General features: G+C 64.6%; 36 protein-coding genes. 23 read left to right on the plus strand and 13 right to left on the minus strand.

Going from position 1 to position 40,425, the window contains the following annotated elements; all coding sequences use genetic code 11:
* The first annotated feature begins 1 nt into the window (after position 1).
* On the plus strand, positions 2-277 hold the full coding sequence (locus EOA75_RS02300) for a hypothetical protein (protein ID WP_127323519.1): 276 nt from the start codon (positions 2-4) through the stop codon (positions 275-277).
* Positions 278-370: 93 nt separating this feature from the next.
* Here the strand turns inward: EOA75_RS02300 and otsB are convergent, their stop codons facing one another.
* From otsB to EOA75_RS02355, 11 genes are all read right to left on the minus strand, one after another.
* Positions 371-1,153, minus strand: coding sequence for a trehalose-phosphatase (gene otsB / locus EOA75_RS02305; RefSeq protein ID WP_127323520.1), 783 nt, complete (start codon positions 1,151-1,153; stop codon positions 371-373).
* The gene (locus EOA75_RS02310) at positions 1,150-2,943 is read right to left on the minus strand and encodes a trehalose-6-phosphate synthase (RefSeq protein ID WP_127323521.1); all 1,794 of its coding nucleotides are present in this window, start codon (positions 2,941-2,943) and stop codon (positions 1,150-1,152) included. Before EOA75_RS02310 ends, otsB begins: the two co-directional genes overlap by 4 nt.
* Before the next feature lie 188 nt (positions 2,944-3,131).
* Positions 3,132-5,294 carry an amylo-alpha-1,6-glucosidase gene (locus EOA75_RS02315; protein WP_127323522.1) on the minus strand — a complete coding sequence of 721 codons (2,163 nt, stop codon included), beginning with the start codon at positions 5,292-5,294 and terminating at the stop codon, positions 3,132-3,134.
* 40 nt (positions 5,295-5,334) lie between these two features.
* Positions 5,335-6,393: a glycosyltransferase family 4 protein gene (locus EOA75_RS02320; RefSeq protein ID WP_127323523.1), complete on the minus strand. Its 1,059-nt coding sequence runs from the start codon at positions 6,391-6,393 to the stop codon at positions 5,335-5,337.
* 93 nt (positions 6,394-6,486) lie between these two features.
* A complete protein-coding gene (locus tag EOA75_RS02325; protein ID WP_127323524.1) occupies positions 6,487-7,257 on the minus strand; it encodes an L-iditol 2-dehydrogenase in 771 nt (256 codons plus the stop codon).
* A 40-nt stretch (positions 7,258-7,297) separates the two neighbouring features.
* Positions 7,298-8,056: a glucose 1-dehydrogenase gene (locus EOA75_RS02330; protein WP_095802296.1), complete on the minus strand. Its 759-nt coding sequence runs from the start codon at positions 8,054-8,056 to the stop codon at positions 7,298-7,300.
* A 40-nt stretch (positions 8,057-8,096) separates the two neighbouring features.
* Entirely contained in the window at positions 8,097-8,825 is a 729-nt protein-coding gene (locus tag EOA75_RS02335) for an SDR family oxidoreductase (RefSeq protein WP_127323525.1), read from the minus strand.
* Positions 8,826-8,846: 21 nt separating this feature from the next.
* Complete coding sequence (locus tag EOA75_RS02340; protein WP_066992162.1) at positions 8,847-10,100, minus strand: ABC transporter permease; 1,254 nt, start codon at positions 10,098-10,100, stop codon at positions 8,847-8,849.
* Positions 10,097-10,909: an ATP-binding cassette domain-containing protein gene (locus EOA75_RS02345; protein ID WP_066992159.1), complete on the minus strand. Its 813-nt coding sequence runs from the start codon at positions 10,907-10,909 to the stop codon at positions 10,097-10,099. Before EOA75_RS02345 ends, EOA75_RS02340 begins: the two co-directional genes overlap by 4 nt.
* A 228-nt stretch (positions 10,910-11,137) precedes the next feature.
* Positions 11,138-12,205 (minus strand): sugar ABC transporter substrate-binding protein, encoded by a 1,068-nt coding sequence (locus tag EOA75_RS02350; protein ID WP_066992156.1) that lies wholly within the window; start codon positions 12,203-12,205, stop codon positions 11,138-11,140.
* A gap of 227 nt (positions 12,206-12,432) precedes the next feature.
* Positions 12,433-13,317, minus strand: coding sequence for an AraC family transcriptional regulator (locus tag EOA75_RS02355; RefSeq protein WP_095829463.1), 885 nt, complete (start codon positions 13,315-13,317; stop codon positions 12,433-12,435).
* 273 nt (positions 13,318-13,590) lie between these two features.
* Here EOA75_RS02355 and EOA75_RS02360 point away from each other — a divergent pair, with 273 nt between their 5' ends.
* The 7 genes from EOA75_RS02360 (at position 13,591) to EOA75_RS02390 (ending at position 22,852) form a co-directional block, all read left to right on the plus strand.
* Positions 13,591-14,193, plus strand: coding sequence for an ANTAR domain-containing response regulator (locus EOA75_RS02360; RefSeq protein ID WP_066992153.1), 603 nt, complete (start codon positions 13,591-13,593; stop codon positions 14,191-14,193).
* A complete protein-coding gene (locus EOA75_RS02365; protein ID WP_127323526.1) occupies positions 14,190-15,422 on the plus strand; it encodes a CmpA/NrtA family ABC transporter substrate-binding protein in 1,233 nt (410 codons plus the stop codon). Before EOA75_RS02360 ends, EOA75_RS02365 begins: the two co-directional genes overlap by 4 nt.
* A 356-nt stretch (positions 15,423-15,778) precedes the next feature.
* The gene (locus EOA75_RS02370) at positions 15,779-15,958 is read left to right on the plus strand and encodes a hypothetical protein (RefSeq protein WP_095802340.1); all 180 of its coding nucleotides are present in this window, start codon (positions 15,779-15,781) and stop codon (positions 15,956-15,958) included.
* A gap of 63 nt (positions 15,959-16,021) precedes the next feature.
* Positions 16,022-17,323, plus strand: coding sequence for a nitrate/nitrite transporter (locus tag EOA75_RS02375; protein WP_095829417.1), 1,302 nt, complete (start codon positions 16,022-16,024; stop codon positions 17,321-17,323).
* 17 nt (positions 17,324-17,340) lie between these two features.
* Positions 17,341-19,791: a nitrite reductase large subunit NirB gene (gene nirB / locus EOA75_RS02380; protein ID WP_127323527.1), complete on the plus strand. Its 2,451-nt coding sequence runs from the start codon at positions 17,341-17,343 to the stop codon at positions 19,789-19,791.
* A gap of 58 nt (positions 19,792-19,849) precedes the next feature.
* Positions 19,850-20,179 (plus strand): nitrite reductase small subunit NirD, encoded by a 330-nt coding sequence (gene nirD, locus EOA75_RS02385; protein ID WP_095824989.1) that lies wholly within the window; start codon positions 19,850-19,852, stop codon positions 20,177-20,179.
* A gap of 3 nt (positions 20,180-20,182) precedes the next feature.
* Complete coding sequence (locus EOA75_RS02390; RefSeq protein ID WP_127323528.1) at positions 20,183-22,852, plus strand: nitrate reductase; 2,670 nt, start codon at positions 20,183-20,185, stop codon at positions 22,850-22,852.
* A gap of 16 nt (positions 22,853-22,868) precedes the next feature.
* Here the strand turns inward: EOA75_RS02390 and EOA75_RS02395 are convergent, their stop codons facing one another.
* Together EOA75_RS02395 and EOA75_RS02400 are read right to left on the minus strand one after the other, a co-directional pair.
* On the minus strand, positions 22,869-24,086 hold the full coding sequence (locus tag EOA75_RS02395) for an FAD-dependent oxidoreductase (RefSeq protein WP_127323529.1): 1,218 nt from the start codon (positions 24,084-24,086) through the stop codon (positions 22,869-22,871).
* A 15-nt stretch (positions 24,087-24,101) separates the two neighbouring features.
* Positions 24,102-24,866: an HpcH/HpaI aldolase/citrate lyase family protein gene (locus EOA75_RS02400; RefSeq protein ID WP_127323530.1), complete on the minus strand. Its 765-nt coding sequence runs from the start codon at positions 24,864-24,866 to the stop codon at positions 24,102-24,104.
* A 104-nt stretch (positions 24,867-24,970) separates the two neighbouring features.
* Here EOA75_RS02400 and EOA75_RS02405 point away from each other — a divergent pair, with 104 nt between their 5' ends.
* The 15 genes from EOA75_RS02405 to EOA75_RS02475 form a co-directional block, all read left to right on the plus strand.
* Entirely contained in the window at positions 24,971-25,861 is an 891-nt protein-coding gene (locus EOA75_RS02405; protein ID WP_127323531.1) for a 2-hydroxy-3-oxopropionate reductase, read from the plus strand.
* A 3-nt stretch (positions 25,862-25,864) separates the two neighbouring features.
* Entirely contained in the window at positions 25,865-26,677 is an 813-nt protein-coding gene (locus tag EOA75_RS02410; protein WP_067328798.1) for a shikimate dehydrogenase, read from the plus strand.
* Entirely contained in the window at positions 26,670-27,476 is an 807-nt protein-coding gene (locus EOA75_RS02415) for an SDR family oxidoreductase (RefSeq protein WP_127323532.1), read from the plus strand. The genes EOA75_RS02410 and EOA75_RS02415 overlap by 8 nt, the downstream gene beginning before the upstream one ends.
* Positions 27,477-27,490: 14 nt before the next feature.
* On the plus strand, positions 27,491-27,838 hold the full coding sequence (locus EOA75_RS02420; RefSeq protein ID WP_127323533.1) for a RidA family protein: 348 nt from the start codon (positions 27,491-27,493) through the stop codon (positions 27,836-27,838).
* 76 nt (positions 27,839-27,914) lie between these two features.
* Positions 27,915-28,703, plus strand: a complete 789-nt coding sequence (locus EOA75_RS02425) for a FadR/GntR family transcriptional regulator (protein WP_164747247.1) — start codon at positions 27,915-27,917, stop codon at positions 28,701-28,703.
* Between the two features lie 281 nt (positions 28,704-28,984).
* On the plus strand, positions 28,985-29,695 hold the full coding sequence (locus EOA75_RS02430) for an SDR family oxidoreductase (RefSeq protein WP_127323534.1): 711 nt from the start codon (positions 28,985-28,987) through the stop codon (positions 29,693-29,695).
* 11 nt (positions 29,696-29,706) lie between these two features.
* Complete coding sequence (locus EOA75_RS02435; RefSeq protein WP_127323535.1) at positions 29,707-30,456, plus strand: SDR family oxidoreductase; 750 nt, start codon at positions 29,707-29,709, stop codon at positions 30,454-30,456.
* An 83-nt stretch (positions 30,457-30,539) separates the two neighbouring features.
* Positions 30,540-31,487, plus strand: a complete 948-nt coding sequence (locus EOA75_RS02440; protein ID WP_127323536.1) for a LysR substrate-binding domain-containing protein — start codon at positions 30,540-30,542, stop codon at positions 31,485-31,487.
* A gap of 88 nt (positions 31,488-31,575) precedes the next feature.
* Positions 31,576-32,610 carry an amino acid ABC transporter substrate-binding protein gene (locus EOA75_RS02445; protein ID WP_127323537.1) on the plus strand — a complete coding sequence of 345 codons (1,035 nt, stop codon included), beginning with the start codon at positions 31,576-31,578 and terminating at the stop codon, positions 32,608-32,610.
* 77 nt (positions 32,611-32,687) lie between these two features.
* Positions 32,688-33,854 (plus strand): ABC transporter permease subunit, encoded by a 1,167-nt coding sequence (locus EOA75_RS02450; RefSeq protein ID WP_245466545.1) that lies wholly within the window; start codon positions 32,688-32,690, stop codon positions 33,852-33,854.
* 3 nt (positions 33,855-33,857) lie between these two features.
* Positions 33,858-34,937, plus strand: coding sequence for an amino acid ABC transporter permease (locus tag EOA75_RS02455; protein ID WP_127323538.1), 1,080 nt, complete (start codon positions 33,858-33,860; stop codon positions 34,935-34,937).
* Positions 34,938-34,950: 13 nt separating this feature from the next.
* Positions 34,951-35,706: an amino acid ABC transporter ATP-binding protein gene (locus EOA75_RS02460; RefSeq protein WP_127323539.1), complete on the plus strand. Its 756-nt coding sequence runs from the start codon at positions 34,951-34,953 to the stop codon at positions 35,704-35,706.
* A gap of 53 nt (positions 35,707-35,759) precedes the next feature.
* Complete coding sequence (locus EOA75_RS02465) at positions 35,760-37,166, plus strand: FAD-binding oxidoreductase (RefSeq protein ID WP_127323540.1); 1,407 nt, start codon at positions 35,760-35,762, stop codon at positions 37,164-37,166.
* A gap of 117 nt (positions 37,167-37,283) precedes the next feature.
* Positions 37,284-38,954 carry a thiamine pyrophosphate-binding protein gene (locus EOA75_RS02470; protein WP_127323541.1) on the plus strand — a complete coding sequence of 557 codons (1,671 nt, stop codon included), beginning with the start codon at positions 37,284-37,286 and terminating at the stop codon, positions 38,952-38,954.
* A partial coding sequence (locus tag EOA75_RS02475) for a hydantoinase/oxoprolinase family protein (RefSeq protein WP_164747248.1) occupies positions 38,951-40,425 on the plus strand: 1,475 nt, incomplete at its 3' end. The genes EOA75_RS02470 and EOA75_RS02475, both read left to right, overlap by 4 nt.

Raw genomic sequence — 40,425 nt, forward strand, 5'->3', positions numbered from 1 at the left:
AATGACCCTTTCGATGGTCGCCGGCTCGGCTCTCGCCGCTGGCGAAACCGGCACGTCGGCGCTGGATGACCCAGCCAAGATGCAGCCCTTCTACACCGACTCCAGCATGAAAACGATGGTCAGCAAGGACGCCTTCGTGAAGGCGTGGAAGGCAATGTCGCCGGAGGACCAGACCGCGATGATGACGGCTTGTGAGGACGAGGCCAAGAACGCCAATGCAGCCAACAGCCATCCGGAGTTCTGCAGCAGCGTCAAGGAGAACGGCGGCAGCAAGTAACCAATCAGTGCAGCTACCGACAAAACGGCCCCGTTGTGGGGCCGTTTTTGCGATCCCAGACGAAGGACCGTGACGCACTTTTCCCGAGATTGATCAGGCAACCAGATCGCTGCGGTCCGCCGGTTCGAAGCCGTCATTGAAATTCGCCGCGAGCCAGGCGATCGCGCTGGCGACATCGGCGATGGCGAAACGCGCCGCGGTCTCGCCCTGCGGTCTCACGCGGATCGAGATCCCGCCCGCGGCATTGACGGTCTCAAAACCGTTTTCGTCGGACGTGTCGTCGCCGAGGAATACCGGACGCCGTCCGGTGAAAGGTTCAAGCTGCATGAAGCGCCGGATTGCGGCGCCCTTGGCCGCCTCCAGCGGCATCAGTTCGACACCGGCATTGCCGGCAATTACGCGGTAGCCTTTCGGCAGCCGGGCAAGTGCTGTCTCGACCAGTTCCGTCGCGCGGGCCAGCAATTGCGGCGCCGCCCGCGTGTGGATGGCGAGCACCGGCCCCTTGCGCTCGACATAGACGGCCTTGCTTGCCAGCTCCAGCTCGATTTCGTCGGCAAGTGCAGCCATATCCGCCGGCTCGTCGGCGGCCTCGATTTGCCCGTCCGGTGTCAGCCTGTGCTCCAACCCGTAGAGGCCGGCGATCCGCAGCTTCAAAGGCTCGAACAGCCGGTCGACGGCCGCGATAGAGCGGCCGGTGATGAAGGCGAGCGCTCCATCCAGCCGGCGCTCGACCGTTTGCAGCAGCGAACGCAACTCCGCGCTGACCGCGACGCTATCTGGATGGGCGGCGTGCTCGAGCAAGGTGCCATCGATATCGAGGAAGAGCGCCCACCGGCCTTCGGGAAGCGGTGGTGTCAAATCTGCCTGGATGTTCATCGGAATCCGACTGCCTGTTTGCGTTCGAAGATAGAGACGACATTGTCGCCGTTGGTGTTTGCCGAGCGGTCGGACAAGGCCGTGACGCGGTCGAGCTCGCCGCGCTTCCTCAATCGCGCCGCGTCGAGCAGCATGCTGCCGGCCCAGCGATAGACATTGTTGTCGCGTACGATCTCGCGCATGCGCCGCATGCGCTCGCGCTGCTCGTCGGGCCCCATGACCAGCGCCTGCCGCATGGCTTCGCTCATCATCGCCGCGTCGTAAGGATTGACGATCAGCGCCTCGAGCAGTTCGCGCGAGGCGCCGGCAAACGTGCTGAGCAGGAGCACGCCCTCTTCGTCATCGCGCGCGGCAACGAACTCCTTGGCCACGAGGTTCATGCCGTCATGCAGGCTGGTGACGAGGCAGATGTCGGCCGCGCGGTAGATCTTGTAGACGTCCTTCTGCGAGTGATGCTCGGCCACGAGCACGACTGGACGATAGCTGCCGTTGCCATAGCGCTCGTTGAGTCCCTCGGCGAGCCGCTGGCATTCCTCATGCAGGTGCTTGTAGGCCGGCAATGTGCCCCGGCTCGGTGCGGCGACCTGGAGGAACACCGCCTTGCCGACCATTTCAGGGTAGCGGATGAACAGTTCCTCCAGCGCATGGAAGCGGTCGAGAATGCCCTTGGTGTAGTCGAGGCGCTCGACACCGACGCACAGCTTGGCGTCGGCTGGAATTCCGAACCGCTCGCGGATTTGCGCGCGGCATTCCTCGACCGGCGGCAGGCTCTTCAGGAGTTGCACAGGCCATTCGATAGAGATCGGGTAGGCGTGGACCAAAGTCGTCTGGCCGCCATAGGACACCGCGGCATCCGCCCGTTCGATCCGGCTCTCCATGAAACGGTCGACGCTCTCGGTGAAGTTGTTGGCATGGAACTGGGTGTGGAAGCCGATGATCGAGCTGCCCAGCAGCCCATCCAGAATGCGCTCGCGCCACGGACAGATGCTGAACACTTCCGAATTCGGCCACGGGATGTGCCAGAAGGTGATGACAATCGCCTCGGGCAGGCGCTCGCGGATCATGCGCGGCAGCAGCGCGAAATGATAATCCTGGACCAGCACGATCGGCCTCTCGTTGCGCGCCTCGGCAACCACCGTTTCGGCGAATTTCCGGTTGACGGCCTCGTAGGCCGCCCAGTCCGACTCGCGGAAGATCGGTCGGGTAAAGGCTATATGGCAGAGCGGCCAAAGCCCTTCATTGGCGAAGCCGAGATAATAGCCCTGATATTCCTCATCGGTCAGCCAGACCCGGCGCAGGGCATAAGATGGATTTTCGGGCGGCACCTGTACCCGGTCGTGGCGGTCGACGACCTGACGATCCGCGCTTCCGCCGCCATAGGCGATCCAGGTGCCGGCGCAGGCGCGCGTGATCGGCTCCAGTGCCGAGACCAGTCCGCTCGCCGGCACGACGAGCTCGACATCGCCGTTCTCGTCCTCATTGTGGATGTAGGGCTCGCGGTTGGAGACGACGATGACGTGTGCGTCCGGCAGATCCTCGGCAAGGATCTTGCGCAGCGTCTCCGGTGACCAGGTGACGAGGGCGGCGTCGACCGACTGCCCGTTCTTCTCGAATTCGCGCAACACCTTGCGTGCGGCTTCCGATGCGACGTCCTCGCCCGCACCGGGCGTGTTCACAGCCGTTGCATGCTGGTGACGGTGCCTGGTTATTGAGACGAAGATCGCGAGAGCGCTGAGTCCGAGACTAGCTAGGATAAGGACCCACAAGAGGTCGACGCCATACTGTGCCATTGATGCCAGGTTGCCTCCGGCTGTTCGCTATTTTGTTTTCGTTCTTGCCGGCTGCGGAGAGGTGTGCCGGTTCCGGTTTGCAAACGCATAGGGCGCTCGTCGGTTCCGACATTTTTCGACTGCCGGATGCATTTGCGGAACTCCGCTCTCGTAACGGTTTTCCGTCCGGAATTGCGCAATCGACCCGTCTAAGTCCGCACAATCAGCGGCACCAGGCCCTCATGCCGATCGGCGAGGAAGGCAACGACGCGGTCCCCGACACGCTGGAAGGTGAGGTCGATAGTCTTATTGCCGACGGACAGATGCCGGAGCGTGAGCGTGTCGATACCGATAGGCATCCGTGGGCGGGTGACGCGCAACTCGCCTTTCCAACCGTCGATTTCCAGACCGAGGCAGGCCTGCATCAGCATGAAGGTGGAGCCTGCCGACCAGGCCTGCGGCAGACAGGCGACAGGATAGGCGATCGGCGCCTCGCCTGGCGCCCGGGTGAAGCCGCAGAACAATTCCGGCAGCCGCATGTTGAAGTGCACGGCCGACTCGAACGTGCCGCTCATCAGCCGCACGACACTTTCGCGCTCTCCATAGCGCGAGAGGCCGACACCGCAGAGCGCCGTGTCGTGCGGCCAGATCGAGCCGTTATGGTAGGACATTGGGTTGAAGAAGATCGCGTCGTCCGCAAGCGTCCTCAGTCCCCAGCCGGAATGGAAGGAAGCCGACAGCAATTGATCGGCGACAATCTTGGCGCGCTCCGGCTGCGGCAGCCCGGCATAAAGCAGATGCCCCGCATTTGACGTTCGCACCTTGCAGGGCTGGCCTTCGCCGTCGATCGCGATGGCGTAGAAGTTCAGATCCTCGATCCAGAAGTCACGCTCGACGGCGATCCGCATTTCCTCGGCGCGGTTCTCCCAATGTTCGGCATCGGCAAACTCGCCGCGGCGGCGTGCGAGCGCGGCAAGGCCGCGATAAGCGGCAAAGACATAGCCTTGCACTTCGACCAGCGCGATCGGTCCCTTGGGCATGCGGCCATCGGCATGGAAGACCGAGTCGACGCTGTCTTTCCAGCCCTGGTTGGCGAGGCCGGACTCCGCCGCGCGTTGGTATGTGACGAAACCCGTTGCCCGGCTTGCCTCTTCCGTCCACTCGGCCGCCGCCTTGAGCGATGGCCAGAGCGTGTCGATGAAGGCCATGTCGCCGGTGCGGTCGGCATAGGCGCAGGCGAGATGAATGTAGAGCGGGGTCGTGTCGACGCCGCCATAATAGCGGCCGAAGGGAAGCTCGCGCAGCGCCGCCATTTCGCCCTTGCGCGTCTCGTGCATGATCTTGCCTGGCTGGGAATCGATGAAGGGCGACGTCTCCGTCGCCTGATGTTCGGCAAGGAACGCCAGCACGCCGCGCGCGAGACCCGGATTGAGCCACAGCATCTGCAAGCCGGAGATCACGCCGTCGCGGCCGAAGGCCGTGGAGAACCACGGGATGCCGGCATAAGGATAAGGCCCGGTAGGAAGCTCGGTGGTAAGCAACGCGACATCCGCGCGGGCGCGTTCGACCCAATCGTTGAAGACGCGACCGGAGCTGTGGACCGTGGCGCCATGCCGACGCTTGGCGCGCATGGCAAAACGCGCGCGTGCGGCAGCGGCCCGGAACCGGTCGCGATTCGGCGTTTCGGCAACTTCCGGGCCCACCTCGACATAAAGCACCTTGCTGCTGCGCTTGGTCACCGCGATGAGGAAGTCGGCACGATTGTCGCTCAGTTGGTCGGGAGCTTGCGAGAAGGAGATTACCGACTGGCGCGGCAGGCCGTCGAGACCGTCATAGCCGAGCATAACGGACGCCTTGTCGGTCTTCGCCAGATGGACCGTTCCGCGTTTCGGCCGTGTCGAGCCGCGCACCTCGAACATGTCGCGGAAGTCGGCGGCGAAATGCAAGGAGATGGCGATGGTCGAATGCTCGCGGCTGTAGTTGGAAAGCGTGATGCGATCGAATAGCCTGTCCTGCCAGATCAGCCTGACGCGCTCGATATGGATCGCGCCTTGCGGAATGTCGCGGCCGGCGGCGCTCTGTATCGGCAAGTTGGTGAGGTTGCTGGTGAAGAGAACATTGTCCTGGCTGAGCGAGGCGCCGAGCAGCGACATCGGCCTGCCGCCGATCGTCAGGCGGAACTCGGAAAGAACGCGCGTGTCGTCGCGAAAGAAACCGTCGCCGGCGCCCCTGATGTCACCATAGGCGTCGGTGACCGCGAAACAATCGCCCTGTTTGAGCGCGAACAGCCGGTGCGGCTCCCGCGGCGCCGTTTCGTCGAGCGAGGCAAGGGCTACGGCGGGATCGAGCTTGCGCTCGTCGAGCTGCGTCATTCGTCACCTCTTCGCTTGCCCCGCCCCAAGAGAATGCCGATCAGGAGGCTCTCGCCTCCTGGATGCCGATCAGGCGCATATAGGCGGCAAGATAGTCGCGCGCCATCCTGGTGGCTGAAAACCGCTTTTCGAAGACCACTCTCACCTGACGTCGGTCCAGTCCGAGCAGGACCGGCATCGCAGCGACCGCATCATCGACAGAGTCCACGACAAAGCCGGTCACGCCCTGGTCGATGAGCTCCGGCAGGGCGCCGCAGTTCCAGGCGATTACCGGCGTGCCGCAAGCCATCGCCTCGATCGGCGCCAGGCCGAACGGCTCCGGCCAGTCTATGGGAAACAGCAGGCCCGCGGCATTGCCGAGAAACTCGGCCTTCTCGTGTTCCGCGATCTCGCCGACATAGTCGACCCGGTCGCCGTCGACGAACGCCTCGATCTCGTCGTGAAAATAGGCGCGATCGTCATCGCCGATCTTGGCCGCCAGCTTAAGCTTCAAACCGGAACTTCGCGCGATCTCGATCGCTCGATCCGGGCGCTTGTCGCGAGACAGCCGGCCCAGGAAAGCCAAATAGGGTTCCTCGGCCGAGGGATTGTAGGTGGGCTGATACGCATCGACCGGAATGCCGTGATGGATCGTCGCCAGCCAGTTGGCGTCGGGCAATCCGCGCTTCTGGCTGTGCGAGATGGAGATCATCGGAAAGCGCGGGAAGCGCTTGTAGGCCGGCGCCAGGTCGACATAGTCGAGCCGGCCATGCGGGGTCGTCACCGTTCGCCCCGCCATGTGTTCGAAGAATGGAAAATGCACGAAATGGCTGAGATGGAAGTGGATGACGTCGAACTCGTCCGCCCGCTCGCGCACCTGGCAAAGCATCGCCATATGCGCCGCAATCTCGGACTTTTTCGGCCGCGGATCAAGACGGATCGCCTGGTCGCGACCGGGCACCAGCCGCGCCGAGGTCTCACTGTCGCCGCTGGCGAACAGGGTCACTTCGTGCCCGACTTCCACCAGCGCTTCGGTGAGATAGGACACGATCCGCTCGGTGCCGCCATATAGTTTCGGCGGCACGGATTCGTAGAGCGGCGCGACATGAGCGATGCGCATGGTTCCCTCAAATGGTTGATGGGAACCAAAATGCGTAAGCCGCCAGATCGTTCCTGCCCGATTGTCGCAGGCGAGGCCTCGAGCTTCGGCCAATCAACTCATCCAGTTGCCGCCGTCCACATTGAGCGTCTGCGCCACGACGTAGTCGGCCTCGCTCGATGCCAGGAAGACGGCCGCACCCCGGTGATCGTCGGGATCGCCCATGCGCCCCGCCGGCACCGCCAGCCCGACCTGCCGCTTCTTCTCGCCGATCGGCAGGTTCTCGTAGCGCGCGAACAGGGCGTCGACCTGGTCCCACATCGGCGTGTCGACCACACCAGGCGCGATGCCGTTGACGTTGATGCCGTGCTTGATCAGCGCAAGGCCGGCCGATTGCGTGATGCTGATTACGGCGGCCTTGGTGGCGCAGTAGACGGCGACCAGCGCCTCGCCGCGCCGACCCGCCTGCGAGGCCATGTTGATGATCTTCCCCTTGCGCCCCTGGGCGACCATACGCTTGGCCACCGCCTGCAGCGTGAACAACAGCCCTTTCACATTGACCGAGAATTGCAGGTCGAAGCTTTTCTCCGAAATCTCGAGAAGCGGCCCCATGTCGAAGACGGCGGCATTGTTGACCAGGATGTCGATCCCGCCATGCGTCCTCGTCACCGAAGCGACCATCGCCTCGATCGAGGCGAGGTCGCGCACGTCGAGTTGCAGAGCGGTAGCTTTGCCTTCGAGCTCGCGCGCAAGCGCTTCCGCCTTGTCGAGTGCCATATCGGCGATCACGACATTGGCGCCTTCGGCGGCGAAACCGCGCACGATGGCTGCGCCGATGCCTTGCGCGCCGCCAGTGACGACGGCGACCTTGTCCTTGAGTTTCATCGCAATTCTCCTGTCTCAGCGCCCTAAGCTCAGCGCCATCTCAGCGTGTGGTATAGCCGCCGTCGATGACCAGCACCTCGCCGGTCACGTAGCTTGAGGCGGGAGAGCACAGGAAAAGTGCGGCCGCCGCAACTTCTTCCGGCTGGCCGACGCGGCCCATCGGCGTCATGCCGCGCCAGATCGGGAACCATTCCGGATTCTCGATGCCGCCGCGCGAAAGGTCCGTTTCGATATAGCCGGGCGCGACGGCGTTGACGCGGATGTTATCGGCCGCCACCTCGCTGGCGAGGCTCTTGGTCATCATGTGCACCGCCGCCTTGGAACTGTTATAGGCAACCTGGTTCTGGGGAATGTTGGAGACGATGCCGGAAATCGAGCCGACATTGAGGATCGCGCCGCCTCCCTGGCGCCGCATCGGCGCCAGCGCCGCCCGGCAGCAGCGGAAGACGGCATCGACATTGATCGCCATCGTCTGCCGCCAGATGTCCTCCGGATAGTCGCCGCTGTCGCCATGGATGGCGATGCCGGCGCTGTTGACCAGAATGTCGAGGCGGCCGGCCTTGGCGAGCGTGTCGGCGACCAGCCTGTCCGGCGCTTTCTCGTCCAGCATCTCGGCGGCGTGAAAGTCGAAGGCGAGGCCCGCGAGTTCCTGCCGCGCATCATCCTTCATCGTCCGGCCCGCAACGACGACGCGTGCGCCGGCTTCGCCGAGCGCCTTCGCGATGGCGAGGCCGATGCCGCGCGTGCCGCCGGTCACCAGCGCGACCCTGTCGTCCAGTCGGAAGCGGTCGAGGATCATGGCGGCGGTTCCGTTCTGCGAGGGCCGGTCGGCGAGCCGCTCAGATGTCCACGCTCTGCGGCAGGATGACGAGGTCGCGAATGGTGATGTTGCGCGGTCGCGTCAGCATGAACAGCACGGCGTCCGCCACTTCCTTCGCCTCCATCAGGCTGCCGGCGGCGAGCGCTTCTTCCATCTTGGCCTTTGGCCAGTCGCTGAGCAGCGCCGTCACCACCGGACCGGGAGCGACTGCACCGACGCGAATGCCGTGCTTCAGCACCTGGCGCCGAACCGTATGGACGAATGCCTGCACGGCGAATTTCGAGGCGGTGTAGATCGGCTCCCAGACCACGGGAACGAAGCCGGCCACCGAACTGGTGACGATGATATCGCCCTTCTTCCGCTCGATCATATGCGGCAGCACGGCGTGCACCGTGCGGAACACGGCGTTGACGTTGAGGTTGAGCATCCTATCCCACTGGTCGGGATCGCCCGACGCTACCTCCCCGCCGACATAGGCGCCGGCATTGGCATGGAAGATGTCGAGCTGGCCCGCCTTTTCGAGGATCTCGGGCACCATGCGGTTGACGCTCGCCGGATCGAGCAGGTCGGTGACGACGGCATAAGCATTGTCGCCGAGCTCCGCGACAAGTTCCTGAAGCCGGTCCTCGGCCCGGTCGACCAGGACGACCTTCGCGCCGGCTGCGAGCATGGTGCGGGCGCATTCCAACCCGATGCCCGAGGCAGCGCCAGTGATTGCGGCAACCTTGCCGGAAAGACTTTCAGACATTGCGATCCTCTTCGATAGGCCTCAGGCGCGGCCGTGTGAAACACGCGAGCGGCGGGCGAGAGAATCGACGATGACCGCGATCGCCAGCACGCAGCCGGTGATCATGTACCGGAGCGAGGATGACAGATCGAGCAGCGTCAGGCCGCTTGCGATGGATTGGATGACGATGATGCCAAGCAGCGCCGAATAGGCGCTGCCGCGGCCGCCGAACAGGCTGGTGCCGCCGATGACGGCCGCCGCGATGGCGTTGAGATTGACGTCGCCGGTGCCGGCCTGCTGGCTGGCGGTTGCCAGGCGTGCTGCCGAGAGCAGGCCGCCCGTCGCCGCCAGCGTGGCGCAGAGCGCGAAGGCGCTGGCGTAGATCAGCCGGACATTGATGCCGGCGCGACGCGCCGCTTCGCGGTTGCCGCCGACAGCGGTCATCGAGCGGCCCCATTGGGTGCGCTTCAGCGCATAGTTCATCGCCACGACCAGGCCGACGAACAACGCGAACATCCAGGGCACGCCGCGCGACAGGTTGAGGTAGTAAGCCACCAGTTCGAGCGCGACCGTGATCGCGACCGCCTGGAGCAGCAGCCCGCCCAGCGAACGCGATGACAGGCCGGCGGCCTGGCGGCGTTGCGCCTTGCGATAGCCGAGAGCCAGGGCAAGCACGCCGGGCACGACGGCCAAAGTGTGCGACACCCAGTGTGGCATCACCAGAAGCTGGCCGAAATTCACCAGCGGCGAATCGTAAGGCAGGTTGATCGAGCCCGTCGGGCCGAGGATGTAGAGCTGCAATCCCAGGAAGGCGAGCAGGCCCGAAAGCGTCGAGACGAAGCTTGGCATGCCGAGCCTGTTGAGCAGCAGCGCGTAGACGCAGCCGGTCACGAACCCGACCGCCATCGCCGCCAGCATGGCAAGCGCGACCGGCCAGCCCCACTGCACCCACAGCACGCCGAGCAGCGCGGAGGCCAGGCCGCTGACGGACCCGACGGACAGGTCGATCTCGCCCACCATTAGCACGCAGACGATGCCGAGCGAGATGATGCCGACCGTCGAGCAGTCGAACAAAAGATTGACCAGATTGTTCGGCGACAGGAATACCGGGTTGAGCGTCTGGAAGATCGTGCAGATCAAAACCAGCCCGACCACCACGGGCAGCGAGCCGAGATCGCCGGAGCGGACGCGGTCGAGGAAGCCCCTGATGGCGCCCTTGGCGCCGCTGCGATCCTTCAGCCGTTCGTCGCTGCGATCGAGCAGCGCGCCGGGATTGCGGTCGGACGCCGTGGTCATGGCTGTTCTCCTTGCGCTTTCTCGGCCGTGCGCCTGCCGCGCCGCGAGACCGCATTGTCGTCGGCGCCGGTGATCGCCGTGACCAGCTCCTGATTGGAGGCGCCGGGCAGGAAGATGCCGTTGTTGCGGCCGAGCCTCAGCACCACGATGCGGTCGGCCACGGCGCGCACGTCCTCCATGTTGTGGCTGATCATGACGACGCCCAGCCCGCGATCCCGCACGCGCTCAATGAGATTCAGCACTTCAGCGGTCTGCGCGACGCCGAGTGCGGCGGTGGGCTCGTCGAGGAGGATCACGCGCGGCTCCATCAGCAGCGAGCGGGCGATCGCCACCGTCTGCCGCTGCCCGCCCGACAGCGACGCCACCGGCTCGCGCACGCTGGGAATCCGTGCCGAGAGCTCGTTGAGCAGTGTCCAGGCGCGGACCTCCATCGAGACCTCGTCGAGGCGAAGCGGATGAAGCTCGCGGCCGAGAAAGATGTTGGCCACGACGTCGAGGTTTTCGCAGAGCGCGAGATCCTGGAAGACGGTGGCGATGCCGAGCTTCAGCGCCGCGGCGGGATTGGCAAGCGTCACCGGCTGGCCGTCGAAAGTGATCGAGCCCGAGCTCGGCATATGCGCGCCGGCCAGGATTTTCACCAGCGTCGACTTGCCGGCGCCGTTGTCGCCAACCAGGGCTACGATTTCCCCGGCATTGATGTCGAGATCGACGTCGGTGAGAGCCGACACCGCGCCGAAATTCTTCGAGATGCCGCGCAGGCTAAGCACCGGCGGACGGCTCGTCGTGGGCGGTGCGTCGGGTATTGCCATTGCGTGTCTCTTCCCGCGTTTTGGTCGATCTGTCCGGCCGCCAGGAGGGAGCGGCCGGACACACCCGGCTCTCAGCCCTGACGGGCCAGCCGAGCATATCGCAGGCGACGCGGCTGCGCCGCATCGCTGTTGGAGACGATACGGCTCCGCCGCCTCGCTCCTCGAAGACGATGCACCCTTGGGCCGCATCGCTTCTGGCAGACGATGCGGCTTCAGCCGCATCGCTCCTTATTGAATGCCGAGCTTCTTGCAGCCTTCGGCGTAGCGGTCGGTGCAGAGCTGGGCTGCGGTCTGGATCTTCTTGTCGATGATTTCGGCCTTCAAATTCTCCTGCGTCACCACCGCCGGCACGAAGAGTTGCGAGGGCGTATCGTACAGCGTTGTCTCGGCTTTCGGAGTCTCGCCCTTGAGAAGCTGCACAGCAACGTTTGCCGCCGCCGCGGCGACGATTTCGCTCGGCTTGGAGATAGTGTTGTACTGGTCGCCGGCAATGATGAGCTGCAAGGCGGCGATCGTCGCGTCGTTGCCCGTCACCGGCGGCACCGGATCGACGCCGGCTGCCTTGAAGGCGGCAATGGCGCCGCCGCCCGTGCCGTCGTTGGCGGCGACCACGCCGACGATCTTGTTGCCGAAGCGCGAGATCTGTCCCGCCGCCCATTGCTGGGCATTCGATGGCGCCCAGTTCGGCGTGTCAAACTCGGCGAGCGTCTTGTAGCTGCCGGTCTTGAGACCCTCATGGATGCCGTCCTTGATCAGGCCCGCCGCGGCGTCGGTCGGCGAGCCGTTGATCTGCAGCACGCCGACATCGCCGTCGCTCGACACGCCCTTGGCTTTGAGATGCTCGACCAGCGAGGCGGCGATCGCCTTGCCGATGGCCTTGTTGTCGAACGATACATAGAAATCGGCCTTGGCCGTGGGGATCGGACGGTCATAGGCGATCACCTTGACGCCCTGAGCCTGCGCATTGTGCACCAGCGAGGCCGCCGCCGCCGAATCGACCGGGTCGAGCACGACAACCTTCGCGCCCTGGGTGATGACGGAGTTGAACTGCTGCTGCTGCTTGGTGACGTCGGCGTCGGCATTGAGATAGAGCACCTTGCAGCTGTCGCAAAGCTTCTTCATTTCAGCGACGAAGCCCGGATGATCATGCTCTTCGTAACGCGTCGAGCCCTGGTCGGGCATCAGGAACGCGACCGTGGAGCCGGCGATATCCTGCGCATTGGCAAAAGTCGCCCCAAGAGCGAGGCTCGAGACGGCCATCGCGGCTGCTGTCAATCTGGACACGTATCTGGACATAAGGTCTTCTCCAATTCCCATTGTGTGATCTAAACGGACTTCGACATCGAGCCGCGGATGCTGCTCGCGCACCCCATCGGAAGTCCAGTGAACTCGTGCAGCAGCCTCACGGCTTCCTCCCGCTGGCATGACACGAGGAAATACTCGTCCATCGCTGGTTCGCTTGCGCGACCCACCGCTTCGTCCTGGTTCTTGTCTAAGGCTTGTTTCTCCTCCCGAACTCCTTTCTATGCGGCGCGCGCGGCCGCGAAATTATCCGCAACCAATCTCCTGAACTGCGAGGGCGGCATGCCCTTCTCGGCCAGGAACTGGCGATTGAAGTTCGACAGATTGTTGAAGCCGACCTCGAAGCAGATGTCCGAGATCTGCGCCTCTTCGTCGCTCATCAGGATCTGGCAGGCGAGATTGATGCGCAGCCGCTTGATGTACTGCAGCAGCGACATGCCGGTATGCTTGCGAAACGAGCGCGAGAAGGCGCTCGGCGTCTGTCCCGCGATTGCCGCCAGATCGCCTTCGTTGAATTGCTGGGTCAGGTTCTCGCGGATATAGGCGAGCGCCTGGTTCATGCCCGCAGACATGTATCCGGACGGGTCCGGCAGATAGTTCTCGCTGGCGAGCACGCGCGGCGTAGTTTCGCGGCTCAGCGCCTCCATGATCGACATGAACAGGCTGATCCTGTGAACGCCGTAAGCATGAGTGATCTCCGCCAGCAACGGCATGACCGCCCTGCTCACACTGGCGCTGAACAGGACGCCGCGCCGCGCGAGCTCGAGCAGTGGCGAGACCGCGCCAAGCTCGGGAAAAGTGACGATCGCGCCGCCGATGAATTCCTCGCTGAACTGGACCAGCCTGCAGCGCAGCGGAACTGACTGACCTTCCGGAACCTCGCTGATCCAGTTGTGCGGCAGGTTCGGACCGGTGAGAACGAGGTTGCCGACCTCGAACTCGCCGATGAAGTCGCCGACGAAATAGCGGCCCTTGGTCGCGACGATCTGGTGCAGTTCGTATTCCGGATGAAAATGCCAGCGCACCGTATGGTAGGGATAGCCATGCCACCTCACCGCGAACGACTCGCCAGGCCTTATCTGTATGACTTCCAGATCGGGTCCCATCGATTCCTCCCGCAGGCTGTGCCAGCCTTCGAACCGCGGCCGTTTCTTCCGGCTCATCTAGGGTCAGGATAGCGGCGGCCAAGGATGTGCGCCACCTCGCCACGCCGCGCCGACTGATACGTTTTTGACCTTTTTGGCCCAGCGAAAAACCTGCCTTCGAAAATTAGAAGCTTCGAATATCGGCGACTGGCCGGCGGCGTTTGGGCGAGGGAAAGTCGCCGCGGACCACGCTACCGCATTGCACAATTCCGGCCGGGCTGCACAATAGGGCGCATGTCCGCTGGTTCGTTGACCATCCTTGTTATCGACGAGAACCGCATCCGCGCCTCGATCATTGAGGCCGGATTGCGGGACGCCGGCCATCGCCATGTCACCGTTGTTCATGACGTGGCCGGCATTGCCAAGCGCATCGCCGAGATCGAGCCGGATGTCATCGTCATCGATCTCGAAAACCCCAACCGCGACATGCTGGAGAACATGTTCCAGCTTTCGCGAGCAGTGAAACGGCCGATCGCTATGTTCGTCGACCGCTCCGACCGGGCCTCGATCGAGGCGGCGGTCGAAGCCGGCGTGTCCGCCTATGTGGTCGACGGGCTGAAGAAGGAGCGCATCAAGCCGATTCTTGACATGACGATCAGCCGCTTCAACGCCTTCTCGCGCATGGCGCGCGAACTGGAGGAGGCGCGCAGCGAGCTCGAGAACCGCAAGGTCGTCGATCGCGCCAAAGGCATATTGATGAAGTCGCGCGGCTTGAGCGAGGAGGCCGCTTACGCGCTTCTTCGCAAGACCGCCATGAACCAGAACCGCAAGATCGCCGACATCGCCCAGAGCCTGGTGACGGCGGCGGGATTGCTGGGCCCGCTGGAGGGCGAATGAGCAAGACTGCCGCGCACCAGATCACCGCCGGCTTCATGCCGCTCTTCGACAGCGCCGTCCTCGTAGCAGCCGGCGAGATGGGCTTTGCCACCCGCGAAGGCATCGAGCTCAAGCTGCATCGCGAGACCTCGTGGGCCAACATCCGAGACCGCATCGCCATCGGCCATTTCGACGTGGCACATATGCTGGGGCCGATGCCGCTCGCCTGCAGCCTCGGCCTCACGCCGCTTGCCTCGGAGACCATAGTGCCCTTCTCGCTCGGGCTTGGCGGCAACTGCGTCACCGTCTCCAGTGCGGTGTGGCAAGGCATGTCGGCGCACGGGGCCGCGCCCGATCTCGATCCGGCGCGCGCCGGGACGGCGCTTGGCGCTCTGATCCGCGAGCGGGCGGCCGCCGGCCGCGAGCCTTTGCGTTTCGCCGTCGTCCATCCGCATTCCGGGCATAATTACGAGCTGCGCTACTGGCTCGCCGCCTGCAGCATCGATCCCGACCGCGATGTCGAGATCGTCATCGTGCCGCCGCCCTTCATGGCCGATGCGCTCTCCGCCGGCCGCATCGACGGCTATTGCGTCGGAGAGCCCTGGAACAGTGCCGCCGTCGCCGCCCGCACCGGCCGCATCGTCACCGTCAAGGCGCTGCTGTGGCGCAACAGCCCGGAAAAGGTGATCGGCGCGCGCAGAAGCTGGGCCGAGGAAAACCCCGACGCGCTGGCGGCGCTGCTGAGAGCGCTGCATCACTCCGCGCGCTGGTGCCAGGATCCGGTGAACCGCGACGCGCTGGCCGCGCTGATGGCCAAGCCTGCGTTCCTCGGGCAGCCGGAGGCGATCCAGATGCCGGCACTCACCGGGCGACTTCAGCTCGGCGGCGGCCCGGAGCGCAGCGTCGAGGCTTTCTTCCTGCCCTTCGACAAGGCGGCGAACTTTCCCTGGAAGAGCCATGCGCTCTGGTTCTACACGCAGATGGTGCGCTGGGGACAATTGCCGCATACACCGCAAAACCTAGCGATCGCCCGCGACTGCTACCGGCCCGATCTCTACCGCTCGGCGCTGAAGCCGCTCGGCGTGGCCCTGCCCGGCGCCAACGCCAAAGTGGAAGGCGCGCTGAAGACCGCGACGCCGGTCGGCTCGGCCGGGGCGAGCCTTGTGCTCGGCCCGGACGGATTCTTCGACGGCCAGATCTTCGATCCCGATCGGATCGATGCCTACATCGCGGCCCAGAATCGCGACTGATCATTTGCGCGCCATTCTTGTGCATTGCGCAAAATTTGTGCGCCCTGCCCGCTCCGTTGATCAACGTTTGACCGTGTCTCGGCTCGGCCGGGCCGGCGCCTGAAGCGCCTACCGCTTTGATTCTCCTGGAAATCCGTCTTCCACGCAAACTGGCACGCTTCGTGCTTTAAGATAATCGCGCCCCTCGCGGGCAATAGAACAGGCGTCCAATGGCGGGCGCCACAGGCAAAGCTGCCGCTCAGGTCGACGCGTGTCCCGGATGTACGGACGCGACAGGCCTGGTCGGCAGCTTTTTTGTTTTGGACCGAAACGCAATCGAAGGCGCCGATCCCAGGAGGCGCCGGACGGAGACGACGATGACGAAACGGATCGGAACTGGCGCTTCCCTAAAGGATTTCACCCGCCGCGATTTCCTGGCGAGCAGCATCCTGACGGCGGTGGGGTTCGCCGCCGCGCTTCTGCTGTTTCCCACCAATCACGACAGAGAGGCCAAGGGTCCGCAAGTCACCGCGCAGGTCCCAGCCTCGGCGCGCTGACCGATGCCGAGCCTTTGATCAACACAACACGCGGTGCCTCCCACGCCGCAAACGGAGCCGACCATGACCGCAAACCTCCAAGCCGCGCCCAGCCAGGACAGTAGCTCCCGGCAGGCGCTCGTCATCTCCACCATCGCCTTCACCGTCTGCTTCGCGGTGTGGACGATCTTCTCCATCATCGGCGTGCGCATAAAGCAGGAGCTCGGCTTGAACGAGACCGAGTTCGGACTGCTGGTCGGCACGCCGATCCTCACCGGCTCGCTCGTGCGCATGGTGCTCGGCGTCTGGACCGACCGCTACGGCGGCCGGCTGGTCTACACCATGACCATGCTCGCGGCGGCGGTCGCGACCTTCCTGCTCGCCTTTGCGCACACCTATGAGCAGATGCTGGTCGCGGCGCTCGGCGTCGGGCTTGCCGGCGGCTCCTTCGCGGTCGGCGTCGCCTATGTTTCGCGCTTCTTCCCCGCGCGCAAACAAGGCACGGCTCTCGGCATCTTCGGCGTTGGCAATGTCGGCGCCGCGGTCACCAAGTTCCTGGCGCCGCTCGTACTGATTGCCTGGGGCTGGCAGTCGGTCGCGCTGATCTGGGCCGCAGCGCTGGTTGTCATGGCCGGCGTGTTCTGGTTCATGACCAGCGACGATCCGGTCATCCGCGAGCGCCGTGCCGGTAAGGCAGTACCGGCGAGAAGCTTCTGGCAGGAATTCGCGCCGCTGAAGAACCTGCAGGTCTGGCGCTTCGCCTTCTACTACTTCTTCTCCTTCGGTGCGTTCGTGGCGCTCTCGCTCTGGCTGCCGCGCTATCTGATCGGCGTCTATGGCTTCGGCATCGCCACCGCCGGCATGATCGGCGCCGCCTATTCGATCCCCGCAAGCATTTTCCGCGCTTATGGCGGCGTGCTTTCCGACCGCATCGGCGCCCGTACCGTGCTCTATTGGACCTTCGCCGTATCTGCCGTCGCGACCCTCGTTCTGTCTCTCCCCTCGGCAGATTACGTCGTGCGCGGTATCAGCGGGCCGATCCCGTTCCATGTCGAGATCGGCCCGCTCGCCTTCATCGCCGTCGCCTGCGTGCTCGGCTTCTTCATGAGCCTCGGCAAGGCCGCCGTCTACAAGCACATCCCCGTCTACTACCCGCAGAGCGTCGGCGCGGTCGGCGGGGTGGTGGGCATGATCGGCGGCCTCGGCGGCTTCATCCTGCCGATCGCCTTCGGCGCGCTGAACGACCTCACCGGCGTCTGGTCGAGCTGCTTCATGCTGCTCTTCGTCATCGTGGTCTCGTGCCTTCTCTGGATGCACGCCACCATCCGCCGGATGGAGCGCGCGGCCGCCGTAAAGCCCGCGCCCCTCACCTACGCCGCCGAATAGATCGGAGCTGACCGGACATGAGCGAGAAACTCGTCATCATCGGCAACGGCATGGCCCCCGGCAGGATGCTCGAGCACCTGCTGGAAGCTGCACCCGACCGCTACGCCGTCACCATCTTCAACGCCGAGCCGCGCGTGAATTACGACCGCATCATGCTGTCGCCGGTGCTTTCGGGCGAGAAGGAGTTCGAGGAAATCGTCATCCATGGCGACGGCTGGTACATCAAGCACGGCATCACCCTCTACAAGGGCCACAGGATCGTCGCCATCGACCGCGACGCGAGGACCGTCACCTCGGACCACGGCGTGACCGAAGGCTACGACAGGCTGATCATCGCCACCGGCTCGGTGCCGTTCATCATCCCGGTGCCGGGCAAGGACTTGCCGGGCGTGCTCAGCTACCGCGATCTCGACGACGTCAACGCCATGCTGCTTGCCGCGCAGTCGCGCGCCAAGGCGATCGTCATCGGCGGCGGCTTGCTCGGCCTTGAAGCGGCGGCCGGGCTTAAAGAGCGCGGCATGGACGTGACCGTCCTGCACGTCATGCCGACACTGATGGAGCGCCAGCTCGATCCGGCTGCCGGCTACCTGCTGCAGAAGGCCGTCGAGGCGCGCGGCATCAAGGTCATGACCAAGGCCAACACCAAGGCCATTGTCGGCAATGGCAAGGTCAAGGGCGTCGAACTCATGGACGGCACGATCATTCCGGCGACGCTGGTCGTGATGGCGGTCGGCATCCGCCCGAATATCGCGCTGGCCAAGGACGCAGGGCTGGAAGTCAATCGCGGCATCGTCGTCGACGACCGCATGCAGACATCCGATCCGGCGATCATGGCGCTCGGCGAATGCGCCGAGGTCGGCGGCCATGTCTACGGGTTGGTCGCGCCCCTCTACGAGATGGCCCGAGTGGCGGCAGCCGGGCTGGCGAACGGCGAGGACAGGCGCTTCGTCCATTCCGACACGCCGACCAAGCTCAAGGTCACCGGCATCGACCTTTATTCGCTCGGCGACTTTGCCGACGGCGACGACCGCGAGGAGATCATCTTGCGCGACGCATCGGCCGGCATCTACAAGCGGGTCGTGCTGCAGGACAACCGCATCATCGGCACGGTGCTGTTCGGCGAGACCGGCGACGGCGCCTGGTTCAACGATTTGAAGAAGAAGGCGACCGACATCTCGGAGATGCGCGACACGCTGATCTTCGGCCAGGCATTCCAGGGAGGCGCTTCCTCGGACCCTTTGGCGGCCGTTGCGGCACTGGCGGATGATGCGGAAATCTGCGGCTGCAACGGCGTCTGCAAGGGCAAGATCACCGGCGCGATCACCGGCAAAGGGCTGACCGGGCTCGACGACGTGCGCGCCCACACCAAAGCCTCGGCATCGTGCGGCTCGTGCACGGGTCTCGTCGAACAACTCCTGAAACTCACGCTGGGCGAGGCCTACAATCCGGCGGCCGTGCGGCCCATGTGCGGCTGCACGAGCCTCGGTCATGACGACGTGCGGCGCCTGATCAAGGCGAAGGGGTTGAAAACGATACCGGCCATCATGCAGGAGCTCGAATGGAAGACCTCCTGCGGCTGCGCGAAGTGCCGGCCCGCGCTCAACTACTATCTGGTCTGCGATTGGCCGGACCAATATGCCGACGACTATCAGTCGCGCTTCATCAACGAGCGTGTGCACGCCAACATCCAGAAGGACGGCACCTATTCGGTCGTGCCGCGCATGTGGGGCGGCGTCACGAGCGCGAGCGAATTGCGCGCCATCGCCGACGTGGTCGATAAGTTCGACATCCCGACCGTGAAGGTGACCGGCGGCCAGCGCATCGACATGCTTGGCATCCGCAAGGAGGACCTGCCTGCGGTATGGGCCGATCTCGGCAAGGCTGGCTTCGTCTCAGGTCATGCCTACGCCAAGGGCCTGCGCACGGTGAAGACCTGCGTCGGCTCCGACTGGTGCCGTTTCGGCACCCAGGATTCGACGGGGCTGGGCATCCGCATCGAGAAGTTCATGTGGGGTTCCTGGACCCCGGCCAAGGTGAAGATGGCGGTCTCGGGATGCCCGCGCAATTGCGCCGAAGCGACCTGCAAGGATGTCGGCGTGGTCTGCGTCGATTCTGGCTACGAGATCCACTTCGCTGGCGCCGCCGGCCTCGACATCAAGGGCACCGAAGTGCTCGGTCTGGTGAAGACCGAGGACGAAGCGCTGGAGGTGATCGTGGCGCTTGTCCAGATGTATCGCGAGCAGGCCCGCTACCTCGAGCGCATCTACAAATGGGCCAAGCGCGTCGGTGCCGCCGAGATCAAAAAGCAGGTCCTGGAGGACGTGGAGAAGCGCCGCGCCTACTTCGAGCGCTTCGTCTTTTCGCAAAAATTCGCGCAGGTCGACCCGTGGTCCGAACGCGTCTCCGGCAAAGACAAGCACGAGTTCCGGCCGCTGGCCTCGGTCGGGTTCGCCGAGGCGGCCGAGTGATGGAGAAGTTCGCGCCATCCTGGACGCTCGCCTATCAAGCAAATACGGGAGTGCCCCAATGAACTGGATCGCAATCGGCTCCGTTTCCGACGTCCCTCGCCGCGGCGCGCGTTGCGTGGCCACCCCGCAAGGCAAGATCGCGGTTTTCCGCACCGCGGATGACCAGGTCTTTGCGATCGAAGACCATTGCCCGCACAAGGGCGGGCCGCTCAGCCAGGGCATCGTCCATGGCGCGGCGGTGACCTGCCCGCTGCACAATTGGGTGATCTCGCTGGAGACCGGCAAGGCGCTCGGCGCCGACGAAGGCTCGGTTAGGACGATCCCGGTCAGGATCGAAGGCGAACGGCTGTTCATTGCGCTCGAAGCGTTGGCCTCGAAAGCGGCCTGAGCCATGGAAGAAGCACGCGAGGTGAGGACCACCTGCCCCTATTGCGGGGTGGGATGCGGCGTGGTGGCCGAGATCGCCGCGGATAGCAAGGCAACCGTCCGCGGCGATCCCGAGCACCCGGCCAATTTCGGCCGCCTTTGCTCTAAGGGTGCCGCGCTTGGCGAAACGCTCGGCCTCGAGGGCCGCTTGCTTCAGCCGGAAATCCAAGGCAGGCAGACGAGTTGGGACGAAGCGCTCGACCTCGCCGCCGCGAAATTCTCGCGTGCGATTGCCGAGCATGGGCCGGACTCGGTTGCCTTCTATGTCTCCGGCCAGTTGCTTACCGAAGATTACTACGTAGCCAACAAGCTGATGAAGGGCTTTATCGGCTCGGGCAATATCGATACCAATTCGCGGCTGTGCATGGCCTCGTCGGTCGCCGGCCACCGCCGCGCTTTCGGCGAGGACATCGTTCCCGGTGTCTATGAGGATTTCGAGCACGCCGATCTGATCGTGCTCACCGGCTCCAACTCCGCATGGTGCCACCCCGTGCTCTACCAGCGCATGCTTGCGGCGCAGCGCGAACGCGGAACCAGGATCGTCGTCATCGATCCGCGCCGCACCGCCACGGCCGACGAATGCGACCTGCATCTGGCGCTCGATCCGGGCACGGACGTGCTCTTGTTCAACGGCCTTCTGGCGCATCTCGTCCAGAGCGGAAAGATCGACGCGGATTTCATCCGCACCAGCACATCGGGCTTCGAAGCCGCTGCCGCGCTGGCCGGTGCCGATGCGCCGTCGGTCGCGCGCGTCGAAAAAGGCTGCGGGCTGGCGGCCACGGATGTCCAGGCCTTTTATGAGATCTTCGCCGGCACCGAACGGACGGTCACCGTCTACAGCCAGGGCGTCAACCAGTCGGCACATGGAACCGACAAGGTCAACGCCATCCTCAACTGCCACCTCGCCACCGGCCGCATTGGCAAGCCAGGCATGGGGCCGTTCTCGGTCACGGGCCAGCCGAACGCCATGGGCGGCCGCGAGGTGGGGGGCCTCGCCAACCAACTTGCCGCGCACATGGACTTCGCGGATCAGGCCGCTGTCGAGCGGGTCTCCCGCTTCTGGAAGGCGCCCGGAATCGCGCGACGCGGCGGGCTGAAGGCCGTGGACATGTTCCAGGCGGTTGCCGACGGCCGCATCAAGGCGCTGTGGATCATGGGCACTAATCCCGCGGTGAGCATGCCGGACGCGTCGCGCGTGCGCGCCGCCCTGTCCAAATGCGATTTCGTCGCGGTTTCGGATGTGACCCGCACCGACACCACGCGCTATGCCGACGTGCTGCTGCCCGCCGCTGCCTGGGGCGAGAAGGACGGCACGGTCACAAATTCGGAACGGCGCCTCTCGCGTCAGCGGCCGTTCATGCGGTCGCCGGGCGACGTGAAAGCCGATTGGCGCATCATCTGCGAGGTCGCCGCGCGCATGGGCTTCGGCGATGCTTTTGCCTACCAGACGCCGGCCGAAATCTTCCGCGAGCATGCCGCGCTCTCGGCTTTCGAGAACAATGGGGGGCGCCTGTTCGATCTCGGCGGCCTGGCGGATATGAGCGATGCGGGCTATGCCGGCTTCGCGCCGCGCCACTGGCCGACACCAGAACGGCGCGAGTACCAGACGAGATTGTTTGCCGACGGTCGTTTCCCGACACCGGACGGCCGTGCGCGTTTCGTGCCGGTGCGGCAGGAGGCGACGGCGTTCACAGTCGATGCGGACTACCCGCTTGCCCTGAACACGGGCCGGCTGCGCGACCAATGGCACACCATGACGCGTACCGGCACCGTGCCGCGCCTGATGGCCAACGCGCCCGAACCGGCGGTCGACCTCAATCCGGCGGATGCAGCCGCGCACCAGCTCAAGGATGGCGACCTTGCCCATCTGTCGACGCGCTTCGGCTTCGTGCGCGCGAGAGTACGAGTGGCCAACGCGCAGCGGCGCGGCCATGCCTTCATGCCCATGCATTGGAGCGGCCAGTTCGCGGCCAGGGCCGCCGCCGGCCTGCTGTCCTCGCCTGTTACCGACCCGCATTCCGGCCAGCCGGAACTGAAGCATGTCCCAGCCAGAATCGTGCGCGAAAACACTGGATGGGCCGGCGTGCTCATCACGCGGCGCAATCTCAGGCCGACGGGTTTCGTCCACTGGAGCCGCTACACGGTCGAAGGCGGCTGGGTCTACGAACTGACGGGGACCGAGCCGCCGGACCAGGGCATTCTTCTGGCGCGCAAGCTGCTCGGCGTCCAACGGCAGGATCAACTGCTCGAATACACCGACCGCCGCGGGCTCGCTTATCGCGCCGCTGCGATCGACGAAGGCGGCGCCATGGCTGAGGCCGTGCTCGTCGCCGCTCCAGACCAGTTGCCGACGCGGGACTGGCTGATCTCGCTGCTGGCCACGCGCCAGCCGCTGTCGGCAGGCGATCGCCATGCGCTTCTTTCCGGGCGTTCACCAGCGCCGATGCCCGCCATCGGGCGGGTCGTGTGCTCATGCTTCCACATCGGCGTCAACCAGCTCGCTTCGGCAGTCGCTGCGGGCTGCGACAGTCTGGAGGCGATCGGGTCGACGCTGCGCGCCGGCACCAACTGCGGTTCGTGCCGCTCGGAGATAAGGGCGATCATCGACGCCCGGCACGTTCAGGCCGCCGAGTGAAATTCTCCCGAACCGTTCAGATCACCGCTTCTTCCAGGAACGGTTCATTGCGCGGGATGCGCTCGTAACAGAACGGTGAAAGGTCCAGCGTCTGGAAGGCGCCGTGCACGATGAGCTCCGACACCCCCCGGCCGACCGCCGGCGACTGCTGCAGGCCGTGCCCTGAGAAGCCGTTGGCGAACATGAAGTTCTTCACCTCCGGGTGAAAGCCGACGATGCCGTTGTGGTCGAGCATGTTGTATTCGTAGTGGCCGGTCCAACTGGTCTGGACCTTCAGCGCGTCGAAGGCCGGAATGCGGTGCCACAGCGCCGGCCAGATATAGTCGTCGAACTCTTCGAAATGCATTTCGAAATCGTCGTAATCGGCCGGCCCGTCGGCCTGAGGCGTGTTGCCGGTAAGGAAGAGCTCGCCTTCCGGGCGCACGAAAGTGCCGGAAAGGTCGATGACGTTGGGCATTCGCCCAGGGATCGGGTTGGCGCTGGCGAAGACGAAGCTGTAGCGCTTGTAGGGGGCTACCGGGATGGAAAGGCCGGCCATGGCAGCGACCTGCTGCGCTCGCGGGCCGGCGGCGTTGACCAGGGTTCCGCAAGCGACTGTCTCGCCGGTCGCCAGCCGAGCGCAGACAACCCGCCCATCGACGACATCCAGTCCGGTCACGGCATTGTCGATGTACTCGACCCCGCTGGCGCGGGCGGCGCGGCGGAAGCCGTTCAACATGCCCATGGAATCGAACCAGCCCTCTTCGCGCGCACCCCACGAACCGCCGCCGAGGTCGTCGACATTCAGCCAGGGGAAGCGTTCCTTCAGCGGACCCGGCTCGAGGAAGACGGTGTGGGCGCCGAGGCTGCGCTGCAGATCGACCCGCTCCTTGGCCGCCTCCACGCCTTCCGGCGAGCAGCAATAGAGATATCCGTGCTCCTTGAAGCCGAGATCGGGCGCCGGCTCGTTCGTGTAGAAGGGCGCCATCCGCTCCTGGAAACCGCGGATGATCTCGATGCCGAACTGGCTGATCTTCACATTGATCGGATTGGAATATTGCTGGCGGATGGCGCTGGTGGAGAGCGCCGTCGAGGAGAATTCGTAGCTGGAGTCGCGTTCGACCACGAGGATCGAGGCGCCACTGCCCAGCGCCTGGCTCAGCCAGTAAGCCGTCGAAGAGCCGATGACGGCACCGCCGACGATGACGATGTCGTAGGCGTAGCGCGAGGGTGCTTTGTAAGGGGGGATCGCCACGGCCGTCTCCCGAGTCTAGCGGTTGAAGGACGCAATCAGCGCGTCCGAGCCCCGCGCCAACAGGCCGAGGTCGGAACCGACGGCAACCATGGTGAAGCCTTCGGCGAGATAGCGGTCGGCGTCGGCCTTCACGGGAGCCAAAATCCCGCTCGCCTTGCCTGCCGCGGCCGTGGCCTTGCGCACGGAAGCGATCGCTTCCTGCACATGCGCAGCTCCGGGATTGCCCATCGCGCCCATATTCATGGAAAGATCGCCGGGCCCGACAAACAGAACGTCCACGCCATCCACCGCTGCGATCTCAGCCGCATTGGCGACGCCGGCCGCGTCCTCGATCTGCACCGCCAACAACTGCTGCTCGCGCGCTTTCGCATGATACCCGGCGATACGGCCGAAGGCGTTGGCGCGATGGCCGACCGAGAAGCCGCGGAAGCCGCCCGGAGCATAGGTCATCGCCGCGACGATTGCGCGCGCCTGCTCCGGCGAGCGCACATTCGGAATCATCAGGCTGCGGGCACCGACATCCAGAGCCTGCTTCATCAGGTTGGGATCGTCGGACGGCAGGCGCACCACTGCCTCGCACGGAAATGCCGCCGCGACCTGAAGCTGCGACATGATGCTGCGCAAATCGTTGGGGCTGTGCTCGCCGTCGATCAGCAGCCAGCCCGCTCCGGAACCAGCCACCACTTCTGTGGTCAGCGCTGAAGCCAGCGAGCACCAGATGCCGATATGAGGCCGGCCGGCCTTAACGGCCGCCTTCAGCGAATTGACGCGCTCTTGCATTTGCGATCGGTCTCCAGTGGAAGGTGCATTGAAATTTGTATGATGTCCTATATCATACGCCTCCATCGAGCTGCAAGACGCTCTGGCGAGCACGGGAGTTGCGCATGAAAATCGGCTTCATCGGACTTGGCGTCATGGGCGCGCCCATGGCGCGGCATCTTGCCGATGCCGGGCACGAGATCGTCACAGTGCTCAATCGCTCTCCTCTGCCTGCCGATCTGAAAGCGTCGGTGCTGGCTTCCCCGGCGGAAGTGGCGCGGGTTTGCGAAATCATCATCACCATGCTGCCCGATACGCCCGACGTGGAGCGGGTCCTGCTCGGGCCGGGTGGCGTGCTCGAAGGGATTTCAGCCGGCAAGCTGGTCATCGACATGAGCTCGATCAGCCCGATCGCCACCGCGCAATTCGCGGCGAAGTTCAGGGAAGCGGGAGGCGGCTTCCTCGACGCACCCGTCTCCGGCGGCGAGGTCGGCGCAAAAGCGGCGAGTCTCACCATCATGGTCGGCGGGCCGGCTGCCGAATTCGAGCGCGCGCTGCCCATCTTCGAAAAGCTCGGCAAGAATATCACCCTGATCGGCGAGAAGAACGGCGCCGGCCAGACCTGCAAGATAGCCAACCAGATCATCGTCGCGCTCAACATAGAAGCCGTTGCCGAAGCGCCTGTTTTTGCCAGCAAAGCGGGCTGCGATCCGGCGAAGGTCCGAAGCGCGCCGATGGGCGGCTTCGCCTCGTCCCGCGTGCTCGAAGTGCATGGCGAGCGCATGATCGCCCGCACCTTCGCGCCGGGCTTCCGCATCCGCTTGCACCAGAAAGATCTCAACCGCGCGCTCGAAAGCGCCCGCGCGCTTGGAGCCGCCCTGCCGAGCACGGCGCTGGCGCAGCAACTGATGAATGCCTGTGCGGCCCGCCCGGGCGGCGCGGAAGCAGACCACTCGTCGCTCGTCCGGGCTCTCGAGGTCCTGAGCGATCATGAACTGTCAAACGGAAAGGAATAACCGATGCGCGGAACCGGCAAGGCCGATGTCTTCGTCATGCTGGCCCATCCCGTGGGCCACGCGAAAAGCCCTGGCATCTTCAACGAGATCTTCGAGCAGAAGGGGCTCGACAGCCTGATGGTGCCGCTGAGCTGCCGTCCGGAAGACTTCGATACTTTCTGGGCCGGCATCACGGCGGCGGAGAACATCCGCGGCGTCATCATCTCGGTGCCCTATAAGGTCCCGGTCTACCACAAATGCGCCGCCGCCCACGATCGCGCCGCGCGCGTGCAGAGCGCGAATTCCGTGCGCCGGCAGGCGGACGGCACCTGGTATGCCGACAATTTCGACGGCGTCGGCTTCATCGACGGCTTGAAGGCCGGCGGACACCGGATTGCCGGCCGGCGCATCCTCCAGGTCGGCGCAGGCGGTGCGGGCGCATCGCTGACCTACTGCCTCGCCGAGGAAGGCGCGACGGAGATCCGCCTCGCCGACATCGACAGGGAACGCGCGCAAAAGCTCGCTTCGCTGGTCAGCAGGTCGTTCCCCGATTGCCGCATCGAGGTCGGCGAACCCGATCCGTCCGGAATGGACATGGCGATCAACGCGACGCCCTCCGGGCTGAAGGCCGGCGATCCGCTGCCGATGGATGTGAACAAGCTGACGCCGGAGATGACCGTGGTCGACATCATCATGGAGCCGGCCGAAACGGCCCTGCTCAAGGCGGCGAAAGAGATCGGCTGCCGCATCCAGCCCGGACGCCCGATGATGGATTTCCAGGTCGAGGCCATGGCCGCGTTCTTCGACATCGAGCGAAAGGAGCGCCACAATGGCTGAGGCTTCGACCGCGGTCGTCATCGGCGGCACGTCCGGGATCGGCCGCGCTATCGCGGAGCGCTTCGCCGAGGAAGGCTACCAGGTGGTCGTCGCAGGCCGGGACGCGAGCCGCGGCAAGGAAGCCGCCGAGGCCTGCGAGAGCGCCGGCGCCCCACGCGCCGTGTTTGTCCAGACCGATGTCGGCGATCCCGCTTCCGTCGAGGCGCTGGCGCAAGACGTCAGCAATGCGTTCGGCACCCCTCATGTCGTGGTCAACTGCGCCGGCATCCTGCAGAGCGGCAAGCATGTGCTCGACCAGGACCTCACCGAAGACGAGCAGATGTGGCGGATCAACTATCGCGGCACGCTGCTTGGCTGCCAGCTGTTCGGCCGGCTGATGTCGGCCGCCGGGCGCGGCGCGATCCTCAATGTCGGCTCGCTCGCCTCCTTCGCGCCGCTGTCGCTTCCGGCTTACACGCCCGGAAAGCATGCAGTGCTGGCGCTCACCCAGATCCTGGCTGCCGAACTCGGCCCGCATGGAGTCCGTGTGAACGCCGTAGCGCCGGGCTATACCCTCTCCGACGGGCTGAAGACCAGGATCGCCAAGGGCGAACGCAACCCGGAAGCGATTCAGGCCACCACCGCGCTGCGCCGCTTCGTCGAGCCGCGCGATGTCGCCGAGGCGGCGCTGTTCCTCTGCTCCGACCGTGCCGCGTCGATCACCGGCGTTACGCTGCCCGTCGATGCCGGCTGGCTCGTCCAGGCGCCGTACGCGCAGTACCTGCAGGGCAATCCCATCCGGCAGACACCGGCAATCTGACGAGGAAGAATCCAGTGGGCGATATCCAGCGCTTCGACTTCGACACCCGCATCCATCATGGCGTCATCCACAACGGCACGCTCTACCTGACCGGCCAGGTTGCCAGGCCGGGCCAACCGGCGGCCGACCAGATGCGCGAGGTGCTCGCCAAGATCGATGCGCTACTCGCCACGGCAGGCACCGACAAGACCCGCATCCTCCACGTCCAGATGTGGCTGGACGACGTGCGGGATTTCGACGAGGTCAATGCGGTCTGGGACGCCTGGATGCCGAAAGAGCATGCGCCGGCACGCTCTTCCGGCGAGGGGCGGATGGCCAGGCCCGGCATGCTGGTCGAACTGATCGTCACCGCGGCGGTTTGAATGGTCTCGCCGGTTCGGGCATCATCCCGAATCTGAACTTGAACGGCCCTAATCTGGACTTGAACGGAAGGCCTGAATGACGAAGCGCAAGCCGCTTTCCACCGTCGTGGCGGAGAGCCTGGCAGAAAAAATCCGCTCCGGTGAGTTGCAGCCCGGCGCGCAACTGCCGACCGAGGCGGAGCTTTGCGCCGAATACGATGTCAGCCGCACCGTCGTGCGCGAAGCCGTGGCGCGGCTGCGCTCCGAGGGCATGGTGGTGCCGCAGCAGGGACGCGGCATGTTCGTCAGCGAAACGCCCGTGCCGCGCAATTTCTCGATCCCGGACGAGGCGCTGAGAACCTTGCCGGAAACCATCGCCTTGCTCGAACTCAGGTTGAGCGTCGAAGTCGAATCCGCCGGGCTCTGCGCCGAACGCCGCACCGACAAGGAGGCGAGCGACATCCGTGCCATGATGGATGACATCGACGCGCAGCAGGCCGACCCGGCAGCGGTCCAGATCCACTACGACTACGATTTCCACCTCGCGATCGCCAAGGCCGCGCGCAACGAATTCATCCATGGCTTCCTGGCCTATCTCGGGCCGATGATCGTGCCGCGCTTCCAACTCGGCTACGTCGTCGAGCCGGCCCTGAAGGACAGCTATTACGCGCGCATCCACAGCGAGCACAAAGCCATCGTCCATGCCATCGAAAGACAGGATGGCGGCAAGGCCCGCCAGGCCATGCGCAAGCATCTGCACAACAGCCTCGGGCGCGTTCGCGCCCTCGCGCGGGCTTCCGGAGTCGAGGCGACCGACGCGGAGCAAAAGGCCGCCGCAGCCTCGCTCTTCACCAAAATGAAAAGGCCTGCGCCAACGGCCGGTTAAGGCCGGGACGGGTTCGATCCTTCGCGTGAGCACCGAATGCGACTTGCCGCGCGTTGCGAAAGCCGTGTTTTTGTTCCACCGGCGACCGGAAACCCTCTCCCGCGCGCCGACGGGATTGTTTTCCCTTGGTTCGCAGCGTTGGAGGCCGCGCAGGCAGCGTGGAACGTTTGAACTGCCGGAAAGGCTCGCGAAAGTTTATCTTTCCTTTTTGCTGCTTTTCTTGGTTTCGCGTCACCGGTCGAGGCCGCAGACTGAAGATCAGGCAATAAGGGGAAGCCCACGTGACGACAGCCTTCATCACAGGTGCGACGAGCGGCATTGGGCGAGCCATCGCCATCGCGTTGAGCGACGCCGGCTACGACGTCTATGCGGTCGGCCGCAGCCAGGCCGCGCTCAAAGAACTGCAGGCCGAGCGTCCGGGCATCCTGCCGATCGCCGTTGACGTTACCGACCGCGAGGCTTTGGAATCGGTCCTGGCCGATCTCACAATCGATGTACTGATCAACAACGCCGGCATCATGCCGCCGCTCGGCAATTTCGCCGACATGACGATCGCAGACATCGACACCACGTTGGAGGTGAACCTCAGCGCGGCGATCCTGCTCACCCGCCTCGTCGTGCCGCAGATGCGCGAGCGCCAGTCCGGCCACATCTTGTTCACCGGCTCCACCGCCGGCCACGCGGCCTATTCCAACATCGCCGTCTATTCGGCCACCAAGGCGGCGATCTCCGGCTTTGCCGCTGCCTTGCGCGCCGACCTCTCGCCGTCCGGCATACGCGTCACCGAGATCGTCGCCGGTCGGGTCGAGACGCAGCTCTACGAAGGCATCCTCGACGCCGACGCCCGGGCGGCGATGTACGCCGGAAAAGTAGTGCAGCCGGACGACGTGGGCAGGATGGTCGTCGCTGTGCTGGCGCTCCCCGCATGGGCCGACGTTACCCGTTTCGACATCATACCGACCTGGCCGACCTCGCCCAGCGGCACCAAGTAAGGAAAACTGCAATGAAGGATCTTTCCGTTCTGATCGTCGGCGGCGGCGCCGGCCTTGGCGCCCTTCTCGCCCGCATGGCTGTGGAGGCCGGGGCGGCAAAGATCGGCATCATCGACATCAACCAGGAAGCCGCTGAGAGCGCTCTCGACGCGGCGAAAGCCAAGGGCCTGCCCACGGCTGCCGCAGCTTGCGACATCCAGGTCGGACCGCAGTGTCACGCCGCCTTCGACGCCATTGTCGCGAAGCTCGGGCGCGTCGACACGCTGATCAATTGCGCCGCGATCTATCCTCGGCGTCCGCTCCTCGAGATCACCGACGCCGAGTGGGACGCCTCCAACGGCATCAACATCAAGGGCACGTACCACATGATGGTGGCGGCCGTTCGCCACATGCAGTCGCAAGAGCCAAAAGCGCATGTGCGTGGAAGGATCGTAAACCTCACTTCCGTCGACGCCTTCAAGGCGCATCCGCAGAACGCCCATTATGCGGCGACCAAGGCCGCCGTCGTCAGCCTCACGCGCTCCTTTGCCCATCACGTCGCCAAGGACGGGATTTTGGTGAATTCCGTCGCGCCCGCCGGCATGGCCACCGAGAAGGCCAAGGCGCTCGGTTTTCTCGAGGAATTGACCAAGGCAAGCCCGCTCGGCCGCGGCGCCGAGCCGACCGAGATCGCCGAGTGGGTGCTCATGACCGGCGGCCCGAAGAACACCTATATGACCGGTGAAAACGTAATCGTCTCAGGCGGTTACATCTACGCCTGAATCGGTTTTCATAAGCCGGCGGCGTCTGAAATCCAGCAGTGCATGATCAACGGAGTCTCGAACGAAAGGAGGCGGACCTCACGATGACCGGCAAGCTTCGCCTTCCTTCGCTCAATGCGCTTCGCGTCTTCCACGCCGTCGCACAGCACAAGAGCTTCCGGCAGGCCGCCGACGAGCTCCTGGTGACGCCGCAAGCCGTCGGCCAGCAGATCAAGCTCCTGGAAGACACGCTGCAGGTGACGCTGTTCGAGCGCAAGGGGCGCTCGATCGAACTGACTGAGTCGGCGATCTTGCTCTCGCACTATGTCAAAGCCGGCTTCGACGAATTTTCCGAAGGCGTTCGCCGCGTCACCAAATCGAACTACCGGGACCGCATCAATCTTAATGCGAGCCCCTACTTCGCAACGCACTATCTGCTGCCCAGGCTTTCATTGTTCCGCGAGATCCTGCCGGGCGCTGATCTGCGCCTGACGACGATGGTCGACCTGCCCGATTTCGGGCGTGACGACATCGATATGACGGTGCAGTGGGGCTATGGCAACTGGCCGGACTACGAGACCACGCTGCTGGTGCCGGACCCGAAGATCATATGCTGTACCCCGGCGATCGGCGAGAAGATCAAGTCGGCGCAGGACCTGACGCGGTTCACGCTGCTCGACACCGTCAAGTCGAAGCGGCTGTGGCCCGACATATTGCGGCACCTCGGAGTGGAACTGGCTGAGGGCGACCGCAGCATCGGCTTCGATGACGCCGCCACCATGCGCCGTGCGACGCTCCAAGGCATCGGTGTCGGCCTGGTTTCCGTCATCGATGCCGAGGAGGACTTCAGGTCGGGCGCGCTGGTCGCGCCACTTGGCCGTGACGCCCTCTCGAACATGAAGCCGGAAGAAGTCCCCGGCTTCTACCTCGTCATGCCGCGCGGGCATCTGCGCGTGAAGGCGGTGGCCGCCCTGCATCGCTGGCTCGTCCAGCAGGATTGGGGCAGCGACCTCAAGCTTTCTCTGCCGAAACCGACACCGCTCTCCGATTAGGAGCGGCTTCGCGACCGAGGGCCGAAGCGCGTGTTTCGGGCCTCCAACAACAAGAACAAGTGAACCTCAACAGTGGAGACAAACAAACATGAAAATGATGAAATGGGGGGCCGCAGCCATAGCCCTTGGCCTGGTTCATTTTGCGGCGACTGCCGAGGCGGCGGGCGGCAAGACGCTGGAAACGGTGAAGGCGCGCGGCTTGCTCAACTGCACGGGCCATGACGGCTCCTATCTCGGCTTCGCCGAGGTAGACGACAAGGGCAACTGGAAGGGCATGGACATCGACCTCTGCAAGGCGGTGGCGACCGCCGTGTTCGGCGACCCGGCCAAGCTGAAGATCGTCCCGATCAGCTGGGCGCAGCGCTGGCCGTCGCTGCAGTCGGGGGACGTCGACATCATCATCAAGGCGTCGGGCGGCACGCTCAGCCGAGATACCGAGCTCGGCCTGCAATTCTCGATGTCCTATTACCTCGGAACGACCAAGGTGATGGCGCATAAGGAGCTCAATCTGAAGTCGCTCAAGGACGCCGATGGCGGCTCGATCTGCATCCCCGCGGGGACGACCATCGAGCAGCAGGTCGCGGCCTATGCGCAGAAGGTCGGGATCAAGCTGGAGCCTGTCGTCATCGAAAAGACGGAAGAGCTCGAGCAAGCATACTTTTCGGGGCGCTGCGACATGTATGCCCAGTGGGGGCCAGTTCTCGCAATCGCGCGTGTCGCCAAGGGCAAGGTCGACGACCACGTGATCCTGCCCGACGTGCTCGCCGTCGAACCCGAGGTCATGATCGTGCGGCAAGGCGACGACAACTGGGTCGACGTCGCCAACTGGACGCTCTCCGCCCTGCTCTTCGCCGAGCAGGAAGGCATCACGTCCAAAAATGTCGATGAGATCAAAGCCAAGCCCACGTCGCCGGCAGTCGCCAAGTTCCTCGGTGCCGCGCCAGGCATGGGCAAGGGTCTCGGATTTCCTGACGACTGGGCCTACAACGTGATCAAGAAGGTCGGCAATTATGGCGAGATATTCGATCGCGATCTCGGCAAGGAGTCGCCCTACAAGATGGATCGCGAGCTGACCAACCTCTGGAACAATGGCGGCGTCCTGTTCCCGCTGGTGATCGACTGACTCCACCTCTTAACGCAGCTCGCTCTGAGCTCCGCCTGGCACGGCCAGGCGGAGCCGGCGACAATTCGGGGAAGACCATGATGGTCAGCCTGCTAAGAAATCAGAGGGTCCGCAATACGCTTTTACAGGTTCTTTATGTCGGCTCGCTTGCTGCGATGCTCCTTGCCTGCGTGATGATCGCCCGGCGGAACCTGGCGCAGCAAGGCATCACCTCCGGCTTCGACTTCCTGTTCAAGTCGACGGGCTGGGATGTCAACTTCTCGCTGCTGCCCGCCACCGCCAACGACCCCTACTGGTGGTTCTTCCTCATCGGCGTCATCAACACGCTATTCCTGGGATGCACCGGGCTGATCCTGGCGACGATCGTCGGCACCATTGTCGGCCTGGCGCGGACCTCCTCGAACGAGCTGGCGCGGCTGCTTGGCCGCACCTATGTCGACATTTTCCGCAACATCCCGCTGATCCTCCAGGTCTTCTTCTGGTACGCCGTCATTACGCATCTGCCGACGCCACGCGCCGCGCACGAGGCCTTCGGCATGCTGCTGACCAGCCGCGGCCTCTATGTCCCGGTCCCCAATGTCGGCGGCGTCGCGTTTGCGGCAGCTTTCCTTGCCGCAATCGCAGCGATCGCGCTGCCGGTTTGGCTGGGCCGGACCACGCGCCTCAGCCAACCGCCCGGCGAGCGGCTCGGCATTCAACTGACCGCGGCCGCGACGGCACTGGCCAGCGCAGTCATTGTCCTTGCGCTGGGCCGCCTGCCGGACCTGCCGCTGCTCGACTTCCCTGCCCTGCAAGGCCTCAATCTCAAGGGTGGCCTGCGCATCCCTCCCGAATTTTCCGCTTTGGCCATCGCGATCGCCATCTATGGCGGCTCCTATATCGCCGAAATCGTGCGTGGCGGCTTCAAGGCCGTCGGGAAGGGCCAGATGGAGGCCGCACTTTCGCTGGGGCTGAGCCCCTGGCGCGTGTTCACGCTGGTGCGGCTGCCGCTGGCGCTGCGTGCCATGCTGCCGATCCTCGCGAACCAATATGTCTGGCTGATGAAGGCGACGACCATGGGCATTGCGGTGGGCTTCACCGACTTCTTCATGATCGTGGCGCTGACCATCAACCACTCCGGCCAGACGCTGGAAGCGATCGGTATCCTGATGGCAGGGTTCCTGGCGATCAATCTCAGCCTGGCCGCCGTGTTCAACCGCATCAACAAAACCATTGCCCTCAAGGGCAATCAGTTGAGGGGGTGAGTGATGGAGATGGTAATTGTCGCTCCCCCTGCCCCTGGCAAGCTCGAAGACGTGAGGCGCCGTTTCTTCGCCACGCCGCTGCAGGCGCTGCTGTCGCTGATATCGCTGGCGATCATGGCTTTCGTTCTCTGGAAGCTGCTGAACTGGGCGGTGTTCGCAGCGGTGTTCACCACCAGCGGCGGGCCCGAGGCCTGCCAGGCGGCGGCAGGAGCCTGCTGGTCGGTCATTGCCGCCAGGTGGCGCATCATCCTCTTCGGCCTCTATCCCTTCGAGGAGCAATGGCGCTCGGCCTTGGCCTGTGTGGCCGTCGTGGTCATGACCGTGCTGAGCTGCATCCCGGCCTTTTGGACCGGCAGCCGCATCGCGCTCGTCTGGGGCGCCGGAACGGCGCTCTACTATGTACTGATGAAAGGCGGCGTGCTCGGCCTTCCCTATGTCGGCGAGGAAGCCTGGGGCGGGCTGGCGCTCACCCTTTTCATCTTCGTCACCACCTGCCTGATCGGCTTCCCGCTGGCGATCTGCCTGGCTCTCTTGCGCCGCTCGGAGCTGCCCTGGATATCCAGGACCACGGGCCTGATCATCGACGGAGTGCGCTCGCTGCCGCTCATCTCTATCCTCTTCACCTTTGCCGTCGTGCTGCCCTTCGCGCTGCCGCAATGGATGGCAGGCGACAAGCTGTATAGGGTCATTCTCGGCTCGGCCCTGTTCTTCTCGGCCTATCAGGCCGAGATCGTGCGCGGCGGCATACAGGGCGTTCCGAAGGGCCAGGAAGAAGCCGCCATGGCGCTCGGCATGAGCTACTGGCAGCGCATCGGCCGCATCCTCCTGCCGCAGGCCATGCGCAACGCGCTGCCGGCGACGATCAACCAGTTCGTCATCTCGTTCAAGGAAACCTCGCTGGTGGTTATCGTCGGTTTCTTCGAGATCCTCGCCTCCGGCAATGCCGCCTACGGCACCGGCGAATGGCGCTTCGCCTATGTCGAGGTCTATGCCTTCATTGCGTTGATCTATTTCGTCTTCGTCTTCAGCCTGTCCCGCTACGGTGCTTACCTCGAGCGCCGCATGTCGGTCGGCGAACGGTAGGGAGGCGCGCAAAGTGATTTCGACGCAGTCATCCGGCGCCGCGGTTCATATCGAGAACCTGGACAAATACTACGGCTCTTTCCACGCGCTGCGGAACATAAACCTTTCCGTGAAGCGCGGAGAAAAGATCGTCGTCTGCGGCCCCTCGGGCTCCGGCAAGTCGACCATGATCCGCTGCATCAATCGGCTCGAGCAGCACAATGGCGGGCGCATCACCGTGCTCGGCACCGAGCTCAACGACGATGTCGGCAACATTGACGGGATCAGGCGCGAAGTCGGCATGGTGTTCCAGCACTTCAACCTGTTCCCGCACATGACCGTGCTGGAGAACTGCATGATCGCACCGATGATCGTGCGCAAGCGACCGCGCGCCGAGGCCGAGGCGACCGCCCGGCGCTATTTGGAGAAGGCCCGCATTCCCGAGCAGGCGATGAAGTTTCCCGGACAGCTCTCCGGCGGCCAGCAGCAGCGTGTGGCGATTGCGCGCGCCCTTTGCATGCAGCCGCAGCTCATGCTGTTCGATGAGCCGACGTCGGCGCTCGACCCGGAAATGATCGCCGAAGTGCTGGACGTCATGGTGAGCCTTGCTTCAGACGGCATGACGATGATCTGTGTCACGCACGAGATGGGCTTCGCGCGCCGCGTCGCCGACCGCGTCATTTTCATGGACAGCGGCGAAATCGTCGAGGAGGCGCCGCCGGAGCAGTTCTTCACCTCTTGCCGGAACGAGCGCACCCGGCAATTCCTGTCGCAGGTGCTGGGTCATTAAGCTAGGCGCCGCTGCTGTCTATACGCGGCGTGCCACACATCGCAGGTATCGCAATGACCGACCCCGTGACCGCTTTGCGCGAGATTCTCGGACCGAAAGGCTGGCTTTCGGGCACCGACGCCGAGCATTATCAGCGCGACTGGCTGAACCGCTATGGCGTCGCGCCTTTGGGCGTTGCCAGGCCCGCAAACACGGCCGAAGTTGCGGCAGTCGTCAAGGCATGCCGGATGGCGGGCTTGGCCGTGATTCCGCAAGGCGGAAACACCGGCCTATGCGGCGGCGCCGTCGCCGATCGGGCGAGCGCGGTGATCGTCTCGCTTTCGCGCATGACGGCAATAGGCGAACCGGATCCGGAGAGCGGGTCGATTGCGGTTGACGCGGGCGTTGTGCTTGCCGCGTTGCACGACGTGCTGGAGCCGCATGGCCTGATGTTCCCGATGCATCTCGGCGCCGAAGGCAGCGCCAGGATCGGCGGCCTGATCGGCACCAATGCCGGCGGCAGCCAGGCGTTTCGCTATGGCATGATGCAGGACCTTGTGCTCGGCCTCGAAATCGTGACCCCGGACGGCGCGATGTGGGACGGCCTTCGCGCGGTGCAGAAGGACAATGCCGGCTATCAGCTGCGCAAGCTGCTCTGCGGTGCCGAAGGCACGCTCGGCATCGTCACGCGCGCTGTCCTCAGGCTCTATCCCACCCCAAAACAACAGGCGAGCGCGCTTCTGGTAATGTCCGACTTCGCCGCGGCCGTTTCCTTCGGCACCTATCTGCGCGGCGAGGCCGGCGAGTTCCTTGCCGGGCTCGAATTCTTCTCCGATGTCGGCCTGACGCTGGCGCTCAAAAATCTGCCTGATCTCGCCTACCAGCTGGAAACACGAGGCGACGTCTACCTGCTCGTCGAACTGGCGTCAGGTTCGGCGCGCGTTCCGCTGGACGAAATCCTCGGTTCGGCACTGGAATGGGGTATGGAGGAAGGTCTGGTCGTGGATGGCGCGCTGGCCAATTCGGGCGCGCAGCGGGCGCAATTCTGGCGGCTGCGCGAGGAACAACCCGAGGGGCAGCGGCTGGAAGGCGAACAGTTGAAGCACGACATCTCGGTGCCGCCGGGCGCCATCGCCCGCTTCATCGAGACCGGCGCCGGGATTTGCGACGACATCCTGCCCGGCGTGCGGATCAACCCGTTCGGGCATCTCGGCGACGGCAACATCCACTACAATCTGTCGCCGCCGGAAGGCCGCGCCGATTTCGACGGCAAGGTGCGACAATTTGCCGAGGCGCTGGCTGCGCTCGCTACCGAGATGGGGGGCAGCTTCGCGGCGGAACATGGGCTTGGGCGCGCCAAGATCGCCATGGCCGAGCGGAATCGCAGTTCTGTGGAGCGGGAACTCATGGCGCGGCTGAAGGGCGCGTTCGACCCGCAGGGCACGATGAATCCCGGCGTCCTGGTTCGAATTGCAGAATAAAGAAAAACTTTCGAATGGATCGCATTTCTTGATTTCGCGTCGGCCCGCCAGAGTGCAGGTATAAGTTCGAAAGGCAGGCTCCGTCTGCTTGCCACCAGCGTAAGAGGATACCGAAGCATGGTCCGCAATGGCGGTCGCCTTCTTGTCGAGTGCCTGATCTCGCTTGGCGCGACCAAGAGCTTCGGCGTTCCCGGCGAAAGCTATCTCGCCGTTCTCGACGCGCTGCACGACACGCGTGGAAAGCTGGACTACGTGCTCTGCCGCAATGAGGGCGGTGCGGCTTTCATGGCTTCCGCCTACGGCAAGCTGACGGGCACGCCGGGCATCTGCTTTGTGACGCGCGGCCCGGGCGTGACGAATGCCAGCATCGGCGTGCACACCGCCATGCAGGACAGTTCGCCGATGATCCTCTTCGTCGGCCAGGTCGGCACCGACATGAAAGGCCGCGAAGCCTTCCAGGAGATAGACTACCGGGCGGTGTACGGAACCGTCGCAAAATGGGCGGTCGAGATCGATGACGTCGATCGCCTTCCCGAAATCGTGGCGCGGGCCTGGACCACCGCTTTGACCGGACGCCCCGGCCCCGTGGTGGTCGCGCTGCCGGAAGACATGCTGACGGCCATGACCGAAGCCGCGCCGCTCGGCGGGCCGGCGTCTGTCTTCGAAGCGGCGCCCGCACAGGAGGCAATTGCGTCGGTATTGAAGATGCTTGCCGCCGCCGAAAATCCGGTGCTGCTGATGGGCGGCGCCAACTGGACGACTGACGGACGCGCGGCGCTTCAGGCTTTCGCCGAAGCCTCCGATATCCCGGTCGTGACAGCCTTCCGGTATCAGGACCAGTTCGACAACCATTCGCCGGTGTTCGTCGGCGAGGCCGGCGTCGGGATGATGCCGCATGTGAAAAACTTGATCCGCGACGCGGACGTGATCCTCGCCGTCAATGTCCGCTTCGGCGAGATGACGACCGACGGCTACACCCTGCTCGAAGTTCCCGTACCGCGCCAGAAGCTGATCCACGTGCACGGCTCCGATCGCGAGATCGGCAAGATCTATGTGCCCACGATCGGTATCCATGCCGGTCCGAACGCCTTCGCCAAGGCGCTCACCCCGATCAAGGGTTCTTGGGCCGACTGGCGCACGACGGCACGCAAGGCCTATGAAGGCACGTTCTGTGCGCCCGTGCAGCCCGGACCGGTCGACATGGTCGCGGTCAGCACCTGGCTGCGCGAGAATCTCCCGGCCGACGTCATCCTCACCAACGGCGCCGGCAATTTCACCGTGTGGCCGAACAAGTTCTTCAAGTTTGGACCGCAAGCGCGCCTGCTTGCGCCGCAATCCGGCGCCATGGGCTATGGCCTGCCGGCCGCGATCGCGGCCAAGGTCGCATACCCGCAACGCACCGTGGTCTGCTTTGCCGGTGACGGCGATTTCCAGATGAACTGCCAGGAACTCGGAACCGCCATGCAGGCCGGCGCGCAGCCGATCGTGCTGATCGTCAACAATGGCATCTACGGCACCATCCGTGCCCATCAGGAGCGCAACTATCCGGCTCGCGTCTCCGGAACCTCGCTCGAGAATCCCGACTTCGTGGCGCTGGCGAAGGCCTATGGCTTTCACGCCGAGCGGGTCGAATCCACGGGGGATTTCGCGGCGGCGTTCGAGCGGGCGCTTAGCTCGACGACCGGCGCCGTCCTCGACATCCCCATCTCGCCCGAAGCGATAACGCCCCGGCAGACCCTCTCTCAGATGCGCGACGCCGCGCTCGCTTCCCAGAAGGCCAAGTCATGACCTCCAGAACTGACGACATCCGTCTCGGCGCGGACATCGGCGGCACCTTCACCGACATCGCCCTTGATGTCCGAGGGACGATGTTTTCGACCAAGGTGCTGACCAACTATGCGGCTCCCGAGCAGGCGATCCTCGACGGCATCGCCATCGTCATTCGCGACGCAGGAATTTCGCCGTCCGAGATCGGCATCATCATCCACGGCACGACACTCGCCACCAACGCGCTGATTGAGCGCCGTGGCGCGAAGACCGCGCTGGTCACGACGGAAGGGTTCCGCGACGTGATCGAGATGCGAACGGAAAACCGCTTCGAGCAGTATGATCTGAACCTGCAACTGCCGACGCCGCTGATCCCGCGCGAGGATCGCTTCACCGTCAAGGGCCGCATCGGCGCGGAAGGCCAGGAGCTGCAGCCACTCGACGAAGCCGCTCTGGAAGACATCGCCGACCGCATTGCGGCGGGTGGTTTCGGCTCGGTGGCGATCGGCTTCATCCATGCCTATGCCAACCCCGACCACGAGCGCCGGGCGCGCGAGATCCTCGCCAGAAAACTCGGCATCCCGATCTCGATCAGCGCCGAAGTCTCGCCGCAGATGCGTGAGTTCGAACGCTTCAACACGGTCTGCGCCAACGCCTATGTGCGGCCGCAGATGGCCGACTATCTCGCCCGCCTGCAGACGCGCCTGAAGGACATGGGCGCCGATTGCCCCGTCTTCATGATCCATTCCGGCGGCGGCCTGATCTCGGTGGAGACCGCTTCGGAATTTCCGGTCCGGCTGGTCGAATCCGGCCCGGCGGGCGGCGCGATCTTCGCCGCAGACATCGCCAAGCGCTTTGGTCTTGAGAAGGTCGTCTCCTACGACATGGGCGGAACCACCGCCAAAATCTGCCTGATCGAGGACTATGCGCCGCGCACGGCGAGAACCTTCGAAGTGGCGCGCACCTACCGCTTCTCGAAGGGCTCGGGCATGCCGATCTCCATCCCGGTTATCGAGATGATCGAGATCGGCGCCGGCGGCGGTTCCATCGCCTGGGTCGACGCCATGGGCCGTATCCAGACCGGGCCGGAGAGTGCCGGCTCGGAGCCGGGGCCGGCCTGCTACGGGCGCGGCGGCAACCGTCCGGCGATCACGGATGCCGATCTCGTGCTCGGCAAGCTCGACCCCGACAATTTCGCCGGCGGGGCGATCAAGCTGGACAGCACTGCGTCCGAGCAGGCGATTCTGCGCGATGTCGGCGAGCGGCTGTCGCTCGATGCCATGTCGACGGCCTTCGGCATCTGCGAGGTAGTGGACGAGAACATGGCCAATGCTGCCCGCGTCCATGCGGTCGAGAACGGCAAGAACATATCCGACAATCTGATGATCGCCTTCGGCGGCGCCGCCCCGCTTCACGCGGCGAGACTGTGCGAAAAGCTCGGCATCGACCGGTGCATCGTTCCGCGCGGCGCCGCCGAAGGCGATCATCAGAT

Source organism: Mesorhizobium sp. M1A.F.Ca.IN.022.07.1.1, from assembly GCF_003997575.1.
GTDB lineage: Bacteria > Pseudomonadota > Alphaproteobacteria > Rhizobiales > Rhizobiaceae > Mesorhizobium.

Excerpts from the sequence above, each read along its gene's own strand:
- EOA75_RS02375 (WP_095829417.1), top strand. The coding sequence starts at position 16,022 with ATGACCGCAAACCTCCAAGCCGCGCCCAGCCAGGACAGTAGCTCCCGG.
- EOA75_RS02350 (WP_066992156.1), bottom strand. The coding sequence starts at position 12,205 with ATGTCCAGATACGTGTCCAGATTGACAGCAGCCGCGATGGCCGTCTCG.
- nirB (WP_127323527.1), top strand. The coding sequence starts at position 17,341 with ATGAGCGAGAAACTCGTCATCATCGGCAACGGCATGGCCCCCGGCAGG.
- EOA75_RS02310 (WP_127323521.1), bottom strand. The coding sequence starts at position 2,943 with ATGGCACAGTATGGCGTCGACCTCTTGTGGGTCCTTATCCTAGCTAGT.
- EOA75_RS02470 (WP_127323541.1), top strand. The coding sequence starts at position 37,284 with ATGGTCCGCAATGGCGGTCGCCTTCTTGTCGAGTGCCTGATCTCGCTT.
- EOA75_RS02330 (WP_095802296.1), bottom strand. The coding sequence starts at position 8,056 with ATGATCCTCGACCGCTTCCGACTGGACGACAGGGTCGCGCTGGTGACC.
- EOA75_RS02410 (WP_067328798.1), top strand. The coding sequence starts at position 25,865 with ATGCGCGGAACCGGCAAGGCCGATGTCTTCGTCATGCTGGCCCATCCC.
- EOA75_RS02340 (WP_066992162.1), bottom strand. The coding sequence starts at position 10,100 with ATGACCACGGCGTCCGACCGCAATCCCGGCGCGCTGCTCGATCGCAGC.
- EOA75_RS02390 (WP_127323528.1), top strand. The coding sequence starts at position 20,183 with ATGGAAGAAGCACGCGAGGTGAGGACCACCTGCCCCTATTGCGGGGTG.
- EOA75_RS02405 (WP_127323531.1), top strand. The coding sequence starts at position 24,971 with ATGAAAATCGGCTTCATCGGACTTGGCGTCATGGGCGCGCCCATGGCG.
- EOA75_RS02450 (WP_245466545.1), top strand. The coding sequence starts at position 32,688 with ATGATGGTCAGCCTGCTAAGAAATCAGAGGGTCCGCAATACGCTTTTA.
- EOA75_RS02315 (WP_127323522.1), bottom strand. The coding sequence starts at position 5,294 with ATGACGCAGCTCGACGAGCGCAAGCTCGATCCCGCCGTAGCCCTTGCC.
- EOA75_RS02365 (WP_127323526.1), top strand. The coding sequence starts at position 14,190 with ATGAGCAAGACTGCCGCGCACCAGATCACCGCCGGCTTCATGCCGCTC.
- EOA75_RS02465 (WP_127323540.1), top strand. The coding sequence starts at position 35,760 with ATGACCGACCCCGTGACCGCTTTGCGCGAGATTCTCGGACCGAAAGGC.
- EOA75_RS02445 (WP_127323537.1), top strand. The coding sequence starts at position 31,576 with ATGAAAATGATGAAATGGGGGGCCGCAGCCATAGCCCTTGGCCTGGTT.
- nirD (WP_095824989.1), top strand. The coding sequence starts at position 19,850 with ATGAACTGGATCGCAATCGGCTCCGTTTCCGACGTCCCTCGCCGCGGC.
- EOA75_RS02355 (WP_095829463.1), bottom strand. The coding sequence starts at position 13,317 with ATGGGACCCGATCTGGAAGTCATACAGATAAGGCCTGGCGAGTCGTTC.
- EOA75_RS02325 (WP_127323524.1), bottom strand. The coding sequence starts at position 7,257 with ATGAAACTCAAGGACAAGGTCGCCGTCGTCACTGGCGGCGCGCAAGGC.
- EOA75_RS02345 (WP_066992159.1), bottom strand. The coding sequence starts at position 10,909 with ATGGCAATACCCGACGCACCGCCCACGACGAGCCGTCCGCCGGTGCTT.
- EOA75_RS02370 (WP_095802340.1), top strand. The coding sequence starts at position 15,779 with ATGACGAAACGGATCGGAACTGGCGCTTCCCTAAAGGATTTCACCCGC.
- otsB (WP_127323520.1), bottom strand. The coding sequence starts at position 1,153 with ATGAACATCCAGGCAGATTTGACACCACCGCTTCCCGAAGGCCGGTGG.
- EOA75_RS02435 (WP_127323535.1), top strand. The coding sequence starts at position 29,707 with ATGAAGGATCTTTCCGTTCTGATCGTCGGCGGCGGCGCCGGCCTTGGC.
- EOA75_RS02320 (WP_127323523.1), bottom strand. The coding sequence starts at position 6,393 with ATGCGCATCGCTCATGTCGCGCCGCTCTACGAATCCGTGCCGCCGAAA.
- EOA75_RS02335 (WP_127323525.1), bottom strand. The coding sequence starts at position 8,825 with ATGTCTGAAAGTCTTTCCGGCAAGGTTGCCGCAATCACTGGCGCTGCC.
- EOA75_RS02300 (WP_127323519.1), top strand. The coding sequence starts at position 2 with ATGACCCTTTCGATGGTCGCCGGCTCGGCTCTCGCCGCTGGCGAAACC.
- EOA75_RS02400 (WP_127323530.1), bottom strand. The coding sequence starts at position 24,866 with ATGCAAGAGCGCGTCAATTCGCTGAAGGCGGCCGTTAAGGCCGGCCGG.
- EOA75_RS02360 (WP_066992153.1), top strand. The coding sequence starts at position 13,591 with ATGTCCGCTGGTTCGTTGACCATCCTTGTTATCGACGAGAACCGCATC.
- EOA75_RS02455 (WP_127323538.1), top strand. The coding sequence starts at position 33,858 with ATGGAGATGGTAATTGTCGCTCCCCCTGCCCCTGGCAAGCTCGAAGAC.
- EOA75_RS02415 (WP_127323532.1), top strand. The coding sequence starts at position 26,670 with ATGGCTGAGGCTTCGACCGCGGTCGTCATCGGCGGCACGTCCGGGATC.
- EOA75_RS02425 (WP_164747247.1), top strand. The coding sequence starts at position 27,915 with ATGACGAAGCGCAAGCCGCTTTCCACCGTCGTGGCGGAGAGCCTGGCA.
- EOA75_RS02440 (WP_127323536.1), top strand. The coding sequence starts at position 30,540 with ATGACCGGCAAGCTTCGCCTTCCTTCGCTCAATGCGCTTCGCGTCTTC.